General features: G+C 71.2%; 55 protein-coding genes (1 of these 55 only partly in view). 33 read left to right on the plus strand and 22 right to left on the minus strand.

The genetic code is table 11. The annotated features are described in order from the left end of the window. From AB0I71_RS04275 to AB0I71_RS04380, 22 genes are all read left to right on the plus strand, one after another. Nucleotides 1-402, plus strand: the 3' end of a protein-coding gene (locus tag AB0I71_RS04275) for a helix-turn-helix domain-containing GNAT family N-acetyltransferase (protein ID WP_357581805.1). The gene continues 480 nt to the left of window position 1, outside the view; the window shows 402 of its 882 coding nt (coding positions 481-882); its start codon lies off the left edge, out of view; it ends in the stop codon at nucleotides 400-402. Between the two features lie 61 nt (nucleotides 403-463). Then, nucleotides 464-934 carry a helix-turn-helix domain-containing protein gene (locus AB0I71_RS04280; protein WP_357581806.1) on the plus strand — a complete coding sequence of 157 codons (471 nt, stop codon included), beginning with the start codon at nucleotides 464-466 and terminating at the stop codon, nucleotides 932-934. Next, nucleotides 910-1062, plus strand: a complete 153-nt coding sequence (locus tag AB0I71_RS04285) for a hypothetical protein (RefSeq protein ID WP_357581807.1) — start codon at nucleotides 910-912, stop codon at nucleotides 1060-1062. Before AB0I71_RS04280 ends, AB0I71_RS04285 begins: the two co-directional genes overlap by 25 nt. After that, nucleotides 1059-2687 (plus strand): isovaleryl-CoA dehydrogenase, encoded by a 1629-nt coding sequence (locus AB0I71_RS04290; protein WP_357581808.1) that lies wholly within the window; start codon nucleotides 1059-1061, stop codon nucleotides 2685-2687. The genes AB0I71_RS04285 and AB0I71_RS04290 overlap by 4 nt, the downstream gene beginning before the upstream one ends. Before the next feature lie 206 nt (nucleotides 2688-2893). Continuing rightward, nucleotides 2894-4054 carry an L-tyrosine/L-tryptophan isonitrile synthase family protein gene (locus AB0I71_RS04295; RefSeq protein ID WP_357581809.1) on the plus strand — a complete coding sequence of 387 codons (1161 nt, stop codon included), beginning with the start codon at nucleotides 2894-2896 and terminating at the stop codon, nucleotides 4052-4054. Between the two features lie 3 nt (nucleotides 4055-4057). Continuing rightward, nucleotides 4058-5227: a hypothetical protein gene (locus AB0I71_RS04300; protein WP_357581810.1), complete on the plus strand. Its 1170-nt coding sequence runs from the start codon at nucleotides 4058-4060 to the stop codon at nucleotides 5225-5227. Between the two features lie 340 nt (nucleotides 5228-5567). Continuing rightward, on the plus strand, nucleotides 5568-7679 hold the full coding sequence (locus tag AB0I71_RS04305) for a cellulose binding domain-containing protein (protein ID WP_357581811.1): 2112 nt from the start codon (nucleotides 5568-5570) through the stop codon (nucleotides 7677-7679). 138 nt (nucleotides 7680-7817) lie between these two features. Continuing rightward, entirely contained in the window at nucleotides 7818-8705 is an 888-nt protein-coding gene (locus AB0I71_RS04310) for an alpha/beta hydrolase (RefSeq protein WP_357581812.1), read from the plus strand. A 116-nt stretch (nucleotides 8706-8821) separates the two neighbouring features. Beyond that, nucleotides 8822-9979, plus strand: coding sequence for an acyl-CoA dehydrogenase family protein (locus AB0I71_RS04315; protein ID WP_357581813.1), 1158 nt, complete (start codon nucleotides 8822-8824; stop codon nucleotides 9977-9979). Then, nucleotides 9976-11103 (plus strand): acyl-CoA dehydrogenase family protein, encoded by a 1128-nt coding sequence (locus tag AB0I71_RS04320; protein WP_357581814.1) that lies wholly within the window; start codon nucleotides 9976-9978, stop codon nucleotides 11101-11103. Before AB0I71_RS04315 ends, AB0I71_RS04320 begins: the two co-directional genes overlap by 4 nt. An 87-nt stretch (nucleotides 11104-11190) precedes the next feature. Then, complete coding sequence (locus AB0I71_RS04325; protein ID WP_357581815.1) at nucleotides 11191-11973, plus strand: ATP-binding cassette domain-containing protein; 783 nt, start codon at nucleotides 11191-11193, stop codon at nucleotides 11971-11973. Then, a complete protein-coding gene (locus AB0I71_RS04330) occupies nucleotides 11973-12692 on the plus strand; it encodes an ABC transporter ATP-binding protein (protein ID WP_357581816.1) in 720 nt (239 codons plus the stop codon). The genes AB0I71_RS04325 and AB0I71_RS04330 overlap by 1 nt, the downstream gene beginning before the upstream one ends. A 14-nt stretch (nucleotides 12693-12706) precedes the next feature. Then, nucleotides 12707-13585 carry a branched-chain amino acid ABC transporter permease gene (locus AB0I71_RS04335; protein ID WP_357581817.1) on the plus strand — a complete coding sequence of 293 codons (879 nt, stop codon included), beginning with the start codon at nucleotides 12707-12709 and terminating at the stop codon, nucleotides 13583-13585. Continuing rightward, on the plus strand, nucleotides 13582-14688 hold the full coding sequence (locus tag AB0I71_RS04340) for a branched-chain amino acid ABC transporter permease (protein WP_357581818.1): 1107 nt from the start codon (nucleotides 13582-13584) through the stop codon (nucleotides 14686-14688). Before AB0I71_RS04335 ends, AB0I71_RS04340 begins: the two co-directional genes overlap by 4 nt. Before the next feature lie 65 nt (nucleotides 14689-14753). Next, nucleotides 14754-16034, plus strand: a complete 1281-nt coding sequence (locus AB0I71_RS04345; RefSeq protein ID WP_357581819.1) for an ABC transporter substrate-binding protein — start codon at nucleotides 14754-14756, stop codon at nucleotides 16032-16034. Between the two features lie 195 nt (nucleotides 16035-16229). Continuing rightward, complete coding sequence (locus AB0I71_RS04350) at nucleotides 16230-16841, plus strand: TetR/AcrR family transcriptional regulator (protein WP_357581820.1); 612 nt, start codon at nucleotides 16230-16232, stop codon at nucleotides 16839-16841. Nucleotides 16842-16913: 72 nt separating this feature from the next. After that, nucleotides 16914-19841: a LuxR family transcriptional regulator gene (locus AB0I71_RS04355; RefSeq protein ID WP_357581821.1), complete on the plus strand. Its 2928-nt coding sequence runs from the start codon at nucleotides 16914-16916 to the stop codon at nucleotides 19839-19841. Nucleotides 19842-20025: 184 nt separating this feature from the next. Then, nucleotides 20026-20997: an ABC transporter substrate-binding protein gene (locus tag AB0I71_RS04360; RefSeq protein ID WP_357581822.1), complete on the plus strand. Its 972-nt coding sequence runs from the start codon at nucleotides 20026-20028 to the stop codon at nucleotides 20995-20997. A gap of 66 nt (nucleotides 20998-21063) precedes the next feature. After that, entirely contained in the window at nucleotides 21064-21864 is an 801-nt protein-coding gene (locus tag AB0I71_RS04365) for an ABC transporter permease (protein ID WP_357581823.1), read from the plus strand. Continuing rightward, nucleotides 21861-22685: an ABC transporter permease gene (locus tag AB0I71_RS04370; RefSeq protein WP_357581824.1), complete on the plus strand. Its 825-nt coding sequence runs from the start codon at nucleotides 21861-21863 to the stop codon at nucleotides 22683-22685. The genes AB0I71_RS04365 and AB0I71_RS04370 overlap by 4 nt, the downstream gene beginning before the upstream one ends. Then, nucleotides 22678-23478: an ABC transporter ATP-binding protein gene (locus tag AB0I71_RS04375; protein WP_357581825.1), complete on the plus strand. Its 801-nt coding sequence runs from the start codon at nucleotides 22678-22680 to the stop codon at nucleotides 23476-23478. The genes AB0I71_RS04370 and AB0I71_RS04375 overlap by 8 nt, the downstream gene beginning before the upstream one ends. Nucleotides 23479-23515: 37 nt before the next feature. Next, nucleotides 23516-24412 (plus strand): PaaX family transcriptional regulator C-terminal domain-containing protein, encoded by an 897-nt coding sequence (locus AB0I71_RS04380; RefSeq protein WP_357581826.1) that lies wholly within the window; start codon nucleotides 23516-23518, stop codon nucleotides 24410-24412. Nucleotides 24413-24435: 23 nt separating this feature from the next. Here the strand turns inward: AB0I71_RS04380 and AB0I71_RS04385 are convergent, their stop codons facing one another. The 4 genes from AB0I71_RS04385 to AB0I71_RS04400 are packed head-to-tail and all read right to left on the minus strand — an operon-like array spanning nucleotide 24436 to nucleotide 28300. Beyond that, nucleotides 24436-25959 (minus strand): long-chain fatty acid--CoA ligase, encoded by a 1524-nt coding sequence (locus AB0I71_RS04385; RefSeq protein WP_357581827.1) that lies wholly within the window; start codon nucleotides 25957-25959, stop codon nucleotides 24436-24438. Between the two features lie 39 nt (nucleotides 25960-25998). Next, nucleotides 25999-26451 carry a MaoC family dehydratase gene (locus AB0I71_RS04390; RefSeq protein WP_357581828.1) on the minus strand — a complete coding sequence of 151 codons (453 nt, stop codon included), beginning with the start codon at nucleotides 26449-26451 and terminating at the stop codon, nucleotides 25999-26001. Nucleotides 26452-26467: 16 nt separating this feature from the next. Then, nucleotides 26468-27349 (minus strand): amidohydrolase family protein, encoded by an 882-nt coding sequence (locus AB0I71_RS04395; RefSeq protein WP_357581829.1) that lies wholly within the window; start codon nucleotides 27347-27349, stop codon nucleotides 26468-26470. A gap of 24 nt (nucleotides 27350-27373) precedes the next feature. Then, nucleotides 27374-28300 (minus strand): SDR family NAD(P)-dependent oxidoreductase, encoded by a 927-nt coding sequence (locus tag AB0I71_RS04400; protein WP_357581830.1) that lies wholly within the window; start codon nucleotides 28298-28300, stop codon nucleotides 27374-27376. 82 nt (nucleotides 28301-28382) lie between these two features. On the opposite strand from AB0I71_RS04400, the gene AB0I71_RS04405 reads away from it, so the two are divergent. After that, nucleotides 28383-28844, plus strand: coding sequence for a MarR family transcriptional regulator (locus AB0I71_RS04405; protein WP_357581831.1), 462 nt, complete (start codon nucleotides 28383-28385; stop codon nucleotides 28842-28844). Nucleotides 28845-28894: 50 nt separating this feature from the next. Here AB0I71_RS04405 and AB0I71_RS04410 read toward each other — a convergent pair whose 3' ends face one another. The 6 genes from AB0I71_RS04410 to AB0I71_RS04435 all read right to left on the minus strand — a co-directional run bounded on the left by AB0I71_RS04410 (nucleotide 28895) and on the right by AB0I71_RS04435 (nucleotide 35232). After that, nucleotides 28895-31045 (minus strand): DUF6351 family protein, encoded by a 2151-nt coding sequence (locus AB0I71_RS04410; RefSeq protein WP_357581832.1) that lies wholly within the window; start codon nucleotides 31043-31045, stop codon nucleotides 28895-28897. A 159-nt stretch (nucleotides 31046-31204) separates the two neighbouring features. Beyond that, nucleotides 31205-32086 (minus strand): PaaX family transcriptional regulator C-terminal domain-containing protein, encoded by an 882-nt coding sequence (locus AB0I71_RS04415; protein WP_357581833.1) that lies wholly within the window; start codon nucleotides 32084-32086, stop codon nucleotides 31205-31207. A 100-nt stretch (nucleotides 32087-32186) separates the two neighbouring features. Beyond that, nucleotides 32187-32960, minus strand: a complete 774-nt coding sequence (locus AB0I71_RS04420) for an IclR family transcriptional regulator (RefSeq protein ID WP_357581834.1) — start codon at nucleotides 32958-32960, stop codon at nucleotides 32187-32189. Nucleotides 32961-32990: 30 nt separating this feature from the next. After that, entirely contained in the window at nucleotides 32991-33944 is a 954-nt protein-coding gene (locus AB0I71_RS04425) for a PDR/VanB family oxidoreductase (protein WP_357581835.1), read from the minus strand. Next, nucleotides 33941-34192 carry a hypothetical protein gene (locus AB0I71_RS04430; RefSeq protein ID WP_357581836.1) on the minus strand — a complete coding sequence of 84 codons (252 nt, stop codon included), beginning with the start codon at nucleotides 34190-34192 and terminating at the stop codon, nucleotides 33941-33943. The genes AB0I71_RS04425 and AB0I71_RS04430 overlap by 4 nt, the downstream gene beginning before the upstream one ends. Beyond that, nucleotides 34189-35232, minus strand: a complete 1044-nt coding sequence (locus tag AB0I71_RS04435) for an aromatic ring-hydroxylating dioxygenase subunit alpha (RefSeq protein ID WP_357581837.1) — start codon at nucleotides 35230-35232, stop codon at nucleotides 34189-34191. The genes AB0I71_RS04430 and AB0I71_RS04435 overlap by 4 nt, the downstream gene beginning before the upstream one ends. Before the next feature lie 163 nt (nucleotides 35233-35395). Between AB0I71_RS04435 and AB0I71_RS04440 the strand changes: the two genes are divergently transcribed. Further along, the gene (locus tag AB0I71_RS04440; RefSeq protein WP_357582009.1) at nucleotides 35396-36652 is read left to right on the plus strand and encodes an MFS transporter; all 1257 of its coding nucleotides are present in this window, start codon (nucleotides 35396-35398) and stop codon (nucleotides 36650-36652) included. Nucleotides 36653-36669: 17 nt separating this feature from the next. Here the strand turns inward: AB0I71_RS04440 and AB0I71_RS04445 are convergent, their stop codons facing one another. Beyond that, nucleotides 36670-37140, minus strand: a complete 471-nt coding sequence (locus AB0I71_RS04445; RefSeq protein WP_357581838.1) for a hypothetical protein — start codon at nucleotides 37138-37140, stop codon at nucleotides 36670-36672. 450 nt (nucleotides 37141-37590) lie between these two features. Between AB0I71_RS04445 and AB0I71_RS04450 the strand changes: the two genes are divergently transcribed. Together AB0I71_RS04450 and AB0I71_RS04455 are read left to right on the plus strand one after the other, a co-directional pair. After that, a complete protein-coding gene (locus tag AB0I71_RS04450; RefSeq protein ID WP_357581839.1) occupies nucleotides 37591-38163 on the plus strand; it encodes a hypothetical protein in 573 nt (190 codons plus the stop codon). A 15-nt stretch (nucleotides 38164-38178) separates the two neighbouring features. Then, nucleotides 38179-38478, plus strand: coding sequence for a hypothetical protein (locus AB0I71_RS04455; RefSeq protein ID WP_357581840.1), 300 nt, complete (start codon nucleotides 38179-38181; stop codon nucleotides 38476-38478). 186 nt (nucleotides 38479-38664) lie between these two features. On the opposite strand, the gene AB0I71_RS04460 is transcribed toward AB0I71_RS04455, so the two are convergent. Then, nucleotides 38665-39669, minus strand: coding sequence for a hypothetical protein (locus tag AB0I71_RS04460; protein ID WP_357581841.1), 1005 nt, complete (start codon nucleotides 39667-39669; stop codon nucleotides 38665-38667). 200 nt (nucleotides 39670-39869) lie between these two features. After that, a complete protein-coding gene (locus AB0I71_RS04465) occupies nucleotides 39870-40619 on the minus strand; it encodes an XRE family transcriptional regulator (RefSeq protein ID WP_357581842.1) in 750 nt (249 codons plus the stop codon). A 150-nt stretch (nucleotides 40620-40769) separates the two neighbouring features. Between AB0I71_RS04465 and AB0I71_RS04470 the strand changes: the two genes are divergently transcribed. Together AB0I71_RS04470 and AB0I71_RS04475 are read left to right on the plus strand one after the other, a co-directional pair. Next, a complete protein-coding gene (locus AB0I71_RS04470; RefSeq protein WP_239093729.1) occupies nucleotides 40770-40940 on the plus strand; it encodes a hypothetical protein in 171 nt (56 codons plus the stop codon). Next, entirely contained in the window at nucleotides 40927-42129 is a 1203-nt protein-coding gene (locus AB0I71_RS04475; RefSeq protein WP_357581843.1) for a helix-turn-helix domain-containing protein, read from the plus strand. Before AB0I71_RS04470 ends, AB0I71_RS04475 begins: the two co-directional genes overlap by 14 nt. 17 nt (nucleotides 42130-42146) lie before the next feature. Here the strand turns inward: AB0I71_RS04475 and AB0I71_RS04480 are convergent, their stop codons facing one another. The 7 genes from AB0I71_RS04480 to AB0I71_RS04510 all read right to left on the minus strand — a co-directional run bounded on the left by AB0I71_RS04480 (nucleotide 42147) and on the right by AB0I71_RS04510 (nucleotide 48500). Continuing rightward, nucleotides 42147-42887: an ABC transporter permease gene (locus AB0I71_RS04480; RefSeq protein ID WP_357581844.1), complete on the minus strand. Its 741-nt coding sequence runs from the start codon at nucleotides 42885-42887 to the stop codon at nucleotides 42147-42149. A gap of 16 nt (nucleotides 42888-42903) precedes the next feature. Next, nucleotides 42904-43782 carry an ABC transporter ATP-binding protein gene (locus AB0I71_RS04485; protein ID WP_357581845.1) on the minus strand — a complete coding sequence of 293 codons (879 nt, stop codon included), beginning with the start codon at nucleotides 43780-43782 and terminating at the stop codon, nucleotides 42904-42906. Next, nucleotides 43779-44555 (minus strand): SDR family NAD(P)-dependent oxidoreductase, encoded by a 777-nt coding sequence (locus AB0I71_RS04490; protein WP_357581846.1) that lies wholly within the window; start codon nucleotides 44553-44555, stop codon nucleotides 43779-43781. The genes AB0I71_RS04485 and AB0I71_RS04490 overlap by 4 nt, the downstream gene beginning before the upstream one ends. Beyond that, complete coding sequence (locus AB0I71_RS04495) at nucleotides 44552-45193, minus strand: TetR/AcrR family transcriptional regulator (protein ID WP_357581847.1); 642 nt, start codon at nucleotides 45191-45193, stop codon at nucleotides 44552-44554. The genes AB0I71_RS04490 and AB0I71_RS04495 overlap by 4 nt, the downstream gene beginning before the upstream one ends. Nucleotides 45194-45299: 106 nt before the next feature. After that, entirely contained in the window at nucleotides 45300-46376 is a 1077-nt protein-coding gene (locus AB0I71_RS04500; RefSeq protein WP_357581848.1) for a zinc-binding dehydrogenase, read from the minus strand. Continuing rightward, nucleotides 46373-47791, minus strand: coding sequence for an aldehyde dehydrogenase family protein (locus AB0I71_RS04505; RefSeq protein ID WP_357581849.1), 1419 nt, complete (start codon nucleotides 47789-47791; stop codon nucleotides 46373-46375). Before AB0I71_RS04505 ends, AB0I71_RS04500 begins: the two co-directional genes overlap by 4 nt. A gap of 43 nt (nucleotides 47792-47834) precedes the next feature. Next, nucleotides 47835-48500: a TetR/AcrR family transcriptional regulator gene (locus AB0I71_RS04510; protein ID WP_357581850.1), complete on the minus strand. Its 666-nt coding sequence runs from the start codon at nucleotides 48498-48500 to the stop codon at nucleotides 47835-47837. Nucleotides 48501-48589: 89 nt separating this feature from the next. Between AB0I71_RS04510 and AB0I71_RS04515 the strand changes: the two genes are divergently transcribed. From AB0I71_RS04515 to AB0I71_RS04535, 5 genes are read left to right on the plus strand one after another with little or no spacing between them, the layout of a single operon-like run. Continuing rightward, nucleotides 48590-49738: an acyl-CoA dehydrogenase family protein gene (locus tag AB0I71_RS04515; RefSeq protein WP_357581851.1), complete on the plus strand. Its 1149-nt coding sequence runs from the start codon at nucleotides 48590-48592 to the stop codon at nucleotides 49736-49738. 24 nt (nucleotides 49739-49762) lie between these two features. Further along, nucleotides 49763-50935, plus strand: coding sequence for an acyl-CoA dehydrogenase family protein (locus tag AB0I71_RS04520; RefSeq protein ID WP_357581852.1), 1173 nt, complete (start codon nucleotides 49763-49765; stop codon nucleotides 50933-50935). Further along, nucleotides 50932-51396 (plus strand): MaoC family dehydratase, encoded by a 465-nt coding sequence (locus tag AB0I71_RS04525; RefSeq protein WP_357581853.1) that lies wholly within the window; start codon nucleotides 50932-50934, stop codon nucleotides 51394-51396. The genes AB0I71_RS04520 and AB0I71_RS04525 overlap by 4 nt, the downstream gene beginning before the upstream one ends. Further along, nucleotides 51393-52322, plus strand: a complete 930-nt coding sequence (locus tag AB0I71_RS04530) for an AMP-binding protein (RefSeq protein ID WP_357581854.1) — start codon at nucleotides 51393-51395, stop codon at nucleotides 52320-52322. Before AB0I71_RS04525 ends, AB0I71_RS04530 begins: the two co-directional genes overlap by 4 nt. Before the next feature lie 58 nt (nucleotides 52323-52380). Next, nucleotides 52381-52878: an N-acetyltransferase family protein gene (locus tag AB0I71_RS04535; RefSeq protein ID WP_357582010.1), complete on the plus strand. Its 498-nt coding sequence runs from the start codon at nucleotides 52381-52383 to the stop codon at nucleotides 52876-52878. A gap of 46 nt (nucleotides 52879-52924) precedes the next feature. On the opposite strand, the gene AB0I71_RS04540 is transcribed toward AB0I71_RS04535, so the two are convergent. Continuing rightward, the gene (locus AB0I71_RS04540) at nucleotides 52925-54787 is read right to left on the minus strand and encodes an adenylyl cyclase (protein ID WP_357581855.1); all 1863 of its coding nucleotides are present in this window, start codon (nucleotides 54785-54787) and stop codon (nucleotides 52925-52927) included. 255 nt (nucleotides 54788-55042) lie between these two features. After that, a complete protein-coding gene (locus AB0I71_RS04545) occupies nucleotides 55043-56506 on the minus strand; it encodes a PepSY domain-containing protein (protein ID WP_357581856.1) in 1464 nt (487 codons plus the stop codon). Nucleotides 56507-56669 lie beyond the last annotated feature (163 nt).

Raw genomic sequence — 56669 nt, forward strand, 5'->3', positions numbered from 1 at the left:
GCGTACGCGCGGGAACTCGCCGCCCGGTTCGACTCGGGCTTCGACCCGGCCGGCAGCGGAGTCGACGATCACGAACTGGTGCCGCCGGCCGGGCTGTTCCTGGTGGCCACCCTGGCGACCGAGGCGGTGGGCTGTGGCGCGGTGCGGTTGCCGCCGGGCGAACCCGCCGAGATCAAACGGCTGTGGGTGTCGGCGTCGGTGCGCGGCCTCGGTGTCGGCCGGCGCCTGCTGAACGAGTTGGAGCGGCATGCCGCCGCAGCCGGCGCGCGCAGCGTCCGCCTGGACACCAACCGCAGCCTCACCGAGGCGATCCGGCTCTACCGCAGCTCGGGCTACCGGGAGATTCCGCCGTACAACAGCAATCCGTACGCGCACCACTGGTTCGCCAAGTCGCTGGACTGACTGTCCGGTCCGACCCGGCCCATCTTGCCGCCAAGAAATGAATGATGATTCAATTCTTGGTGTGGCGTACCGGAGCACCGAGCGGGTGAGGGCACGGCTGACCGCCTCGCGCGAGCGGATCGTCGACGCGGCTCTCGGCATCCTGGCCGAGCACGGCTACGCCGGCTGCTCGGTCGCGGCCGTCGCCGAGCGGGCCGGGGTGGCCACCGGGAGCGTCTACCGGCACTTCCCGGCCAAGGCCGACCTCTTCGCCGAGGTGTTCCGCACCGCCAGCCAGCGGGAGATCGACGCCGTCACCCGGGCCGCCGCCGCCGAGGGCACGGCCGCCGCGCGGGTCCGGGCGGTCATCGAGACCTTCGCCGGTCGGGCCCTGCGATCCCACGGCTGGCGTACGCCCTGCTCGCCGAGCCGGTCGATCCGGCGGTGGAGGCACAGCGGCTGGTCTTCCGGCGCGCCCACGCGGCGCTGCTGGCCGGCTACATCGCCGACGGGGTGGCCGGCGGCGAGTTGCCACCGCAGGATCCCGAGCTGACCTCCACCGCCGTGGTGGGTGCCCTGGCCGAGGCGATGGTGGGTCCGCTGGCCGCCGGGGTCGCCGGTCCGGACACCATCGCGGGCCTGATCACCTTCATCCACCGCGCGTTGGGAGTTCCGTCGTGAGCACACACGAGGTGTTGAACCAGGTTCCGCCGCTGGTCGGCCAGGACACGGCGGACGAACCCGCCCTGCTCGACGCGCTGGCCCGGGAAGGGGCCGGCTGGGCCACAACCGAGCTGCACGAACTCGGCAGACTGGCCGGCACCGAGCAGGCGGCCGAGCACGGCCGGCTGGCCAACGAACACCCGCCGGTGCTGCGTACCCACGACCGCTACGGCCACCGGGTCGACGAGGTGGAGTTCCACCCCTCCTGGCACGAGTTGATGCGTACCGCCGTGGAGCACGGCCTGCACGCCGCGCCCTGGAGCGACGAGCGGCCCGGCGCGCACGTGGCCCGGGCCGCGAAGTTCCACGTGTGGCGTCCGGACGCCGGTCACGGCTGCCCGATCTCGATGACGTACGCGGCGGTGCCGGCGCTGCGGCACGCCCCCGACCTCGCCGCTCGCTACGAGCCGCTGCTCACCGCCCGCAGCTACGACTTCGGGCTGCGTGAGCCGCAGGGCAAGCAGGGACTGCTGGCCGGCATGTCGATGACGGAGAAGCAGGGCGGGTCGGACGTGCGGGCGAACACCACCACGGCACGCCCGGTATCCGACGGCAGCTACCGGCTGGTCGGGCACAAGTGGTTCACCTCCGCGCCGATGTGCGACCTCTTCCTCACCCTCGCCCAAGCTCCGGGTGGGCTCACCTGCTTCCTGGTCCCGCGTGTGCTTCCCGACGGCACCCGCAACCCGATGCGGTTGATGCGACTCAAGGACAAGCTCGGCAACCGTTCGAACGCCTCCAGCGAGGTGGAGTACGACGAGGCGGTGGCCTGGCGCGTCGGTGACGAGGGCCGGGGTGTGCGCACCATCATCGACATGGTGAACCTGACCCGCCTGGACTGCGTGATCGGCGCGGCGTCCGGCATGCGTCACGGGGTCGTCACCGCCACGCATCACGCCGCCCACCGGCGGGCGTTCGGCAGATACCTGGTGGACCAGCCGCTGATGCGGAACGTGCTGGCCGACCTGGCGGTGGAGTCCGAGGCCGCCACCGTACTGATGATGCGCCTGGCCGGGGCGACGGACCGGTCCGCCCGGGGCGACGCGGCGGAGACCGCGTTCAAGCGGATCGCCCTCGCTGTCGGCAAGTACTGGGTCTGCAAGCGGTGGCCCGGTCACGCCGCGGAGGCCCTGGAATGTCTGGGCGGCAACGGCTACGTGGAGGAGTCCGGGATGCCGCGACTGTTCCGCGAGTCGCCGCTGAACTCCATCTGGGAGGGCTCCGGGAATGTCGCCGCGCTGGACGTGCTGCGTGCGCTGGCCACCCAGCCGGAGGTGATGGCGGCGTTCCAGTCGGAGGTGGACGCCGCGGCGGGTGCCGACGCCCGGCTCGACGCCGCGGTCCGCCAGGTGCGGGCCGCGCTCGCCGATCCGGCCGATCTGGAGGTACGTGCCCGTCGGGTGGTCGAGCAACTGGCGCTTGTGCTGCAGGGTGCGTTGCTGGTGCGGCACGGTCATCCGGCCGTCGCCGACGCCTTCTGCGCGTCCCGGCTCGGTGGTGACCGGGGGCAGGCGTACGGCACGCTGCCGGCCGGCGTCGACTTCGCCGCGATCATCGACCGGGCCACCCCGAAGGTGGGCTGACCGGGCCGGGTGCCGCAGTGGCGTGCGACGGTCGCCACCCCGATTGGCTGTCCTGGCATCGTTCGTAATGAAATGGACTGGAATTTTCGACGAGGCCGTTCCGATGCAATTGGCCCATTTATCGGAGCTTGTTCAGCCCTTGAGAACAAGCTAAGGTCCATGAGGATCTTTCGATCCAGTTCATCAATTCGAGTGGTGGACGGTGCGTGGTGCCTGATAACCGTTACTCCTACGTCTCGTTCTCCAAGCCTGCACTCGACGGTGACCTCGACCGGCTGATCGGCGCGGCTGCCACTTGGCGGCCGATCGAGGGGCGGCTGATCACCAGCTTCGACCTGGCCGGCTGGAGTGCTGTGGCGGAGCACGAACTGACCCCGGTGCCCCGCCCTGGGAGCGACACCCCCCGAGCGGTCGCAGAGGCGATTCTCGACGTGCTGCTACTCGACCGCTATCGGCGTGGCCCGGTCGAGAACGTAAGGGCGTACGCAGACGACTTCCTGGCGTGCATCACCGAGCGGGTGATCGCCGCCGCCCCGGTGGAAATCGTCATCCCGTCCTTTCCCGCGCGCCCGGCGAATCCACTGACCCACCTACGGACTGAGCCGGATCTCGGAGAGGCGGCGGCATTCCGTCGGCTTGCCCAGATCGCCGCGCACGTACGGCTCTGCTACCCACCGGGGGTGCGCTTCATCATCTGCCTGGACGGCCGTGCCTACGCCCCCTTCTACGGCTACACCTGGCAGTCCTTTGCTGGCTATCCCCGCCAGCTGGCCGCCCTCGTGGAGCGGATGGGGTTGACCGGCACGATCGACTTCGTCGATCTCCAGTCGCTGGTCGACGCCCGGCTCGAAGAGTTCACCGCCCTGCACCATCAGGTCACCGCCGAGCTGCGGCAGGAATGGGCGAAGCCGGACTATCCGTTTCGTGACGAGCTGGTGGAGAGCATGAAACTCGGCACGAACAGTGCCGCCATCCACGCTGCGGCCAGCAAACTGGTGAAATTCGGGGAGGGTGACGAGCAGGCGGTGGCCGCGGTTCGCGCGATGCGTGCTGCGATCCACACCCAGGCGCATGCCACGGCCTTCGGTTACATGTGCTTTCTCGTCACCATCCGCCGGCTGGATCTACTCGGCCAGCGTTTCCCCGCTGCGCTGCGTGGCACGGTGCATCCCAAACCCGGGCAGTATTCGCCGTACCTGGTCAACGAACGGACAAGGATCGTGCCGTGGCACGGAGTAGCGGTACTACGCCCCGACGGTGAGGTCGACTGCGTATACGAAAGCGAGATATACCAGCACCCACAGCGGTATACGGCGGTTTATCTGGATGGTGAGGCCACTCCGTTCTACTACGAGCAAAAGGACTGATCCTTGGCCATCCGGGCAGCCCTCACGCTGGCTGATATCTACGGGCCGGGTCGCGTGTTCCTGCCACGTCCGTCGTTCACCCCCTACCACTTCCTGCCACCGGACAACGCGCTGCTCGACTCGATCAGCGGCGGCCAGCTCACCGTCGCAGGCGACCTCGCGGTGGTCTGCGCGGGTGCGACGGCCACCGACTGGATCCTCGACCTGTTGCGAACCGTCGGCCTGGACGTGGCCAAGCAGCTGATCCGCTACCAGGGACCGGAGGATCTCGCCGCGATCCTGCGGGACCTCGGCACACGCTCGGGATCGGTCGTGGTCCAGCACCTCCTGCCCGAGCGCGAGCTGGCGGTCGGCAGTTACTGGATCCCGCCACGGTTGCTGGCGGCACTGAACAACAAGGCGAATCTCGATCGACTGGTGCCCGCCAGGCACCGTCCCCGCCGGGAGGTCGTACCCCGGGAGGAGCTGGCCCGGATGCGGCTGGCGGCGCCGGTGGTGCTCAAAGCCGCCACCGACCTTTCCAGCGGCGCTGGCCAAGCCGTGGTCATCTGCCGGCATCCCGGCGACCTGGACCGGGCGGCGGCTAGGTTCGCCAACTGCCGGAGCGTGGTGGTGGAGGAGTATCTTGCGATCCGGGCGAACCACTGCGTCCAATTCGTCATCACCGACGACCGGATCGACCATCTCGGAACGGCCCCGCAGGTCACCGACGATCAGGGTGCCTACCACGGCAACTGGCTCGGCGACGAGCCGGCGCCGGCCGACCTGATCGCGGTGGGCCGGGCGGTGGCTGACCGGGCTGCCCGGCTCGGTTACCGGGGTGTCGCCGGCTTCGACATCGTGACCACGCAGGATGACCGGACCCTGGTGTTGGACCTCAACTTCCGGCTCAACGGTTCGACCGTGCCGCTGCTGCTGGCGCCCGGCATTCGCGCGGCCATCGGTACTCCCTTGCTGCGCTTCCGGTCCTGGCGCGTCGACGCCAGCGGGCCGGCTCTGCGTCGGACGCTGGGCGTCGCGGCGCGGTCAGGACTGATTCCGCTGGGCGTCTTCGATCCGGCAGCTTCGCCCTATCCGGCCGCGCCCGGCAGGGTCGCGGGACTGCTGCCCGGTGCCAGCCGTGACGAGGTCGAGGCGGTCGTTCAACACCTCGCCCGGCTCGGGCTGCACTGACCGGCACGGTCACGGGGCCGGTCGGAGAAATCGATCGTGGCTCGCGGAGCGGTCCGGCCGGGACGTGTCAGCTGGTTGGAGTCGACCCCGCCCAACTTCGAAGAGGCTTGATAGTTCCGAGGACCGAACCGGGCGTTGAGCCGGGCCCGATGCTGTGGGATTCTTGGACGCCGATGCGTTGTCGCGCGTGTGAGTGACCGTCGCCCGATGGGCAACCGGGACCGCCACGGTCCCGGGGGACGACGGCCGAGGACGGATTCGTCTCTGGTTCCACCGGTTCCGAGCCCGGCACGTCGGGCTCGGAACCGGTGGATCTCCGCGTGACCAACGAAGGACGATCATGAAGATCTCGGACCGGCACGGCGTCCGACACCTGTCCCCACCCCGACGATCCGCCCGACGCGCGCACTCCCTCCTCGCGGTCGGCCTGCTGCTCGGCACGGCCGCACTTGTCGGGATCGACCAACCGGACGCTGTCGCGGCGACCACGCCGGTGACGGTGACCGTGAACGCCCGGGCGGGACTGGCCACCGTGCCCGACACCGCCCTCGGCGTCAACCACGCCATCTGGGACTCGCAACTGGGCACCACCGAGACGTCGGACCTGCTGCGAGCGGCCGGTGTGCAGATGATGCGTTATCCAGGCGGTTCCTACGCCGACATCTACCACTGGCGGGATCACACCGCCCCCGGCGGCTACGTCGCTCCCGGCACCGACTTCGACACCTTCATGGCCGGCGTACGGCGGGCCGGCGCCCAGCCGATGATCATCGCGAACTACGGCACCGGCACCCCGGAGGAAGCGGCCGAGTGGGTCCGGTACGCGAACGTGACGAAGGGCTACGACGCCCGCTACTGGACGGTCGGCAACGAGAACTACGGCAACGGCCACTACGGGTCGGCGTGGGAGGCCGACCACCACCCCGACAAGAGCGCCACCTACTACGCGAACCTGGTGGTCGCGTACTCCGACGCGATGAAGGCCGTCGACCCGAGCATCAAGGTCGGTGCGGTGCTCACCATGCCGGCGAACTGGCCCGACGGGCTGACCGCCGGTGACGACCCGGGCCCGTGGAACCAGACGGTGCTGTCCATCGCCGGCGAGAAGATCGACTTCGTGGACGTGCACTGGTACCCGGGCGGCAGCGCCGCCGAGTCGCTGCCCCGGACCAGCCACATCACCGACGCGGTCCACCTGCTCCGGCAGCAGATCACCCGGTACGCCGGCCCGAACGCCGGTCGCATCGGCATCAGCCTCACCGAGGTGAACGTCACCTCCCAGGGGATGACCAGCCAGCCGGCCGCGCTGTTCCTCGCCGACGCGTACAGCGGGCTGCTGGCCAACGGGGTGTTCACCGTCCACTGGTGGAATGTGCGCAACGGCATCGGGCAGGTGTCGACGGTGGCCGGGCAGACCGACTACGGCGACTTCGGCATGCTCTCCAGCGGCACCTGCACCTCGGACGGGTCGGTCTGCGAGCCGCCGTTGAACACGCCCTTCGCCGCCTATCACGGACTGTCCATGATGAGCCGCTTCGCCGGTACCGGTGACCAGTTCATCCGGGCGGCCACCGACGAGCCGTTGGTCACCGCGCACGCGGTACGCCGAGCCAACGGCGAGGTCGCGGTGCTGCTGGTCAACAAGGACCCGGACAACGCGCGTGAGGTCGGCATCGACTACGCCGGCTTCGCCCCGTCGGGCGAGGAGCCGACGGTCCACACCCACACCAACGGCGCCACCGCCATCGCGACCAGCCGGTCCGGCAGCGCGACAAGCCGGACCCTGCCGCCGTACTCGCTGACCACGCTCGTGGTGCGGCCGGCCGCGCCGACCACCGGGAAGCCCGGTGCTCCGGGGCAGCCCACGGTCGCCGACGTCACCGACCGGACCGCGACGATCTCCTGGCCGGCGGCGACCCGGGGCGCCAGCCCGATCGCCAAGTACGAGGTGTACCGGCAGTACGGCGCGGTGAGTGAGCAGCTCGGCGAGACCTCGGGTACCTCGCTGACCGTCGGCAACCTCGTGCCCGGCGGCAGGTACACGGTCAACGTGCTGACCCGCGACACCGCGGGCCGGGTCTCATGGGCGTCGCCGCCGCTGACCTTCACCACCGGCAGCCCGGCCACCAGCGCGTGCGGCGTCCGCTTCACCCGGACCACGGACTGGGGCAACGGCTACGTGGCGAACGTCGACATCGTCAACAACTCGGACACCGCCGTCGACGGCTGGACGCTCACCTGGACGTGGCCCACGACGTGGCAGCGGGTGGGCAGCGGCTGGAGCGCGAACTGGGAGCAGGTCGGCACCACCGTCCGGGTCACCGGCACCGACGACAACCGTCGGATCCCCGCCGGGGGTGGCACCAGCGCCGGCTTCGTCGGGGAGTACAGCGGACCGAACGTCACGCCTACCGCGTTCCGGCTCAACGGCACCCTCTGCACCGTCAGCTGAGGCCGTCGGCGTCGCCGGTGGAGCCACCGCCGCTCCACCGGCGACGCCGGGACTGGTGATTTTGCCGATGCGGTGCCGGCGCGGCGCACCAAACACTGATCGCAGTCGATACAGCTCCAACCCAAGGGAGTATCCGACGTGCGATCAACCACCACCACCCGTCCCCGTACCGTCTCCCTCCTGGCCCGGCTGGCGACGGCCGCCGTCGTGGCCGCCGGTGGCGTCGTCGCCACCTCGACCCCCGTCCAGGCCGCCAACCCGTACGAGCGGGGACCGGCACCGACAAACGCGATCCTGGAGGCCAGCCGCGGCCCCTTCGCGACCTCCTCGACGACCGTCTCCTCGCTGGTCAGTGGCTTCGGCGGCGGCGTCATCTACTACCCGACCACCACCACGGCGGGCACCTTCGGCGCGGTGGCCATCTCGCCCGGCTACACCGCCTCCTGGTCGAGCCTGGACTGGCTAGGCCCACGGATCGCCTCGCACGGTTTCGTGGTCATCGGCATCGACACCATCACCCGCCTGGACCAGCCGGCCAGTCGGGGTCGGCAACTGCTGGCCGCGCTGGACTACCTGACCGAGCGCAGCTCGGTGCGCGGTCGGATCGACGCGAGTCGGCTCGCCGTGGCCGGACACTCGATGGGCGGTGGCGGCAGCCTGGAGGCCGCAGCGAGCCGGCCGTCGTTGCAGGCCGCGGTGCCGCTGGCACCGTGGAACCTGACCAAGAACTGGTCGAACCTGCGGGTGCCGACGCTCATCGTCGGCGGTGAGAGCGACACCGTCGCCTCGGTCTCGTCGCACTCCGAGCCGTTCTACAACAGCATCCCGGCGTCGGCCGAGAAGGCGTACCTGGAGCTCAACAACGAGGGCCACTTCTTCCCGAACACGGTGAACACCCCGACCGCCAAGCAGATGGTGGCCTGGCTGAAGCGGTTCGTCGACGACGACACCCGGTACGAGCAGTTCCTCTGCCCCGGCCCGAGCGGCCTGGCGATCGAGGAGTACCGCAACACCTGCCCGCACTGAGGTCGACCGGGGCGGTCGCGTCGCGTCCGCCCCGGGTCGTCCGGCCGCCGGTCTTCCGTCCCGTGGACCGGCGGCCGTATATTGCATCGACAGTGCAATAACGTTGGAGGTGGTGAGTGTCCGACCACACGGCCGACGGGCTGCGCGGGCTGGTCGCAACGTTCCTGCGGACGCACGACCCGAGCGGTGACCGCACCGGTTTCCTGCGCGCCCGTTTCGACGCCGGACTGGCCTGGGTGCACCACCCGCCCGGTCGCGGTGGCCTGGGCGCACCGCCGCACCTCCAGGCGGTGGTGGACGAGGCCTTCGCCGAGGCCGGCGCGCCGGACAACCGGCCCCGGCGCAACAGCATCGGCCTCGGCATGGCCGCGCCCACCCTGCTGCGGCACGCCAGCGACGCCCAGTGCCGGCGCTGGCTGCGACCGCTGTGGACCGGCGAGGAGGTCTGGTGCCAGCTGTTCAGCGAGCCCGACGCCGGATCCGACCTGGCCAGCCTGCGTACCCGCGCGGTGCCCGACGGTGCCGACTGGGTGGTCGACGGCCAGAAGGTGTGGACGTCCCTGGCCCACCGGGCGCGCTGGGCGATCCTGCTGGCCCGCACCGATCCGGCCGCCCCGAAGCATCACGGCCTCACCTACTTCGTCTGCGACATGACCGCGCCGGGGGTACGGGTGCGGCCGCTGCGGCAGGCCACCGGCGAGGCGGAGTTCAACGAGGTCTTCCTGACCGGGGTCCGGATACCCGACAGCCACCGGGTCGGCGCGGTCGGGCACGGTTGGCAGATCGCCCGCACCACGCTGATGAACGAACGTGTCGCCATCGGTGGCCGGCCGTTGCCCCGGGAGGGCGGCATGGTCGGTGTGCTGGCCCGGCTGTGGCGGGAACGACCCGACCTGCGCACCGGTGGCCTGCACGAGGAGGTGCTGCACGCGTGGGTACGCGCCGAGGCCGCCCGGCTGGCCGCGCTGCGCCTGCGCCAGCTGGTCGCCGCCGGTCAACCCGGCCCCGAAGGTTCGGCGGTGAAGCTGTCCTTCGCCGAGCTGAGCCAGCGGATCAGCGGCCTGGAGGTGGAGCTGCGCGGTGCCGAGGGGCTGCGGCACGACGAGTGGACGATGCGTCGCCCGGCCGAACCCGACCTGCTCGGCCGCACCGCCACCCACCGGTACCTGCGTGCCCGGGGCAACTCCATCGAGGGCGGTACGTCGGAGATCCTGCGCACCATCATCGCCGAGCGGGTGCTCGGGCTGCCCGCCGAACCCCGGGTGGACAAATGACCGACCTGCTCTACGACGCCGACGAGGAGGCGCTGCGCGGCAGCGTCCGGGACCTGCTGCACGCGCACGCGCCGTGGCAGCGGATCCTCGCCGCGATCGACGGTGGTGACCCGTACGACGCGGCGCTGTGGCGCCGGCTGGTCGACCAGGTCGGGGTGACCGGCCTGGCCGTGCCCGTCGAGCACGGCGGTGCGGGGGCCGGTTTCCGCGAGGTCGCGGTGGTGCTTGAGGAACTGGGCCGGGCCGTCGCGCCGGTGCCTTTCCTGGGCGCTGTGGTGGCCACCCGGGCGCTGCTCGGTTGCGGCGAGTCCACCCTGTTGCGCCAGATAGCAGCCGGTGAACGCGAGGTGGCGTTGGCGGTGGGTCTCGCCACCGCGCCCGACGCGGCTCCCGGGCCGGTGACTGTCGGCCCCGGACCGACGCTGTCCGGCCGGGTGGCCGGGGTGGCCGACACCGCGCCGCACGGCCTGCTGCTGGTCCCGGCCGGCGACGGGTTGTACGCCGTCGACGCCGTCGAGCCGGCGGTACGGAGGACACCCGTGGTGTCGCTGGACGCCACCCGACCGCTCGTCGACATCGAGTTCACCGCCGCACCCGCCCGCCCGGTCGCCACCGGCGCGGTGGCCGCCACGGCGTTGACGGCGGCGTTGACCGCGGGTGCGGCGCTGCTCGCCTCCGAGCAGGTCGGGGTGGCGCAGTGGTGTCTGGACACCACTGTCGACTACGTGCGGCAGCGCCGTCAGTTCGGCCGTCCGGTGGGCTCGTTCCAGGCGGTCAAGCACCGGCTGGCCGACCTCTGGGTGGAGCTGACCGAGGCCCGGGCGGTGGCCCGGCACGCCGCCGACCGGCTCGGCGTGGCCGGTGCCGAGGCGGCGCTGGCCGCCGCGCTGGCGCAGGCCTACTGCGGCCCGGTGGCGGTCCGGGCGGCGGAGGTCTGTGTCCAGCTGCACGGTGGGCTGGGCTTCACCTGGGAACACCCGGCCCATCTGTACCTCAAGCGGGCCAAGAGCACAGCTATCGCCTTCGGTACCGCCGACCGGCACCGGGCCGCCCTGGCCCGGCTGGTCGACCTGCCCGCGCCGTCCTTCGTGGAGCCCGTCCCGGACGGTGGTGCCGGCCGCTGACGGCCGGCCATTGAAGGTGTTGACGAAACACGCGAGAAATGTACACTCCGAGTGTAATAAGTTGGTCGCGAGGTGAGGGGCGGGTTGATGGCGGACGGTCTCGCACTGCACCAGGTCGGCGTGCGCTTCGGCGGCCTCACCGCCCTCGACGACGTCTCGCTGGAGGTCGGCCCGGGCGAGGTGGTCGGGGTGATCGGCCCCAACGGGGCCGGCAAGACCACGCTGTTCAACGTCGTGTGTGGCTTCGTCACCGCGCACACCGGCACGCTGACCCTCGACGGGCGGCCCTTTCGACCACGACCGCACCGGCTCACCCGGCTGGGCATCGCCCGGACGTTGCAGGGCACCGGCCTGTTCGCCGGGCTCACCGTGCTGGAGAACGTGATGGCCGGGGCCACCCACACCGCCCGCGCCGGCCTGGTGCCGGCCCTGCTCGGCCTGCCCCGCAGCGACCGCGACGAACGCCGGCTGCGCGAGCAGGCCCGCGCCGTCCTGGACGACCTGGGCATCGCGGCGTACGCCGACGCCGCGCCGGACACCCTCCCGTTCGCGGTACGCCAGCGGGTCGCGCTCGCCCGGGCGCTGGCCGCCCGCCCCCGGCTGCTGCTGCTCGACGAGCCGGCCGGCGGTCTCGGCGCCGACGACGTGGACACCCTCGCGGAGCTGATCCGGCAGCTGCCGCACCGGGCCACCGACCCCTGCGCGGTGCTGCTTGTGGAGCACCACATGGACCTGGTCATGGCGGTCTGTGACCGGATCGTGGTGCTCGACTTCGGTCGGGTCGTCGCCACCGGGCCGCCCGAGGCGGTCCGCGAGGATCCGGCAGTGGTGGACGCCTACCTCGGTGCGGCCGTCGACGAGGCCGCGTAGTGGGCGCCGACCTGCTCGCCGCCGAAGCCCTGGCCGCCGGCTACGGGCCGGTGCCGGTACTGCACGACGTCGACCTGCGGGTGCCGGCCGGCACCATCGCCGCCGTCATCGGCGCCAACGGCGCCGGTAAGACCACCCTGCTGCGCACCCTCTCGGGCATGCTGCGCCCGACCGCCGGTCGGATCCTCTTCGACGGCCGCGACCTGCGCGGTACCCCCGTCGAGCAGCTCGTTCGGCGCGGCGTGGCGCACGTGCCGGAAGGGCGCGGCGTGATCGGCGAACTCACCGTGGCGGAGAACCTGCGCCTCGGCGCGTTGTGGCGGCGGGACCGGGCCGCCGCCGCGAGCGCCCTCGACGAGGTCTACCAGCTCTTCGAGCCGCTGGCCCGGCGTCGGCGCCACCTCGGCCATCAGCTCTCCGGCGGTGAACGGCAGATGCTGGCCCTCGGCCGGGCCCTGGTCGGCCGACCCCGCCTGCTGTTGCTTGACGAACCGTCGCTCGGTCTGGCACCGCGGGTGGTGGCCCAGACCATGGCGTTGCTGCGCCAACTGCGCGACGACACCGGGCTGACCGTGCTGCTGGTGGAGCAGAACGTGCGCAGCGCCCTGGCCGTCGCCGACCAGGGCATCGTGATGTCGCTCGGCCGGGTCGCCCTGGCCGCCCCGGCCGCCCGGCTGCGCGACGACGCCGACCTGCGCCACGCCTACCTCGGATTCTGAACGCAAGGAGGACCGTGGACCGCTTCCTCTTCCTCACCCTCGACGGACTGTCGAGGGGCGCGGTCTACGCCGCGTTCGCCCTCGCCCTGGTGCTCATCTGGCGGGCCGGTCGGATCGTCAACTTCGCCCAGGGCGCGATGGCGGTGGCCGCCGCGTACGTCGCGTACAGCGTCACCGCGGTGACCGGCTCGTACTGGCTCGGCTTCGGCGCGGCGCTGCTCGCCGGGCTGCTGCTCGGCGCGGTCGTCGACGTCGCGGTGATGCGGCTCGTGGATCACCGCTCACCGCTCAACCCGGTGATCGTCGCGCTCGGCCTGGTCCTGCTGATCCAGGCGATCCTCGGCATGGTGTACGGCAACGAGTACCTGCCCGCCCGGACACCGTTCAGCCGCAGCGCGCTGACGGTCGGCGGCACCCCCGTGCTGTCCCCGTACGACCTGTTCGTCTTCGCCACCGTCGGGGTGGTCGGCGCGGCACTCGTGTGGATCTTCACCCGGACCGCGATCGGGCTGCGGATGCGCGCCGCGGCGTTCGCGCCCGAGGTGTCGCGGCTGCTCGGCGTGAACGTGAGCGGCATGCTCACCCTCGGCTGGGCGCTGGCCTCGGGTGTCGGCGCCCTGGCCGGGATGCTCGTCATCCCCACCGAACTGGGTCTGCATCCGCACGCGATGGACCTGGTCTTCGTCTCCGCGTTCACCGCCGCGGTGCTCGGCGGGCTGGACAGTCCGCCCGGCGCGGTCGTCGGTGGTCTGGGCGTCGGTCTGCTGCTGTCCTACGTGAGCGGGTACGCCGGTGGCGACCTCATCCCGCTCGCGGTGCTCGCGCTGCTGCTGACGGTGCTGCTGCTGCGCCCCGGCGGGCTGTTCGCCCCGGTCACCGCGAGGCGGGTGTGAGCGCCACCCGGGCGCCGGCGCCGCCCGCCCGACCCGCCGCCGCCGAGCCCGCCCACCCCGGCCGGTCGCTGCCGACCCTGGTGCGTCACCTCGCCGTCGCGGCCAGCGTCGCGTTGCTGGTGCTGATGGCCAGCTACCAACTGGACTCGTTCCGCAACTTCCAACTGGCCACGGTGGCGGCCTACCTCTGCGCCACCGCCGGGCTGACCGTCCTGACCGGGCTCTGCGGGCAGCTCTCGCTGGGCCACGGCGCGCTGATGGCCACCGGCGCGTACACCCTCGCGTTGGTGCAGAACGCCTTCGCCGACCGGGGCCTCACCGCCGGTGGGGTGCTGATCGTGTCGCTCGTGGTGGCGGTGCTCGCCACCGTCGTCGTCGGCGCGGTCGTCGGGGTCGCCGCCGCCCGGCTGCGCGGGCCGTACCTGGCCGGGCTCACCCTGGCCGTGGCGGTGGTGGTGCCGGCGTTGACAGTCACCTTCGACGGCGTCTTCAACGGCGAGCAGGGCCTGGCGGTTCCGGTGGCGCCCGCACCGGAAGGCCTGGGCGTCTACTTCCCGCACGAGCGGTGGCAGCTCTGGGTGGCCGCCGCGGCGACCCTGCTCTGCCTGGTGCTGCTGGCGAACCTGGTCCGCAGCCGGTACGGCCGCTCCTTCCGGGCGGTACGCGACGACGAGATCGCCGCCCGCCTGGCCGGCATCCACGTGGCGCGTACGCAGGTCATCGCCTTCGTGGTCAGCGCGGCCAGCGCCGGCCTCGGCGGTGCCCTGCTGGCGGTGCTCGCGCAGAGCGTGTCACCCGGCGCGTTCGGCCTGACGTTGTCGCTGTTCCTGCTGATGGCGGTCGTCATCGGCGGTCTCGGTCGACTCGCCGGGGCGGTCTGGGGCGCCTTCCTGCTGGTCGCCCTGCCGGACCTGACGCACTCCCTGACCAACCTGTTCACCCTCTCGCCGGCGGCGGCGCAGCGGCTGGAGGGCAACCTGCCGCTGGCGATCTTCGGCAGCACGTTGATCGCAGTCATGATCGCCGCGCCCGGCGGCGTGCAGGGGCTGTTGTCCCGGCTGGCCCGGGCGTTGCGCGCCCGCTGGCCGATCGGGCGGTCGTAACCGTTCCACCCGCTCACCCCAACCAACCATCTCGCACAACCGGACCGATGAAAGGTCGGTGTCCCATGCGAAGCACGGCACGACGCGGTCTCGTGATCGCCACCACCCTCACCCTGCTGCTCAGCTCCACCGCCTGCGGCTCCGACGACGGCCCCGGGTCGGGGGCGCCGGTGCCCGGCGTCACCGACACGGAGATTGTCGTCGGCACCCACATGCCGCTCACCGGTCCGGCGTCCGCCGGCTACTCCAAGATCGCCCCGGCGACGAAGGCGTACTTCGACTACGTCAACGCCAACGGCGGCGTGCACGGTCGCAAGATCACCTACAAGATCATGGATGACGGCTACAACCCCGCCACCACCCAGCAGGTGGTCCGCCAGCTCGTGTTGCAGGACAAGGTCTTCGCCATCCTGAACGGGCTCGGCACGCCGACCCACACCGGCGTGCTGGACTTCCTGCACACCAACCGGGTGCCCGACCTCTTCGTCGCCTCCGGCAGCCGCAGCTGGGACCAGCCCGACCGCTATCCGAACACCTTCGGCTTCAACCCCGACTACACGGTCGAGGGCAAGATCCTGGCGAACCACGTGAAGACCGCCCTGCCCGGCCGCACGGTGTGCTTCCTCGGCCAGGACGACGACTTCGGTCGGGACGCGCTGGCCGGCGTGGAGCAGGTGCTCGGCGCCGACGGGGTGGCGGACCGCCAGACGTACGTCACGAGCAACACGAACGTCGCGCCGCAGATCGGTGCGTTCAAGGCGGCCGGCTGCGAGGTGGTCATCCTCGCCACCGTGCCCGGCTTCACCGCCCTGTCCGTCGGCACCGCCGCCCGCCTGAACTTCCGCCCGCAGTGGCTGGTGTCGAACGTGGGCGCCGACCACCCGACGCTGTCCCGGCAGCTCGGCGAGGCCGCCGCACTGCTGGAGGGCCTGATCGGTCTGAACTACCTGCCGATGCAGGGGGACAGCGACGATCCGTGGATCCAGCTGTTCACCAAGGTGAACACGGAACACAACGGCGGCGCGGAGTTCGACGGCAACACCGTCTACGGGATGGCTGTGGGTTACCTGTTCGTCCAGGTGCTCCAGGCCGCCGGCAAGGATCTCACCCGTGAGTCGCTTGTCGAGGCCGTCCGCAAGGGCGGCTACCAGGGTCCCGGCGTTGCGCCGTTGCGGTTCTCCGGCACCGACCACTCCGGCTACGGCGGTGGCCGGCTGAGCCGGGTCGAGGGGGGAGAGCAGCGCTACTTCGGCCCCACCTACGAGACCGACGAGGCCGACGGACCCGTCAACGAGTACACCGCACCGCCGGTGGCGCCGCCCGCGAACGGCGTGCCGAGCGCCTGATCCGCTCGCCCGGTGCGCACCGCCCGGACCCGGACCCCGGGCGGTGCGCACCGGCGAGGTGCGCCGACGTCGCCGGCCCGCCACGACCCGCAGCGGCCCGGCGCCTGCTCGACGAGGCTCGTCCGGGCAGGGTCTGAGCAACGCCTAGACTCGGCTCGCACGAACGCGACGCCAGGGGTGAGGGGGACGGCGGGGATGGTCAGTGCCGAGGCGGCCGGCCGGGTCGACGGGCGCACCGCCCGGGCCGAGCGCACCCGGGCGGCGATCGTCGAGGCGCATCTCGCGCTCATCTCCGAGGGCGACCTGCGCCCGACCGGTGAGCGCATCGCCGAGCGGGCCGGCATCTCCCTGCGTACGCTCTGGACCAACTTCAAGGACATGGAGACGCTGTTCGAGGCCAGCGGTGCCGAGCTGCTGCGCCAGCAGGACGCCGCGTGGCGGCCGATCTCGCCCGCGTTGCCGCTGGCGAAGCGGGTCGACGCGTTCTGCCGGCAGCGGGCGAAACTGCTGCAACTGATCGCGCCGTCGGCTCGGGCGGCGCAGATGCGTGAGCCGGTCTCCGCCCAGCTGCGCCGCAACCGGCTCAAGCACATCGCCCGGGTACGCGACGAGGTCGAGCAGCTGTTCGCCGAGGAGCTGGACCGCGCCGGGTCGGCGCGGGAACAGGTGGTGAACGCCGTGGTGGCGGCGAGCACGTGGCCGGCGTGGTCGACCCTGCGGGACGGTCTCGGGTTGGGCGTCGACGCCGCCCGGGCGGTGATGACCCGCACCGTCGGCGCGCTGCTGGCCGAGCCGGTCGACCGCTGACCCGTCGCGCTGCTGCCGACCGCCCGACATTCACCCCTTCTCAAGCGCCTGCGGGTAGGCGAGACTCGATGCATGATTAATGCATCTACAGTGCAAATAGCTGGGCTACGGGGCCGGCAGGCGGAGTGCCGGGAGATCCGAACCCTGCTCGCCGCACCGGCCGGGAAAGCGCTGCTGCTGCACGGCGAGCCCGGCTCCGGGCGCAGCGCGCTGCTGGCGTACGCCCACCGGCACGGTCGGGGTCGTCGACTGCTCGCCGCCGCCGGCCTGCCCGACGAGGCGGTGCTGCCCTACGCCGGGTTGCAGCGGCTGCTCGACCCCGTGCTCGACCGCGCGTGCGCGCTGCCCGAACGGCAACGGCAGGTGTTGCGCCGGGCCGTGGCCGGCGAAGGCTGCCGCGACCAGGACCAGCTCGTACTCTCCCACGCCGTACTCGGGCTGCTCGCTGAGGCCGCCCACGACGGCCCACTGCTGTGCACCATGGACGACCTCGACGCGGGCGACGCCCCGACGGCGCGGTTGCTGACCTTCGTGGCCCGGCGGCTGCCGCACCTGCCCGTCGTCCTGCTGCTCACCGCCGGCAGCGACAACGGAGCGGACGCGATACCCGGTCGCCGGCTGTTGCCGCTCGACGACCTGGACAGTCGCGCCCTGCTCACCGCTCGCCGCCCGGGACCGCCACCACCGGGACCGGTGCTGGCCGCCCTGAGCACCCTCGCCGCCGGAAACCCGCAGGCCCTGATCGACCTCGCGGACTCGCTGACGCCCGGCCAGTGGCACGGCACGGAACCCCTACCCACGGCACCACCGGCCGACGGCGAACTGGGCCGGGGGTACCGCGCGCTGCTGTCCCGCCTGCCCGGCGACACGCGGCGCGCGCTGCTGCTGGCCGCGCTCGCCGCGACCGCCCCCAGCACCCCGACTCCGGCCGACCAGGGTCGCGCCGTGGAGCCCGCCACGCTCGGCCGGGCGCTGCAAGCGGCCGGCGGCAGTGTCGCGGCGCTCGTGCCGGCCGAGGCCGCCGGCCTGATCCGGCTCACCCCACCCGGTGGCGTCGTTTTTCCCCGGCCGCTGGCGCACGCCATGGTCGAGGCGACCGCCTCCCTCGCCGCGCGCCGCGACGCCCATCTGCTGCTCGCCGCCGCGCTCGACGGCACCGGGACCCGGTTGCGTCGGGCCCTGCACCTGGCGGCGGCGACCGACGGCCCGGCCCCGGCACTGGCGACCGAACTGGCGGACGCGGCGGGCGACAGCGCGGACCGCGCCACCGCCGCGACGGCGCTGGCCCGGGCCGCCGAACTCAGCGACGACCCGGTGCTCGCCGCCAGCCGGCAGGTCAACGCCGCCCGCTACGCCTGGCAGGCAGGGGACCCCGACCGGGCCCGCGCCTTGCTGCACCGCGTCGCGGACGCACCCACCGGCCCGACTGCCGTACCGCCGGTCGGGGTGGCCCCCGCGCCGGTCGGGCGCGACAACGGAACCGGTGCGCCGGACGGGGTGCCGCCCACGCCGCCCGGGTGGGGCGCCGACAGCGGAGCCGGAGGCGACCGGACGGTGGCCGCCGCAACTGGCGGTCTAGCCGAACTGCTGCGTGGCGAGATGCGACTGCGCTGCGGCTCGGCGTCGGCCGCGCTGCCGACCCTGCTGGCCGCCGCCACCGCGTTGGCCGACGTCGATCGCGAGTCGGCGCTTGTCGCACTGGTGCGAGCCGGCGAGGCCGTCTGCTTCTCCGGTGACCAGTACCGCTACGCGGAGGTGGCCCGTCGGATGTCGGCGCTTCGTCGCGACGGGGATCCCCACTGGGTGGACCTGCTGACCACCCTGGTCGCCGGGGCCGCCGCCACGCTGCGCGGTGAGCACGCCCACGGCGGTCCGCTGCTGCGCCGGGCGGTGGTGCTCGGCGGCCGGCTGACCGGTGCCGCACTCACCCCTACCGCGTTGAGCGGCGCGGCCGTGGCCGGCCTGCTGGTGGCGGTGGACGCCGCGGCGTACCGGCTCGCCGACCGCGCCGTCGAACTGGCGGCCGACCGTGGCGAGGTGTCCCTGCTGCCCAGGGCGCTCGAACTGCGTGCGATGAGTGAGTACTGGCTGGGTCGCCACGACGCCGCGACGAAGAGCTGCCGGGAGGGGCTGCGGGTGGCACGGGCCGCCGGGCAGCACACCAGCGCCGACGTGCACCTCGGCCTGCTCGCCGTGCTCGCGGCGGTGCGGGCCGACCGCGACGCCAGTCTCGGCCATGTCGCCGAGCTGGGTGACGCCGCCGTACCGGGCAGCCGCCCGCACGCCCTCGCCCAGTGGGCCCTCGCGTTGCTGGACCTGGTCGAGGCCAGGTACGCCGACGCCGCGGACCGCCTGGTCGCGCTGGCCCGACCCGGTACCGGACGGGGTCAGGTCCTGGTCCAGGTGATGGCCACGCCCCACCTGGTGGAGGCCGCCGCGTACGACGGTCGGCAGGCCCGGGCCCAGGCCGCGCTCGCCGTCTTCGACCGCTGGGCCGGTAGTACCGCCAGCCCGCTGCGTCGAGCGCTGTCGGCGCGCTGCCACGCGCTGCTGGCCCCGCGCGGCAGCGCCGAGGCCGAGCGGCAGTTCCGGGTGGCGCTGGCCCTGCACCCGTCCGACGCCGCCACCTTCGAACGGGCCCGTACCGAGTTGCTCTTCGGTCGGGAACTCCGCCGCGCTCGCCGTCCCCGGGAAGCCCGCGGTCACCTGCACCGGGCCCGGCAGACCTTCACCCTGCTCGGCGCCGACGTGTGGGCCCGGCAGACCGCCGTGGAGCTGCGAGCGGCGGGGGAGTCGGTGGGTACGCCGGACCCGCACGCCGCGCTGCTGCTCACCGGTCAGCAACTGCGGATCGCCCACCTGGTCGCCGCCGGCGCCACAAACCGGGAGGTCGCCACGCAGATGTTCCTCTCCACCCGGACCGTGGACCACCATCTGCGCAACATCTACCACCGGCTCGGCATCCGCTCCCGGACCGAGCTGGCCCGCGCGCTGGGTTGACGTTTCGAAACCGATATTCAACCGATCCATGACGGGCGTCAGAAAATCTTGACATTTGATGGTCGGTGACTGACGATGGCCAACACGGCCGGGTGATCTCACTCACATCGAACCCGCCGTAGGTCCCAAGGCACCCGTCGGTGTTGACGCACCCACCACCCCCGCCCCAGGAAGGGCCTTGTCGATGAAGAAGGTACTCACGCTCGGGCTGATCGCCGGTGTCGCGATCGCGCTCGCTGGATGTACGGACTCGGACGCCACCCCCTCGGGAGAGAACAGCGGCGAACTGCGCCCGGTTCGTGTCGCGGCCCTGCCCATCACCGAGACCGCCGCGCTCTGGGGCGGGATGAAGGCCGGCATCTTCGAAAAGCACGGACTCGCGGTCGAGGTGCTGCCCGCTCAGGGCGGCGCGCAGGCCATCCCCGCGCTCATCAACGGTGACATCGACTTCGCCATCGGTCAGCCGTTCGGCCCCTTCCGGGCCGACCTGCAGGACCTCGGCGTCGTGATGATCGGCAACTACGCGTCGTCCTACGCCGAGGGCGACGACATCAACGCCGTGGTCGCCTCGGCCAAGTCCGGCATCACCAGGCCGGCGGAGCTCGCGGGCAAGCGGGTGTCGGTGAACAGCCTGGGCGCGGCGGGCGACGTGACGATCATGGCCGCGGTGGAGAAGGACGGTGGTGACCCCACCACCATCAAGTTCGTCGAGGTCGCCTTCCCCGACGTCCCGGCACAGCTCGAAGCCGACAACATCGACGCCGCCTGGGTGCCGGAGCCCTTCGTCACCCAGCTGCGCAGCCGTGGCGACACCTTCATCGTGGCGCCCTACCAGGCGGTCGCCCCGGGGCTCGCGACGCTCACCACGATCGCGACCAAGGCCAAGATGGACTCCGACGCCGAGCTGATCGCCGACTTCACGGCGGCGATGAAGGAAACGCTTGAGTGGGCGCAGGACTCCGCGAACGAGACAGCCGTCCGTCAGGCCATCAAGGACAACCTGGAGCTCCCGGAGCCGGTCGCGGACTCGGTGAAGCTGCCGCGGTTCAGCTGGGAGCTGGACCGGGCGAGCCTGGAGTCGCTCGCCACCCTCGCCGGCAAGTACAAGGTGCTCGACCAGCAGCCCAACTTCGACCGCCTCATCCAACAGCAGTAATCGGCGCGGTCCCGCCCTTCCCGGTGACCGGCCGGGAAGGGCGTCGCCGCCGACCACGGGAGCAACATGCACGTCTTGTCCATCCGGCGTCCGCGTTCGCTGCGCAAGGTGATGCTGGGCCTTGCCGGGCTGACCGGGTTCCTCGTCGTCTGGCAGCTGATCCCGACCCTCGGCCTGATCAACTCGCAGTACCTGCCGTACGTCACCGACGTCTTCGCCCGGCTGGCCGAGGAGTTCCGCGACCTCGCCTTCTGGCGCCGGCTCGGCAACACCATGACCTCCTGGGCGATCGGGCTGGCCGTGGCCACGGCCGCAGCGGTCGTCCTCGGTACGATCGTCGGCCTGGTGCCCTTCCTGCGCCGCGCCACCCACACGGTTGTGGAGTTCCTGCGGCCCATCCCGTCGGTGGCGCTCATCCCCCTCGCCGTGCTGCTGTTCGGCATCCAGATGCAGGCCGCCCTCGTCATCATCATCTACGCGTCGTTCTGGCAGGTGTTCGTGCAGGTGATCTACGGCGTCGCCGACGTCGACGCGGTCGCCCGGGACACCGCCCGCAGCTTCGGACTCACCCGGCGCGAGCGACTGTCGTACCTGGTGCTGCCGACCGCCCTGCCGTACCTCATGACGGGCGTCAGGCTCGCCGCGGCGGTCGCCCTCATCCTCGCCATCACCGCCGAGATGGTGATCGGCAATCCCGGTCTGGGGCGGATGATCGAGCTGTCCCGCTCCGCCGGTGACTCCGTCGGGCTGTACGCCTTCGTGGTGGTCACCGGGCTGCTCGGGCTTCTGGTGAACCTGGTCTTCCGCTTCATCGAACGACGTTCGTTGTCGTGGCATCAGTCCGTACGCGGCGAGGAGGTCCTGTGACCGCGCACACCGACCGGATCGCCAAGCGGTCGCGCGGCGGCGATCTCGGGCGCCGCGTCGCCGCGGGCTTTCTCTACTCGCTCGGGCTGCCCTTCCTGTTGCTGGTGATCTGGGGACTGGCGTCCTCCTCGTCGACGAACCGGTTCTTTCCCGGCCCCCTCACCATCCTCGAAGCCTTCCGGGAAACCTGGATCGGCCCTGCGTTCGTCGACGACGTGCTGCCGAGCCTCTACCGGCTCGCCCTCGGCATCGCGGCCTCGATCGTGATCGGCATCGCCGCCGGCACGCTCATCGGGCTGTTCACCTGGCTCCGCGAGCTGCTCGAACCGTTGCTGGAGTTCTTCCGGGCCATCCCTCCGCCGGTGCTGATCCCGGTGGTGATGCTGCTGCTCGGCATCACCGACACGATGAAGGTGGTCGTCATCGTCTCCGGCGCGGTCTGGCCGATCCTGCTGAACACGATCGACGGGGTCCGGGCCACCGACAGCGTGATGTCCGAAACCGCCGACTCGTTCCAGATCACCTGGTGGGAGCGGCTCCGGTTCCTCGTGCTTCCGGCGGCCAGCCCCCGGATCATGACCGGGGTCCGGCAGGGGCTCTCGGTCGCGCTGATCCTGATGGTCATCTCGGAGATGTTCGCCTCGTCCGCCGGACTGGGCTACCGGATCGCCTACTTCCAACGCAACTACCTCATCGCCGAGATGTGGAGTGGCATTCTCCTGCTCGGCCTCGTCGGCGTTCTCCTCGCCGCGACCTTCGGTGTCGTCGAGCGACGGGTGCTGCGCTGGTACCACGGAATCAGGGAGGTCAATCGTGCCTGACCGGAGCACCCTGCTGCGGGTGGAGCACCTGCGCAAGGTCTACGAGTCCACGAACGGCGACGTCGAGGCGATCGGGGACATCAGCTTCACCATGCACTCCGGTGAACTCGTCTGCATCGTCGGGCCGTCCGGCTGCGGCAAGACGACCCTGTTGAAATGCCTCGCCGGCCTGCTCCGGCCGACCAGCGGGCTGGTCGAGATGGACGGGCAGCCGGTGACCGGTCCGAGCCCGGCGATGGCAGTCGTCTTCCAGGAGTACGGTCGCAGTCTCTACCCGTGGCTGACCGTCCGGGGCAACGTCGAGCTGCCGCTGCGCCACAAGCGGCTCTCCCGCCAGGCCCGCGACAAGCTCGTCACCGACGCCATCGAGGCGGTCGGGCTGGCGCACGCGGGACGCAGTCACCCGTGGCAGCTCTCGGGTGGCATGCAGCAGCGGGTGGCGATCGCGCGGGCCATCGCGTACCAACCCGAGGTGCTGATCATGGACGAGCCGTTCGCCGCGGTCGACGCGCAGACCCGCGCGGACCTGGAGGATCTCGTCCGTGAGCTGCACGCCACGCGCAAGATCTCGGTTCTCTTCGTCACCCATGACATCGACGAATCGGTTTACCTGGGGGAGCGGGTGCTGGTCCTGTCCGCCTCGCCGACCTGGGTGCAGGAGGATCTGGCGGTCGACCTGCCGCCGGAGCGGGACCAGATCACCACCCGGGCGCTACCGCGCTTCACCGAGCTGCGTACGCACGTCTACGACCAGATCCAGCGTGCGAAGCGCGGGCAGACCGTCGCCCCGTGAACGTGCCGAGGGGTGGATTCGCTCGAGAGGGAAAACCGTGCGCAGTCGTCAGCCGAAGCAGCTGCTACTGGCGTTCTTTGGCGAGCACGTCGTCGACGATGCTCCAGGGCCGATCCGCGCCAGCGTCCTGATCGGGGTGCTCGAAGGCGCAGGCGTCGCGGCACCAGCGACGCGGGCGACCCTCGACCGGCTCGTGCAGACCGGCATGCTCGACCGGAGCAGGAGCGGGCGGGAGATCCAGTTCTCGCTCACCGAGCACGGGGTGGCGGTGTTGCGCGAGGCCACCGAACGGGTCCGTGGCCCACGTCCGTTCGATCCGCAGGGCACCGGATGGACCCTCGTCACGTTCACCATCCCCGAGGGACAACGGACCCTGCGCCACCGGTTGCGTTCCACCCTCACCTGGGAGGGCTTCGCTCCGCTGCGCGACGGGCTCTGGCTGGCACCGGGCGAGGTCGACCTCGCCGGGTCACTGGAGCCGTTGTGCCGTGACCTTCCCCCCAAGACGGTCATCGCCTTCCACGCCCGGGAACTCGCCGGGTTCCCGATCGCCGACAGTGTCCGCGCGGCGTGGGACATCGAGGCGATCCGGCGCGAGCACCTGGCGTTCATCGAGGTGTGGGACGATCCGGGCGCCGCGACGCAGGCACCGAGCGCCCTCACCGTGCGGACGATGCTGGTGGCCGACTGGCTCGCGTTGCTGCGCGCCGACCCGAGACTGCCGCGCGAGTTCATGGACGCGCAGTGGCCGGCCGGGCGGTCGACCCAGGTCTACCGTCGGATGCACGAGCGGCTGGCCGCGGCGTCCGCCGAGGAGTTCGCCGCGCTCGTCACCAACGGCTCCGGTGCGGCGTCCAGGAACGTGGGCGGGGTCGCCGAGAGGCCCGGACGGCGACCCGGCAAGGCGGATTCGGATCTGGGCCGTGTCTCGTGACACCCGGCCCGGCCCGGCGAGCCTCAGCCGCCGAACCGGTTCCGCAGGTCGGCCTTGCGCACCTTGCCGGACGCGGTACGCGGTAGCTCGTCGACGATCACCACGTTCTTGGGCAGCTTGTAGCGGGCGACCCTGCCGTCCAGGAACCGTTGCACAGTGGCGACGTCGACTGCGGCACCCTCGCGTACCGTCATGATCGCCCACGGCACCTCACCCCACCGCGCGTCCGGTACGCCGATGACCGCCACTCCGGTCACCCCGTCGATCTCGCCGAGCAGGACCTCGATCTCGGCCGGGTAGATGTTCTCGCCCCCCGAGATGATCATGTCTTTGAGGCGGCCCGAGATGTAGAGGTAGCCGTCGGCGTCGAGATATCCCAGGTCGCCGGAGCGGAACCAGCCGTCCTCGGTGAACGCCTCGGCCGTCGCCTCCGGCAGCAGGTGATAGCCGGGGAAGACGTTCGGGCCGCAGATCTGGATCTCTCCGATGCCGCCGTCGGCAATCGGCGCGCCGTGTTCGTCGGCGATCCGCACGCCGGTGAAGAAGTGGGGGAGGCCCACGCTGCCCTGCTTGGCGCGGGTCATCGCGGGCGGCAGCGACGTCGCGCCCGGCGATGCCTCGGTCATGCCGTAGCCCTGCGAGAACGACAGGCCGCGTTCCTCGTAGGCGTTGAGGATCCGGGTGGGTACGGCCGAACCACCACAGGTGAGCTTGCTCAGCGTCGACAGGTCGGTGGTGGCCCACTCCGGGTGGTCGGCCATCAGTTGGTAGGTGGTCGGCACGCCGCTGAGCATGGTGACGCCGTGCCGCTCGATCTGGGCGAGCGCGCGACCCGGCTCGAAGCCCTTCTCCAGCACGAGCGTCGCGCCCTTGAGGATGACCGGCAGCGCCCCCATGCCGAGGGACGCGACGTGGAACAACGGCGAGATCATCAGCGCCACGTCGGTCGACACGACGTCGTAGTCGACCACGCAGTTGAGCGCGACCCAGGTGAGGTTGCCGTGGGTCAGCACCGCACCCTTGGCCCGCCCGGTCGTACCCGAGGTGTAGATGATCGCGGCCGGGTCGTCCATGCTGACCTCGGCGGCCGTGTCGGCCACGGCTGTCGTGCTCAGCAGGTGGGTCAGTCCCCGCCGATCGGCCGTGCCAACCCCGGTGACGACGCGACGCGGCGACTGGCCGGAGCCGGTCGCGGCGGCCACCCGTTCGTCGAACTCCGGATCGTGGATCAGCACCCGCGCGCCGCAGTCGGTGAGCACATGGGCCACCTCGGGCGGCGCCAGCCGGGTGTTCACCGGAACGAAGACGGCACCCAGCCGGGCCGCGCCGAACATCACCTGGAGGAAGTCCGGGCTGTTCTCGCCCAGATAGGCCACCGCGTCGCCCTTGCCGATCCCCAGACTCCGCAGCAGCGCGGCGACCCGGTCGGCGCCGTCGGCGAACTGGCGGTACGTCACGGTGGAGCCGTCGCCGTGGACGAGGGCGACCTTGTCGGGGGATTTGAGCCGGCGCTTGGCCAGCCAGGCACCGATTCCTTGTTCGTGCATCAGCGGTCTCCCGGTGGTGGAGGTGGTGCGCCGGTGCCGTCAGGCGTAGAAGCGGTACAGGCCGCGTGCCACCACTGCCGGCTTGGTGCCGCCGTCGATCTCGATCGTCTGGTCGACGGAGATCTGGTAACCGCCGGCCACCTCGACGACCTCGGCGACGGTAGCCGTCATGCGTACCCGCGATCCGACGGTGACGGGAGCCGGGAAGCGCACCTTGTCGAGGCCGTAGTTGACCTTCGTGGTGACACCCTTCACGTCGAGCAGTTCGGTCCAGAAAGGCACCGCCAGGGAGAGCGTGAGGAAGCCGTGGGCGATGGGCGCGCCGAACGGCCCGTTCTTCGCCCGCTCCGGGTCGACGTGGATCCACTGGTGATCGTCGGTGGCGTCGGCGAAGAGGTTCACCTGGTCCTGGGTGACCGTCCGGTAGTCGGTGTAACCGAGGTCGGTGCCGGCAAGGTCGGCGAGCTGTTCGTAGGTGATCGTCGTCGTCATGAGCTTCCTCTCGTCGTCAGCTGGACAGGCGCAACAGCCGGACGGCGTTGTCCTTCAGGATGCCGGGGAGCACCTCGGGCTTGAGGTCGGTGCTGCGCACGTCCCGTAGCCACCGGTCGGGGGTGAGCAGCGGGTAGTCGGTGCCGAACAGCACCCGGCGCTTGAGCAGCGAGTTCGCGTACCGCACCAGCTCGGCCGGGAAGTACTTCGGGCTCCAGCCGGACAGGTCGATCCAGGTGTTGGGCTTGTGGGTGGCCACCGACAGGGCCTCGTCCTGCCAGGGCACCGACGGGTGGGCCATGATGATCTGAAGGTCTCCGAACTCGGCCGCGACCGGATCGAGCAGCATCGGGTTCGACAGGCCGAGCCGGAAGCCGTAGCCACCGGGCATCCCCGCACCGATGCCGGTCTGGCCGGTGTGGAACAACGCCGGAACGCCTGCCTTTTCGAGCAGCCCCCACAGCGGTGCGTACTGCTCGTGGCTCGGATCGAAGCCCTGCACGGTGGGATGGAACTTGAAGCCGCGTACGCCTTCGTCCTCGATCAGCCGGCTGGCGAGGTCGAGCGCCGCCGCACCGGTGCGCGGGTCGACGGACCCGAACGGGATCAGGACGTCGGCGTGCTCGGCCGCGGCGCGGGCGATCTCCACGCTCGACAGCGGCTGGTGCGCCAGTTGGGTGCGGGCGTCCACTGTGAACACCACTGCCGCCATCTGGCGTTCCCGGTAGTACTGCGCCACCGCCTCGATCGCCGGGCGCGGCCCGTCGGCCTTGAAGTACTTCGACACCGCCGCCACCAGGTCGTCGGGTAGCGAGTTGTGGCCGTGCTCGTCGACCTCGATGTGCACGTGCATGTCGATGGCGGTGACCACGTCGAGGTCGATGGCGGGTTGGTACATGATGGGGAACTTTCGTCCGGCGGGTCAGGAGGCGGCGTTCTTGAACTCCTCGGGGAGGTCCGGGAACCGCTCGCCGACGCTCTGCGTCGCACCGGCGAACGTCGCCGGCCCGGCTTCGAGCAGGGCATCGTACGTCCAGCCGCCCTCGCGGTAGGCGGTGAGTGCCGCCTCCGGGTGGGTCCAGACCTGGAGCCGGTCGCCGCCGATCCCGATCACCTGCCCGGTGATGCCGCCGGCCGCGTCGGAGCCGAGGAAGGCGATGAGCCCGGCCACGTCGTCCGCCGTGCCGAAGCCGAGGTCGTGCCGGAAGAACGCCGGCATCGGCTCGCCCTTCTCGGCTGCCTGAACGGCGGCGGCGAAGTAGGGAACGGTGGCGGTCATGGCGGTCGCGGCCACCGGAACCACCGTGTTGGCGGTGATGCCGGCGCGCTTGAGCTCCAGCGCCCAGGTCCGCGTCATGCCGACGATGCCGGCCTTGGCGGCGGCGTAGTTGGTCTGGCCGAAGTTGCCGCGCTGGCCGGTGGGCGAGCCGATGCAGATGATGCGCCCGCCCTCGCCGGCCGTCCGCATGTGCTGCACCGCCGCGCGCACGGTGGTGAAGGTGCCGCGCAGGTGCACGTTGATGACGGTGTCGAAGTCCTCGTCGGTCATCTTCCACAGCACGGTGTCGCGCAGCACACCGGCGTTGGTGACCAGGATGTCGAGTCGACCGAAGGTCTCCACCGCGGTGGCGACCAACTGTTCGGCGGTCTCGGTCGGGCCGACCGGAGCGACCACGGAGGTGGCCCGGCCGCCGAGCGCCTGGATCGACGCGACGGCGTCGGCAGTGGTCTGCGCGTCGACATCGTTCACCACCACGGCGGCGCCCTGTCGGGCGAGCTCCTGCGCGTACGCGAGGCCGAGACCGCGCCCGGATCCGGTGACGATGGCGACCTTGCCGTCCAGGGACATGGAGAACTCCTTCGTGTCCACCCGATCTGAGCACGGACCGTTGAAAATGTCAATCATTGGTGAAACTTGCTACCATCGCGCCATGGCCTCTAGGACCCGGGTGCCGGGGCGGGACGCCCTGCGGGACAGCGTGCTCGGCGGTGACCTGGTCTTTCTGCTGGCCCGCGCCAACGCGCTCACGCTCGCGGCGGCCAACGCCGCCCTGGCCGAGCACGGGCTGAAGGCGCGGTCCTATTCCGTGCTGGCGCTGGCCGCCGACGGTGCCCGACCCACGCAGCGGGAGCTTGCCGAGTTCCTCCGCCTCGACCCGAGCCAGGTCGTCGCGCTCGTCGACGGGCTCGAACAGCGCCAGTTGGTGGAGCGTCGCACCGACCCCGCCGACCGGCGGGCCAACGTGCTCGTCGCGACCGACGCCGGTCGGGACCTCTTCGCCCGTGCCCAGCAGGCCGCCCGCGCCGTGGAGCTGGGCCTGCTGGCCACGGTGACCGCCGAGGAGCACGAGCGGCTGGCCGGCCTGCTGCGGCTGCTCGCCTTCCCCGACTGAGCGTGGTCGGGAGGCTCGCCCGTGGCGAGCCTCCCGACCAGTGCTGCCCGTCAGAAGCGGATCCAGGTGCCGGCGAGCGGGCGCTGGCCGACGCCCGGCTTCGACCAGTCACAGACGCCGCCCGGGAAGACCGCTCGCAACCGCTGCCACTGCTCAGCGGTGAAGTTCACCCCGTACAGCGACTTCCGCAGCGGCTGGAGCTGGCACTTGAGCACCGCCGAGGTGGTCGGCCCGCCCGCCACCACCCGGGGATTGCGGTGGTACGGGTAGAGCTGGTTGCACCGGGCGCCCGGATCGAGGGTCAGCCGCTCCACGATCCACTCTCCGTCGGGCGTGACGCAGCCGTCGGCCAGGCCACGCGGTCGGGACAGCCGGGTGAGCGCGACCGCGTCGAGGTGCGGACGGGCCGCCGCGAGCCTGCCGCGCGCGGTCAGCCAGGCGTCCATGTCGGTGAGCGCCTGCTCCTGGATCGCCGCGCTCGCCGCTCCCGGCGGGCCGGTCACGCTCACGTGGTTGTCGGCGTTGCCGTTGGCGCGCACCAGCCGCTCCCGCATGGTCCAGGAGCGGAACCTGTCGTGGAAGTCGCCTGTCGGGTCGGTGTAGCCGCGCGTCTCGATGATCGGGGTCCAGCGCAGGCCGCCGTCGAACTGGTTGACCCGGCCCGTCGCGTACGCCGTGCTGATCGCCGCGACGTTCGCCGAGGTGCGCTGCGGGGTGCGGTTGCCCTCCACGTCCAGGCCGCCGATGCCCTCGTTGAGCCGGACGAACTGCTCCGGGCTGAGCACGCCCGCCTTGAGCGTCGCCAGGCCGTACTGCACGCCCACCGTGTCCGGGATGATCGGCCGGCCGGCACCGGTGCGCCTGTCGATCCCGTACACGTTGGAGACGAAGTCCGCCATGGCGCAGCGGATGCCCTCCGGGTTGGTGTCCGGGTGGTAGCGCCGGTCGGCGGGGATGTGGGCGGGGCAGGCGGTCGGCCAGTCGACACTGTCGAAGAACTGGTAACCGACGCAGGTGTTCGGGCTGCCGAAGCCGCTGACGGCGCTCTGCTGGGCCGCCGACAGCCCGGCGGCGGTGGCGGCCTGGGAGATGAACCGGCACTCGTGACCGGAGATGGTGGTGGAGCGTTCGTCCGGGTAGCCGATGCTGCCGATGACGCCGTCCAGGATGCCGGGATAGGCGTTCGAGATCAGCAACTGCTGCATGGTGCCGGCCGATCCGCCCCAACCCATGGTGAAGGCCGGTACGCCGAGCGTCTCGACGAAGTGTTCCTTGACCATCATGGCCGTCTCGGCGGAGGTGACGTCGTTGCAGTTGTGCGCGTACACGTTGAACGTCGCGCTGGCCACCGCGTAGCCGCGCCGCAGCAGCGTGTCGTCGAGGACGCCGCCGGTGCTGGTGGCCTGGGTGTGGCCGATGCCGCAGGCGCCGCCGAAGGTGTACACCAGCCGCTCGTTCCAGCCACGGGTGCTCGTCCACGGGCTCGGGGCGGGGGTGCCCGGCTGGTGCAGCATGGCGATCTCGTACACCGCCCGGTTGATGGTGCCGCGTTCGATCCGCACCACGTACGGGACGGTCCGGCCGGCAGTGGTGGTGGTGCTGGCCACGTCCGCCGGTAGCGGACCGTCGGGCAGGTCCACGAAGTTGCCGGCGGTGCTGCGGTACCGGTAGCTGACCTGAGCCTCGGCGACGTGGCAGTTCTCGTCGACCGGGCCCAGATGCCACGGGCTGCCCGAGGCGGTGCAGAAGAGTGGGATGTGCGGCCCGGAGAAGACCGGGCCGGCGGCGGGATGGTTGACAAGCGTCAGGGTGGCGCCGGGTCGGCCCGGGCCCGGCCCGTGGGCGCGGACCTCGATCCGGTTGCGGCCCAGCTTCAGCCGGTCCACCAGGCCGAGCAGGCTCCACTTGTCACCCGCCGGCCGGAAGCGGCCGGTCACGTCACGGCCGTCGAGGCGGACCGTCACCCGGTGGGGTGCGACGCTGCGCGGCACGGTGACCCGCACCAGGGCGTCGCCGCCGCTGACCATGTCCGCGCGGCCGGAGACGACAGCCACGTCGAAGCCCCGGTCGCCGCCCTTACCGGCCACGGGTGCGGCGCCGGCCGGTGCGGAGCTGCTGACCAGTGCGGTGGCGATGAGCGCGGTCAACGCCACCCGGAGGGGTCGGTGCCGGGTGCTCCTCCGAGATCGGTGGATGGGCATGGCAGGACCCCTTTCAGCCGGGGACGGACGGCTGGGCCTCCGGGGTCGAAGGCACGGAGAGAACGTAATGCGAAAACTGACCGGCAGTCAATGGAAGTGCAATGCATCAATGTCGCGAGGTGGCCCGGGGCAGGGATCGGGGTCGGATGTGCGGTGCGGTCAGACCGGTTCGAGCCGCTGGACGAGGTCCTCGAAGCGTTTCTGGGCCAGCGGCGCCAGCGCCTCGGAGATGCGCAGGAACATCGCCCGCGCCTCGGCGCGCGGAAACGACCGCGGCAGGAACTCGGCAGGCAGGTCAGGGTCGGTGCCGACAAGTGCCCGCCAGTCGCTGACCAGCCGGGTACGGGCGACGAGCGCCTCCGCCGGCAGCACCCCGCCGGCCGTGGCCCGACCGGCCAGCTCGCGGTAGCGGTGCAGGAAGTCCCGGTAACCGGCGGCCACCTCGTCGATCCGCCAGGCGGCCTCCAGCCGCGCCCGGCCGGCCGGCAGCAGCTCCAGCTCGGTGGACCGCAGGATCACCGCGTCGGTGACCCCGAGTTCGCTGAGCTGCTCGCGTGCCTCGTGGCGCCTGTCGTGCGGGGTCACCCAGGTCGCGTCGTACAACGGCCAGAACGTCAACCAGCGCAACCGGGCCCGGATAAGGCGGCGCTGGTTCGCGTCCTCCAGCGGCACCGTGAACGCGATGAGCGTCCAGCTACCGTCCCAGGCGCTCTCGTCGGTGGTGGCGAAGATGCGCCGCGCTCCGCGCTGGAGGATGTGCCAGGCCGGCTCGGTCAACCGGTAGCTGGTCCGCCGGCCCTCCTTGGTCCGCTGGAGCATGCCCCGCTGGGTCAGCCGGGCGAGCGTGGCGCGGGCGTTCGCGGGCGCGATGCCGAACTCCGCGAGGACCGCCACCAGGCCCCCGGACGGCAGTGGTGAACGACCGGCGTGCCAGTGGTCCCCGAGCAGGGTCACCAGCAGACGCTGGGCCCGGGCCCGCCCGACCGCGGCCCGCTCCGCCGGCGACCCCGGCGGAAACCGCTCGTCCAGACCGTCGCTCACCACACTGACGCCCCGGTGGCGATTTCGTCGGTTCGGGGCTGGCCAGAGCGCATCAACACCCGGACACGTTACTGCGCCAGGTCACGGGGCGGTACCGGCCTCAGCCGGAGGGCCGCCGGGACCCGTAGGACGTGCCGAGCGACCGGGAGATCGTCCGGCCGGCCGCCTGGACCAGCGGGGCCAGCGCCACCGGGTCCGCCCGGTGCTGGGCGACCACAAGTGAGATCGCGGCGACCACCGCGCCCTCGGGTCCGCAGATCGGCGCGGCGACCGAGAGGGCGTCCATGGTGACCTGCCTGTCGCTCACCGCGTACCCGGTGCGGCGCACCTCGGCCAGCGCCCGGCGCAGCCGTCCGGGGTCGGTGATGGTCAGCTCGGTGTACCGCTCCAGCGGCGCGGTCAGCACCTGCTCCTGGATCTCGGTCGGCGCGTACGCCAGCAGCACCAGCCCGACGCCGGTTGCGTGCAACGCGAAGCGGCCACCGACCCGGGTGAGTACCGGCACCGCGTGCCGCCCGGCGATCCGTTCGATGAAGACGAGTTCGACGTCCTGCCGGACGGCGAGCTGGACGTTCTCGTGGGTGACCTCGTACAGGTCCTCCATGGTCGGCAGCGCGAGTTCGCGCAGCCCGAGCCCCCGGGGGGCGAGCGAACCGACCTCCCACAGCCGCAACCCGATCCGGTACCGCCCGTCGTCTCCCCGCTCCAGGGCACCCCAGGCGACCAGCTCGGCGACCCGCCGGGACGCGGTGGGCAACGGCAGCTCGGCCCGCCGGGCCAGCTCACTGAGGGTCAGCGCCGGACCGGCCGGGGTGAACGCGTCGAGCAGGGCCAGCACCTTGCTGGTGACCGACCGTCCGGGCTGTGCGTCCACCCCGCCATCATGCCGACCCCGGCCCGCCGGTCACAGCTCAAGCGTCAGCCGGGGCGTCACCGCGCGGGAAACGCAGATCATCATGGTGTCGCCGACGGCCCGCTCCGCCTCGGTGAGCAGGCTGTCCCGGTGCTCCGGCACGCCGTCCAGGACGGGTGTCTCGCAGGTGCCGCAGGTGCCCTCCCGGCACGAGGACAGCACCTGCACGCCGGCCGCCTCCACGGCCTCCAGGATCGACGTGCCCGGCGGCACGGTGAGCGTCCGGCCGCTGAGGGCGAGTTCCACCTCGACTGCGGTGTCGACGCCGTCGGTAGGGGCCAGCGGAGTGAAGCGCTCGACGTGCAGGGCCCCGGCGGGCCACGTCCGGCAACGTTGCTCCACCGCCGCAATCAACGACTCCGGCCCACAGCAGTAGACCAGCCCGTCGACCGGCCGCCCCAGCAGCTCGTCCAGGTCGAGCAGGCCGGTCTCGTCCTGCGGGTACAGGCTCACCCGATCGCCGTACTTCTCCCGCAGCGTGTCGGCGAACGCCATCGTGGCGCGGCTACGCCCGCCGTACACCAGTCGCCAGTCGGCCCCGGCGGCGTCGGCGGCGGCGACCATCGGCCTGATCGGCGTGATACCGATGCCACCGGCGACGAACAGGTAGCGCGCCGCCGTCACCAGCGGAAAGTTGTTCCGTGGGCCGCGTACCCGGACTGTCGCGCCCGGAGTGAGCCGCTCGTGCACGTGCCGTGAGCCGCCCCGTCCCTCCGGCTCCAGCTGCACCGCGACCCGCAGGGTGGCCCGATCCGCCGGGTCGCCGCAGAGCGAGTACTGGCGTACCAACCCCGGCCCGAGTTCCAGGTCGAGGTGCGCGCCGGGGGACCAGGCGGGCAGGTCGCCGCCGCCGGGGCGGCACAGGCCCAGGACGGCGACGCCGGTCGCCGCCCAGTCCCGGTCGGCCACCACCAGCTCCGCGCCGTCCAGCTCATCGGCGGTCACGCCGGCACCGCCGACCGCGTCGGGGCAGGCGACACCGGCGTCCCGGTGGCGGCGCGCGGTGCCGGCGGGACCACCTCCGGCGACTGATGACCGTACGGATGAGCCAGCAGCCACTCCCACAACTCGACAGGCTCCTCAGCGACGCGCTCGGCACCGCAGTGACAGATCCCGCGCAGCGTGTCCGTACCCGGCATCCAGTGGATCCGGTAGATCCGGTCGCCGCTGAGCATCCGGGCCGGGCCGGTCATCGGGGCGCACCCACCGTCCCCGCCTCGACCATCCGCGCGATCAGCCGTCGGGCGGCGAGCCCGCCGGTGTCGATGTTGATGCTGAGTTCCTGGTACTTGTCCGGCTCGGACGCGATCACCTGCTCCAGGATGTTCAGCGCCGTCACGTCCTGCATGACCACCGTGTGGTTGCTCTGGTGCAGGTACTCGCTCACCGACTCGTCGTCGATGGCGAAGTCGCGGGCCACCGCCCAGAAGTCGTAGGTGGTGTTCTCCGTCGACGGCGTGATGGCGTACACGATCTCGGCGTGGAAGGCGTCGCTGTCCTCGCCCTCGGCCGGCGGATAGACGCCCTGCGGCGCGATCCGGCTGTGCAGCAGGTACAGGCACGGCGGGTGGAACTCGATGTCCTGCCAGCGGGTGATCCGGCCCTGGATGCCCGTCGACTTGGCGTAGAACGGCGGGCACTCGGCGTCATCCATGTGCCGGCTGACGTAGACGATGCCGCGTTCCTCGTCGACCTCGGTGGTGATCGGCGTGTTCGCCACCTCGGGGGTGCCGATGTAGCCGCCGTGCAGGTAGGTCTCGTGCGACAGGTCCATCAGGTTGTCCACGAGCAGGCTGTACCGGGCGTTCAGCGGCGCCATCCCGCGCACCACCGTGTACCGGGGGTCGTCCAGCCAGGGCGCGCGGGGAATCGTGGTCGGGTCCGCGCGGCCGGCGTCACCGATCCACACCCAGATCAGCGAGTCCTGCTCCACCACCGGGTACGCGGCGACCCGCGCGGTCCGGGGGATGCGTTGCTGACCCGGGACGAAGACGCAGGTGCCGGTCTGGTCGTAGGTGAAACCGTGGTAGCCGCAGACGATGGTGTCGCCGTCGAGTCGGCTCTCGGAGAGCGGGTAGCGACGGTGCACGCACCTGTCGGCGAGCGCCACGGCCTCCCCGGACTCGGTGCGGTAGAGGACCAGCGGCTCACCGAGCACGGTGCGGGCGAGCAGATCCCGCCCGACCTCGTTGCTGTAGGCCGTCACGTACCACTGGTTGCGGGCGAACGCCATCGTGACCCAACCTCTCTCGGGACGGGAGCGGGGTGCAGTCGGATGATCCCGTGACCGGGCCGCTGATCGGCAGCGTCTATTTCACTCAGTGAAAGGCCGGCGGCCTTTCGCCGGTCGCCGCGACGCTGCGATGATCGGCGGCGTGACGGGGGTCGAGGAACCAGTGCGTACGGACCAAGGGGCGGAACGTCCCGCCCACGAGGGTGGACTGGGGGGCCGGTTCTGGCGGCTCTGGTCCGCGTCGGCGGTGTCCAACCTCGCCGACGGGATCGTCAAGATCGCACTGCCGTTGGTCGCCGTCGGCTACACCCGCTCACCGGTGCTGGTGGCCGGGGTCGCCACCGCGTTCAGCCTGCCCTGGCTGCTGTTCGCGCTGCCGGCCGGCGCGCTCGCCGACCGGCTCGACAGACGCCGGGTGATGCTCGCCGCCAATGCCCTGCGCGCCGTTGTCATCGGCGGGCTGGCGCTTGCGGTGGCCTTCGACTCCGGGTCGATCTGGCTGCTCTACCTGGTGGCGCTCGTCCTCGGCATGGCCGAGACCCTCTACGACACCTCCGCCCAGTCGATCCTGCCGCAGGTGGTCACCCGCGACCAACTGCCCCGGGCCAACGGCCGACTCGCCGCGGTGGAGCTGGCCGCCAACCAGTTCGTCGGCCCACCACTGGCCGGCTTCCTGGTGGCCGCCGGAGTGGCCCTGGCCCTCGCCGGGCCGGCCGTGCTGTGGGCGCTGGCCGTCGCGGCGCTGCTCCTGGTCGCCGGCCGGTTCCGGATCGAGCGCGACGCCCCGACGACGATCCGCGCCGACATCGTCGAGGGACTGCGTTTCCTCTGGCGGCACCGGCTGCTGCGCACCCTGGCCACAATGGTCGGCACCAGCAACTTCATCACAAGCGCCATCTTCGCCGTACTCGTGCTCTACGCGGTCGGTCCGGACTCGGCCATCGGCCTCACCGAACCCGGGTACGGGCTCCTGCTCACCACCATCGCGGCCGGCATCGTGCTCGGCTCGGTAGCCACCGCACGGATCGAACAACGGCTCGGACGGTCCCGCACCCTCGCGCTCTCCGTGCTGGCGATGGCCGCCGTCGTCGGCGTACCGGCGCTGAGCACCAACCCGTTCGTGATCGGCGCGGTCTTCTTCGTCGGCGGGATCCTGCTCGCCACCTGGAACGTCATCACCATCTCGCTGCGCCAGCGAATCACCCCGGACCGGCTGCTCGGCCGGGTGAACAGCGGCTACCGAATGCTGGCCTGGGGAAGTATGCCGGCCGGCGCGCTCGTCGGCGGCGTCGCGGCCGAGGTCTTCGGCCTCCGCGCGGTCTTCGCTATCATGGGAGTGCTGACGCTCACCCTGCTGCTCGGCATGTTCGTGGTCACCGACGCCAACATCGAAGCCGCCGAACGCGACGCGGCCGACTGACCGCCTGCGAGTGGCCGCTAGCTGTCCCGCCCGGTGGACGCGGAGATGTAGGCATGGAACGCCGCGATTTCTTCGTCCCGCACGGTCGGTGCGAAATCGAGGTGCTCGCTGGGATGTACGCCGGTGCCGGAACCGGTCACCGTCACGAACCAGGCCCCCTCAGCACCGAACCAGTGCGCCTGCCCCAGCCGGTCGACCTGCTCAGCCTCCGACGGGTCGTCCGGGTCTGTCGCTGCAACGATGCGTACCCACTGTCCGTCCCGCCCGTAGGGTGGTCGAGGGAACTCGATGCCGGCGTCCGTTCGGATGCTCTCCACCGGCACACCGAACAGGCGGGCCGCACCGGCACGGGCCAACGCCAGCACCTCGCTGGTCGTGAAGGTCCGGCCGACTTCCACCTCACCGTCCGGTCCGTCGACCAGCACCGCATATGAGCGGTCCGGCTCGTGGCGAACCCGCGCCCGCACGGCGATCGTTTCCTCCCTCATCTGCTGATGATGCCGCACCCACAGGTATACGTTGCATCGGATATCGAGCCTGGAATGTCACACGATCCGAGCGCCGATGTGGTCTGACCTGCGTCACCGTGTCGGCAAATGCGCCTCGGAACTGATCCTCGGTTCCGAGGCGCTGAGCAGCCCACTCGGATCGGCCCGGGCTTCGGGCCGCCGAAGCGAAAAATCGGGCATGACCACGAGCAAGGACTCGGACTTGTCTCGTGCAGACACTGTTGTCGCAGTTCGTCGCCCCCCGCGCTAACTGTCAGCTCGGTATCCTCGGTGCACTCACGGATATCGGGGGGTCACGGGATGTCGCGCGGCAAGACTGTCGTGTTGGTCTTGGCCGTCGCAGCGGCGCTGGCCGGCTGTGGTGCGGGCGGGTCCGGGGTCGGCGGCTCCACCAATTCGTCCGCTGGCCCACCTACCGTCTCCGTTCCGATGCAGAGCACGGCCGCCCTGGATGGGCCCTCCTCCCTGCCGACCGATCCGCTCGAGGTCTTCAAGCGCAATGTCACGTTGGCTGCCGAGTCTTGTGGCACCTGCCGGGGCCAGAAGAGCATCAACCTGCCGCCCGCAGAACGAACGGCGGCGATCCGGCGGCTCATCGACGATTCGAACGAGAACTTCCGACTCAGCGAGGTTAACGCCGACGCCGCGTTGCGCGGCCCACAGGACACCCGACCGCAGGTGGCGGGGCCGGGCGGCGAAGGGGCGGACGTCACCTTTCTCGGAGCCGGCGGCACCGCGGCGTTCCGGCGGGAGGTCAAGTGCCTCAAGGGGGGCAATTTCAGCGGTGAGATGTCCCGCGCCGCCCGTCAAGTTAAGTACGACGGCGAGGTCTTCGTGCAGATGCCGGCCGGCACCGACGTGGGCCGCCTGCTGCAGCGGTTCTGGGGCGGCCGCACCGATGCGGACCTGGCGAAATACCGGGGTGTCTGGGTGACCGTGCATGATCCGGACGGCAAGCGGATCGGAGCTGGCATGCTGGGACTGCGTGGCATGACGATGTGATTGAGGGGTTCTCGGGTGTCGCTCACCGGCTGGTTGGCCTGTTCGCAGTGCGCCTCGTGTTTGGCACTGGGCACCGCGTACCGGCTCGGGGACCAGCGGATCGGCTATTTCCAGGACGGTTACACCGCCAACTCCGGCCAGCCGGAGTTGACCCGGGCGTTGTGGAAGTTCCTGGCCGATCACGCCACGCACCCCCTGCGGGTGCTGCTGCCCGATACTCCGGGCTACGACGAGCTCGACCAGTTCCGAGAAATCGGCGGCGATGAGCGGGGCGACGTTTCCTTCGCCGAGTACCTCGACGGTTGGCCCGGCTGAATCCAGGCCCGTTTCCCGTGGCATGTGGATCACAGGCTAGGTCTGTACGTCGGGGGGGCCGAGGTCCGATCAAGCGTTCTCGGCGCCGACCTAAGGCGTGTTCATCACGCCGTGGTGGGCCTACGAGCGCGCCGCCACCCTCACCGACAACGCATCCGTTCGCCGCCTCCCACACTTGGGATCGGATCAGATGAAGCTACCGGAGCTGTAGCCGCCGCGGCGATTGCGCATCTCCCACTCCGATACAGATTTGACCGCGCACTGATAGTGCTGATCCCACCACCGGTCCGCGTCGACATCTCCCGCGTTGAGTTCCTGGCGAGTCGCGGCTACCGCCGCCTTGTCGAAGACAATATTGGCGACCTTCTCGTATGCGATTTCGTAGGCAAGGTCGTGCGGCGTGAGCGGTTCGCTCCACCGCCGGTCTGCCGGTGGCAGTTGTGAGCTGGCCCTCGGTCGAACATCGCTGCGCTTGACGTAGGCAGTCTCGCCCTCGACGAGCAGCAGCCAGACCTGGTGTTGATCGACCGCCTCGATCGCCTCGGTCGCCCGCCGCCGTGTTGCCGCCTGGCGCTCGTCAGATGCCCTAGCTTGGCGCTGCTGTTCCCGCTGCAGAGCCTCATGCCGCTCCCGTGCCGCCTGCTTCGCCTGGACGACCTCAGCCCGCACGCGTGTCGATAGGTCACCAACGGCCTCGGCGTACTGCCGTGCAGCCGTGTCCATGGTGTACCGGTACCGGCGCCGCGCCCGCTTGCGTACCTGCCCGGCGAACAATGCGTTCCACCAGCGTCTCGCGCGTACCTCGGCCGCGGCCCACTCGGCGTCTGTCCGGCCGACGACTGTCAACATCGCCTCGGTCGCGTCGGCCCACGTCTCAGCCTCCGCCGACGACGCGGTAATCGGCACGCTGAGGCTGATCTCGACGTTCCTCGACTCGATGTCCTTCTCGGCTTTCCGCCGTGCCTCGGCGAGTCGGCGACCGTCCGGATGGTCGGATTCCCGGTAGAAGCCCCATAAGTAGGGTTCGCCGTCGAGTCGCCCCACCCATTTGAGGCGACTCGTGGCGTACGACGCTGCGGCCACGCCGTCGCGGGGCAGGACGACAATCGACCGCCGTTCACCGAGACGGTCGCTCCACGCTGCTTCGCAGCAGTGCACAGTGCTGGCACCCGGCTCCTCATCGGCGGTCATGGAACTCAGGGTAACCGCGCTGCGACACAAAGCGGGGCGGCCTGCTATGCGGCGGCTCGGACTCGGTGCCCTGCGCCTGCCGACAGCAACAGGGCAGGACAAGGACGCTCGCCCGACGTCGTGGACGCGGACGGACCGGGCGGACGAAGTGCTCAGAACCTCACATGCGATGGCCTGGGGGTTTCTGGACCAGCAGCGCACTACGTCGCCGTCGTGTTGTACCGGTCGAGTGTGGCTTTGGAGGTCGAGGCGTCGCGGAAGACGAGTTCCCACGGGCCGGTGTTGACGTCCATGTCCTTGCCGAAACCGACCCACTTGCCGGCCATCCGTCGACCCGTCGGCTCGGCCAGGAGTTGGATCGCGCCGTGATAGCGGGCACCCCGGTAGTAGCCGCCCGGGTCGGTCTGCTCGATCCAGGTGCCGGTGATGACGGAGCCGTCCACGGTCAGGTCCATGGAGAGAGATGAGGCGGCCGAGCCGGGCAGGCTACGTGCGGTCAGTCGGTCGCCGTGCTGGAGGACCACGACGAAGTGCTGTCCGGCGAAGGAGTCTCCCCGGCCGCTGGAGTAGTACTGGTAGCGGCTGAGCCAGACCCCCTCGTATGACTGGTGGACGGTGGTCGGCCGTGAGGTCGGCGTCGGTGTGGCCAGGCTGGACATGGGAGAAGTCAGGTCGTGGCCGCCGTGCTGGTCGTCGGCGACCTGACTGCCGGGTACCGAGGCGAAGCCCAGCAGCGATATGGGTAGGCCGGTGACGACCTCCAGCGCGCGGGCGTAGACAGGTCGGGGCGCGGCGATGGCACCGGACTCCCATCGTTGGACGAGCCTCTTGTTGGCGTCGTTGGGCTCGCCTACGCGATGGCCGGCGGCCTGGAGCGCGCGGGCGAAGTCGTCCTGGCTCATCCGCATTCCGATGCGGATGGTTCGCAGGGCGGTGTTGGGGGCGTTCATGACCGACACGATAGCGCTGTGTCGCCTTAATGTCGCCACCAATGTGGCCTAGTTGTCGGCCTTTGTGCCGTCGCGCTCGGTGACATCAGGACGTCACTGTAGACCCGCGACGGCAGGCTTGCCGCCGCGCGTCTGCCGACGGAGGTGGGGATGCAGGGTGACGGCGACGAGCCAGGGGAGAGCCGGGGCGAGCAGATTCAGGCAGCCGAGCGGGAAGCGGCCAAGCGGAGGCTACTCGCCGAGGCTGAGGCGGAGCGGATCCCGGCGGAGGAGATCACCCGGGCGATACCGGACCGGCGGTGGCGTCGTGGACAGCGTTGAGCTTTTGCCGGTCGGGCGGCGGGTGGCGTACTGGCGGGGGCGGCGGAAGCTGTCGCAGCAGATGTTCGCCGACCGGCTCGGCAAGTCGAAGAGCTGGGTCGACAAGGTTGAGCGCGGAGTCCGATCGCTGGACAGGCTCTCCACTCTCCAGGAGATCGCCCGCGTGCTGCGTATCGACACCGCCGCCTTGCTCGGCGGGAACAACGCGCCGGCCGAGGTGACACATCGCGCCGAGGGCGTCGATCGAATCAGGACTGCGCTGTCCCGGTACGAGATTCCGTTGGGCATGCCGGCGGGCCTGCGCCCGGTGTTGCCGGTGGACCGGATGCTGCGGGAGGTGGGGCACGCGTGGACGACCTTTCAGTACGCCCGCTACCAGCAGGTGATCGACATGGCACCGGACCTGCTCACTGATGCACAGCGCACCTACGCCCAAGCCCCGGTCACGGGTCGAACGCCGTTGGTGGAGGCGTACCGGATCACGGCCGCGCTGCTGGTCAAGCTCGGCGACGCCGAGCTGGCGTGGCTGGCCACCGATCGGGCGATGCTCGCCGCCACCGGTGACCGGGAGCTGGTGGCAGCCGCCGCCGTCCAGCTCGGTCAGGTGCTGCGGATGTCGGGTCGTACGCGGGAGGCGAAGTCGGTGATGCTCGCCGCCGCGTACCGGATCGCCCCACCCGTGATCGAGAGTGGTACACCGGCGGAGCTGTCCCTGTGCGGAACGCTGCTCATCCAGGCTGCCCTGGCAGCCGCACAGCACGGAAACGAGCCGGCGGCCACCGAGCTGCTCGACGAAGCCGCCAGCATGACCGGACGGGTCGGTGATGGGCACGACCATCACCGCACAGGGTTCGGACCCACAGCCGTCGCCCTGGCCCGTACCGCCGCCGCCGTCGAATCCGGCGACGCCCGTGCTGCGATCGCCTGGCACGAGAAGGCCACCAGACGGCCCGGGTGGCGGTGGCTACCCCCCGAACACCGCGCTGCGCACCTGCTCGACGTCGCCCGCGCCTACCTCCACGCCGACGATGCGACCACCGCCGCACGGGTGCTTGTCGAAGCCGAGCGCACCGCACCGGCAGAGATCCGAGACCGTCCCGTAGCCCGGGAGCTACTCGCCGAGGTCGCCCGTGACGCGTGCGCTCCGAGCACGATCACGCAGCTCGCAGTTTCCCTCGGGGTGGGCTGACCGGTGACGGCGCGGCCTCAGCTGAACCGGCGGACCTGATCGCGGCGGTGGCCCCAGACGGTGAGCCCGGCGAAGATCGTGATCCACAGTGCGAGCATCACAAGTGACAGCGCCCCGACCGGCTCCCCGGTGAGCGCGACAAGCACCAGGTCGGTCGCGCCCCGGGTGGGTACGAAGGGTGCGATCTGCTCGATGATCTGCGGCGTTCCCGCCTCGTCGAAGAACATTCCGCCGGCCACCGCAAGTGGCAGGAAGCCGATGCTGTTGGCGATGGCGGCCACCCGCATCGACATCAGATAGCCCATCGCCAGCCCCAGCAGGGTGAAGGTCACCACCGCGACCAGCAGTGCACCCGCCGCCAGCAGCACCCGTGGCGGCGGAGCCGAGGCGGCGGTGAACAGTCCGGTCACCAGCAGGATCGGGATGATCGCCGCGGCGACGACAGCCAGGCCGACCAGCAGGTGGCCGAACATCTGCGGGGCGATCCCGCCGGGCAGGGTGCGCAGATAGTGCCCCCAGGTCGATTCCCGTTGCGCGGCGACAGCGACGCTGAAGTGGCCGACGCAGGCCATGAGCACCCCGAACACCACAAGGGTCGCGCTGGCCGAGGTGATCGCCACCGGGTCCTGCCCGATGAACGGTACGACGAAGAACACCATGACTCCGACCGGGACCAGCGCCACGGTCAGAAACATCGTGGGCGTCCGGATGGTCTCAGCGAGGTTCCGCCGGGTGTAGGTCATGGTCAAGGAGGACATGGAGGGGCCTTTCGGGTCAGCTGGTCCGCCGGTCGCCGGTGATCGCCAGGAAGGCGTCCTCCAGCGAGGCGGATTCGATTTCGATGTCGGTGAAGGACGCGCCGGAGGTCACCAGCTCCCGGACCAGCGCGGTGGCGTCGTTCGTCAGCAGATGGGTGCGGTCGGCGTCTCGTTCGATCGAGGCGACCCCGCTCAGCGTGGGCAGCACCGGGTCGGTCAGGGTGACCCGCTTGAGCCGGACCCGGCCGCGAATCTCGGCGACACCGCCGTCGGCGATGATCCGGCCGTGGTTCATCACCACGACCCGGTCGGCAAGCGCCTCCACCTCTTCGATGTAGTGGCTGGTCAGCAGCACGGCTCCGCCGTCGGCGTGGAAGGCGCGGATGCCGTTCCACAGTGCCCGCCGGGCGTCCACGTCGAGACCGGTGGTGGGCTCGTCCAGGAACACCAGCCGGGGCCGCCCGGCGAAGGCCAGCGCGACCGCGACCCGACGCTGCTGTCCGCCGGACAGGCCGCCGGCCTGCCGGTCGGCCAGCGAGGTGAGGTCGAAGCGGTCAAGGAGTTCGGCCCGGTCCACCGGGTCGGGGAAGTGCGCCGAAACGAAGTCCACGAGTTCGGCGACCCGCCAGGTCTCCGGAAGCCCGGTCTCCTGCGGCGTCACGCCGATCACGCGGCGGGTCGACTCGCTGCGCGGGTCGCCGCCGCACACTTCGACACTTCCGGAATCGGGCCGCAGCAGGCCGGTCATCACGTTGATCAGGGTGGACTTTCCGGCACCGTTGGGGCCCAGCAGTCCGAGTACCTGCCCGGCCGGGATGTCCAGGGACACGCCGTCCAGCGCGGTGGTGTCGCGGTAGCGGCGGGTGAGGTCGCGTACGCGGGCGATGACGGTCATGAGGTGGCCTCCGAGACGACCTGTCGGTTCGGGTCGGACATGATCGACGGGATGTCGGGGAAAGCGAAGGGGGCCGGCTCGCCGTGCGGCACGACCGGCCACGCCTCTCCGGTCCCGCCGCGTGCCAGCACGAGTTCGGCGACGTCGGCGACCCGCTCGGGCGAAAGGACCGCCACTCCCAGGTCCCTGACGAACGGGATCGCCTCGCCCAGGATCGGGGTGTCGATGAAGGTGGGGCACAGCGCGTTGACGGTGACGCCCCGGTCGGCCACGGTCGGCGCGACGGAGCGGACCAACCCGATCACGGCGTGCTTGGTGGCCGCGTAGAGCGGGTTGATCGGGCTCTCGGTCAACCCGGCCAGGCTGGAGGTGGCCAGGATCGCCCCGGAACCCTGCCTGGTGAACACCTCCAGGGCGGCGTGCAGCCCGTAGACCACCCCGTCGAGATTCACCGATACCAGGTGCCGGTAGTGCTCGGGCCGGAAATCATCGATGAAGTTGCCCTGTTCACCGATTCCGGCGTTCAGCACGGCGACATCGAGGCTGCCGAAGTGCTCGGTCGCGGTCCGGACGGCGGCGATGTTGTCGGCCAGCCGGGCGACGTCGGTACGGACGAAGGCGCAGGCAACCTCCCGGGCGACCGCCTCCCCGGCCGGATCGACGTCGGCGATGACGACCCGGGCGCCGCCAGAGGCGAAGCGGCGGGCGATGGCCGCACCGATTCCGCTGGCTCCGCCGGTCACGAGTGCGACTTTGCCGTCGAGGGGGCTCATGTCTGCTCCACGGTGGACGGGACCGGCCGGGTGGCGTGGTCGAGAGCGGTGGTGATCTCCCGCAGGTACCTGTCGATGTCGAGGTCGGGATCGCGGGACAGTGCGGTGGGTACGGCGTCGATCACGCCGCGCACGATCCGGGCCATGACGGTGACGTCGAAGTCCCGGAATTCACCGCACTCCTGACCCGCCGCGAACAGTTGCTCAAGCGGCAACAGCAGTTGCCTGTCGAACTCGGCCGGGTCGGCGTCGGGCAGGTCGGCCAGGCCACCGCTGGTGAGGATCTCGACGAGGGCGATCATCCGGGCCGGATGGGCGCGCATGTACTCCAGGTTCGAGCTGACGTAGGCGCGCAGCTGGCGGGCAGGTGTCGTCTCGGCGTCGATCATCGGTGCCATGAATGCCGCGGCATCGGTGTAGACGGTGGTGACGACCTGGGTGATCAGCTCGGACTTCCCCGCGAAGTGGTAGGAGATCAATCCACGGCTGATCCCGGCACGGGTACCGATCCTGCCCATCGACGCACGGTGGTAGCCGACCTCCGCGATGGTCTCGACAGCGGCGTTCACGATCTGGGCCCGCCGCGCCTCCTCGATGAAGGAGCGAGACTGGCCGTCGTGTTCAGAATTTGGCACCATGGCCAAAAATTTAGCACGACGTGTCAGTGAACTGCCAGCACGGCCAAATCAGCAGGTAGGGACCGTCAACGTGGGTGGAGGTGGTGACGGAGGGTGGGGAGCCGGGTCAGTCGAACAGGACCACCGTGCGGGCGCCTTCGCCCCGGGCCATCCGGGCCAGTGCCTCCGGTGCGTCGTCGAGGGTGATCCGGTCGGTGACCAGGAAGTCGAGGTCGAGGGTGCCGTCGAGCACGGCGCGGGCCAGTTCGGGCACGTCCCGGTCCGGGTCGGAGGAGCCGTACACCGAGGAACGCAGGGTGCGGGCCGAGTGGAAGATCTCCAGGGCGCTGAGGCCGACCATGTCGTCCTTGCCGCCCATGCCGACCACGATGACCTGCCCGCCCCGGCGGGTCGCCCGCCAGGCGGTGCGGATGGTGGCGGCCCGTCCGACGCACTCGATCGCGTGGTCGACTCCACGGCCACCGGTGAGTGTCCGTACCGCGCGGCTGAGGGTGTCGTCGGCGAGCAGGAAGTCGGTGGCACCGGCCGCGTACGCCAGCTCGGACTTGGCGGGTGTGACGTCGACCGCGATGACGGTGGCGGCGCCTGCCGCGCGGGCGGCGGCGACAGCGGAGAGGCCGACGCCGCCGAGGCCGATCACGGCGACCGAGTCGCCGGGCCGGACACCGGCGGTTCGGCGGATCGCGCCGACGCCGGTGAGCACCGCGCAGCCGAGCAGCGCGGCGGTGGGGAAGGGCAGCTCCGCAGGTACGGTCACCACGGCCTGCTGCGGCACCACCACCTGCTCGGCGAGCGCGCCGAGGCCGAGGGTGACGTGCAGGGGCTCGCCGTCGATCGTGTGCCCGGCAGTGGCGGCCGGGTTGCCGGAGCGTTCGCAGAGCCACGGCTCGCCGTGCCCGCAGTACCAGCAGTCGCGGCACGGGGGTGCCCAGTTGAGCACCACGTGGTCACCGGCCGCGACCCGGTCGACGCCGTCGCCGACCTCGACGATCACGCCCGCGGCCTCGTGGCCGAGCAGCAGCGGGTACGGCGCGGCGATGGTGCCGTCGACCATGGACAGGTCGGAGTGGCAGACGCCTGCCGCCTTGACCGCCACCCGTACCTGGCCAGGGCCGGTGGCGGGCGGGTCGACCGGCTCGACCCGGGGCGGCGTGCCGACGCCCTTAACCACCAGGCCCCTCACCGCTGGATCGCCTTCACTTCGCAGAACTCCTCAAGCCCGTGTACGCCCAGCTCGCGACCGAGGCCGGACTGCTTGTAACCGCCGAACGGGGCGAGCGGGTTGAACGGCGCGCCGTTGATGTCGACGGCGCCGGTGCGCAGCCGGCGGGCCACCCGCAGCGCCCGGTCCTCGTCGCCGGACCAGACCGCGCCAGCCAGTCCGTAGCGGGAGTTGTTGGCGACCCGCACCGCGTGGTCGTCGTCGTCGACCGGGATGACCGCGAGGACCGGCCCGAAGACCTCCTCCTGGGCGAGGGCGCTGTCGGGGTCGACGTCGGCGATGACCGTCGGGGCGACGAACCAGCCCTGCTGCGGGACGGGGGAGTCGGGTCCACCGGCGACGAGCCGGCCGCCGTCGGCCAGACCCCTGGCGACGTGGTCGCGTACCCGGTCCCGCTGCGCGGCGGAGACCAGCGGGCCGAGGCGGGTGGCGGGGTCGAACGGGTCACCGAGCCGGTAGCTGTCGGTCGCCTTGGCGGCCAGGTCGAGGGCCTCGTCGTAGCGGTCCCGGTGCACGAGCATCCGGGTCCACGCGGTGCAGGTCTGGCCCGAGTTCAGGAACGCGTTGCCGACGCCGACCTTCACCGCGCCGGCCAGGTCGGCGTCGTCGAGGATCACGTTCGCCGACTTGCCGCCCAACTCCAGCGACACCCGGGCGATCCGGTCGGCGGCCAGGTGCGTGATCCGCCGGCCGGTGGCGGTGGAGCCGGTGAAGGACACCAGGTCCACGTCGGGGTGCCCGGCGAGCGCCTCGCCGACCACCGGTCCGGTGCCGGTGACCAGGTTGACCACGCCGGGGGGCAGGCCGGCGTCGTGGATGGCGTCGAAGAGCAGGTACGCGGTCAGCGGGGTCAACTCGCTCGGCTTCAGCACGAGCGTGCAGCCGGCGGCGAGGGCGGGAGCGAGCTTGGCGACGATCTGGTGCAGCGGATAGTTCCACGGGGTGATCGCGCCGACCACGCCCACGGGTTCGCGTACCACGAGGGAGTTGCCCACGGTCTGCGGCGCGGGCGGGTGCGCGGCCAGGTCGACGTAGCTGCGCAGCACGGTCAGCGGCAGACCGGCCTGGACCCGGGTGGCGACCTTCAGCGGGGTGCCGAGTTCACTGGCGACGGTGTGCGCGATGTCCTTGGTGCGGGCGGTGAGGGCGGCGTGCAGCCGGTCGAGGTGGGCGGCCCGGTCGGCGGGATCGGTGGCCGCCCAGCCGTCGAAGGCGGCCCGGGCGGCGGCCACTGCCCGGTCGACGTCCTCGGCCGTGCCGGCCGGGACCGTGCCGATGACCTCCTCGGTCGTCGGGTTGTGCACCTCCAACGGCTGGCCGCCGGCCGCGCGGACCCAGCGTCCGTCGAGGTAGAAGTCGGTCCGTACGGATTCCATGGGCTCCCCACCTCGACCAAAACTAGCGGTGCAAGTTTGGACTCTAGTACGCCGGGCCGGCGGGCGGGAGGGGTGGCAGCGGGCCGACGACGCGTTCGTAGGTGTGCGACAGCCCGTCGATGAGCGCCTCCAGCCCCAGCGCGAAGGCGCCCTCGTCGACCTGTTGCTGGTGCTCGGCCAGACGGTGGGCCTGGCTCAGGTGCGGGTACTGCTCCGCGTAGAGCCCCGGATCCTTCACGAAGCCCTGGGCGAAGGAACTGAGCGCGGAACCCATCACGAAGTAGCGCATCAGCGCCCCGATGTGCGTCGCCCGGGCCGGCGGCCAACCCGCCGTGACCAGCCCGCCGTAGACGGCGTCGGCCATGGCCAGCGCCGCCGGGCGTCGACCCGGGCCCTGGGCCAGGTGCGGCACGATGTTCGGATGGGCGGCGAGGGCGGCCCGGTACGAGTGCCCCCAGCGGTGCAGCGCCTCCCGCCAGTCGACCTCGCCGAAGTACGACACGTCGACCTGGCCGGTGATGCTGTCCGCGACCGCGTCGAGGATCGCGTCCTTGGTGGCGAAGTGGTTGTAGAGCGAGGGCCCGCGCACGCTGAGCGCGGCGGCGAGCCGGCGGGTGGAGAACGCGTCGAGCCCCTCGGCGTCGATCAACGCGGCGGCGGCCTCGACGATCCGCTCCCGGCTGAGCAGGGCTTGTCGCGGCCGGGGCATGGGCGTCCTCCTTCGGGTGGGTGGCTCGCGGGGAACTTTGCCACACCGGGGTCTGGACAGCATAAAACTTGCACCGCTAGTTTACTGCCATGGACCTTCACCTCTCCGCCGAGCAGGTCGCGGTCCGTTCGCTCGCCGCCGACTTCGTCAACCGCGAGGTCGCGCCGCACGCAACGGCCTGGGACCGACGCGAGGCGGTCGACCCCGACATCGTCGGCAAGCTCGGCGAGGTCGGCTTCCTCGGCCTCACCATCGCCGAGGAGTACGGCGGCTCCGGTGGCGACCACCTCGCGTACTGCCTGGTGCTTGAGGAACTCGGCCGGGGCGACTCCGCGGTCCGCGGCATCGTGTCGGTCTCGCTCGGCCTGGTCGCCAAGTCCATCGCCACCCACGGCACCCCGGAGCAGCGCGAACGGTGGCTGCCCGCACTCTGCTCCGGTACCGCCCTCGGCTGCTTCGCCCTCACCGAGCCGGACAGCGGCTCGGACGCGGCGGCGCTTGCCACCCGCGCGGTCCGGGACGGCGACGACTGGCTGCTGACCGGCCGTAAGACGTTCATCACCAACGGCACCACCGCCGACGTGGCGCTGCTCTTCGCCCGTACCGGCGGCCCGGGCCACCGGGGAATCACCGCGTTCCTGGTGCCGACCGACAGCCCCGGCCTCACCCGGTCGGAGATCAAGGGCAAGCTGGGCCTGCGCGGGCAGGCCACCGCCGAACTCGTCCTCGATGCCGTCCGGGTGCCCGACACCGCCCGCCTCGGCGACTGCGGTGCCGGCTTCAAGCTGGCGCTGGCCACCCTCGCCAAGGGCCGGATGTCGGTCGCCGCCGGCTGCGTCGGCATCGCCCAGGGCTGCCTGGACGCCGCCGTCGGCTACGCCGGAACGCGCACGCAGTTCGGCAAACCGATCGCCGGACACCAGCTCGTGCAGCAACTGCTCGCCGGCATCGCTGTCGACACCGCCGCGGCGCGGCTGCTGGTCTGGCGGGTCGCCGACCTGATCGACCGGGGCGAGCCGTTCGCCACGGAGGCGTCGATGGCCAAGCTGTTCGCCAGTGAGGCCGCCGTCCGTGCGGCCAATGACGCCATCCAGGTCTTCGGCGGGTACGGCTACATCGACGAGTACCCGGTCGGCAAGTACCTGCGCGACGCCCGCGTCGCCACCCTCTACGAGGGCACCAGCCAGATCCAGCAGCTACTCATCGGGCGGGCGCTCACCGGCGTCAACGCCTTCTGAACCCGCGAGAGGAACCGTGAGCACATGGACTTCGGGCTGTCCGACGAGGAACGGGCCATCCGCGACACCGCCCGCGACTTCATCACCCGCGAGGTCATGCCCTTGGAGCAGGAACTGTTGCGTCGCGAGCGGGCCCACCAGCCCGGTCTGGAACGCTCCGAGCTGAGGGAGTTGCAGCTCAAGGCCCGAAAGTTCGGCTTCTGGGGGTTGGCCACGCCTGCGGAGTACGGCGGCATGGACCTGCCCGCCGTCGTCCAGTCGCTGATCTGGACGGAGATCGGCCGCAGCTTCGTGCCGTTCCGTTTCGGCGGCGAGGCCGACAACATCCTCTTCCACGCCACCGACGAGCAACGCAAGGAGTTCCTGCTGCCCACCATCGAGGGGGAGCGCAACTCCTGCTTCGCCATCACCGAGCCGGGTGCCGGCTCGGACGCGGCGAACATCCGGTTCAGCGCCCGCCGCGACGGTGACGACTGGATCCTCAACGGTGAGAAGACCTTCATCACCGGCGGCAACGAGGCCGACTTCGCCATCGTCATCGCGGTCACCGACCCGGAACGCGGGGCCCGCAACGGAGGGGCTACCGCGTTCCTGGTGGACCGGGCGATGGGCTGGCGATCGGAGTTCATCCCGACGATGGGTGAGGGTGGGCCCGCCTCGCTGATCTTCGACGACGTACGGGTGCCGCACCGCAACATCCTCGGCGAGGTGGGGCAGGGTTTCGCCCTCGGCATGCAGTGGATCGGCAAGGGGCGCTACACGATCCCCTCGCACGCCGTCGGCATCGCCGAGCGGGCGCTGCGGATGGCCATCGACCACGCCAACACCCGGGAGACCTTCGGGTCGAAGATCGGCACCAACCAGGCCATCCAGTGGATGATCGCCGACTCGGAGACCGAGCTGGAGGCGGCCCGCTGGCTGATCCTGCGGGCCGCGTGGACCGTCGACGCCGGTCTGGATCCGAGGCACGCCTCCTCGATGGCGAAGCTGTACGGCGCCGGGATGGTCAACCGGGTGGTCGACCGGGTCATGCAGATCCACGGTGGGATGGGCTACACCCGTGAACTGCCCATCGAACGCTGGTACCGGCAGGTGCGGCTGTACCGGATCTTCGAGGGCACCGACGAGATGCAGCGACTGATCATCTCCCGCGACCTGCTGCGCGGCTACACGAAGCTCGGAGGGCACCTGGGATGAGGAGCTTCGCCAGCCTCGACGAGTTGGCCGGCGCGGTCGGCGAGCGACTCGGCCCGGGCCCCTGGTTCCCGATCGACCAGCGCCGGGTCGACCTCTTCGCCGACGCCACCGACGACCATCAGTGGATCCACCTCGACCAGGAACGGGCGGCGGCCGGGCCGTACGGCGGCACCATCGCCCACGGGTACCTGACGCTCGCGCTGCTGCCCGCTCTGGTCGGCCGCCTGTACCGGGTGGACGGGGTGCGGATGGGTGTCAACTACGGCCTCAACCGGGTCCGTTTCCCCGCACCGGTACGCGTCGGCAGCTCGGTGCGGGTGGTCGCCACCATCGACCAGGTGAGCCCGTTCGAGGGCGGCGCGCAACTGGTCGCCACGGTGACAGTGGACGGTGACGGCGGCGGCAAGCCGGTCTGCGTGGCCGAGACGGTGAGCCGGCTGTACGCGGACCCGTCCCGATGACCGCGCTCTCCCCGGCGACAGTGCTGGCCGGGTCCGCCCACCGGCACGCCGACACCGTCGCCGTCGTCGACGGCCGGGTTCGCGTCACGTACGCCGAACTGTGGTTGGAGGCCCGCTGCTACGGTGCCGGGCTGCGGGCCGCCGGGGTGCGCGACGGCGACGCGGTCGCCCTGCTCGCGCCGAACGTGGTCGACTTCCCCCGGGTCTACTACGGCGCCCTCGCCGCCGGTGCGGTCGCCGTACCGGTAGGCGTGCCGGTCGCTCCGCAGGCCGTCCACCTGGCCCGCGACGCGCGGCTGCTGGTCTGCCATACCTCGCAACTGACGGCCGGGCGGCGGGTGAGCGCCCGGGTGGGCGTACCGCTGCTCACCGTCGGCCCGACCCGGGGGCCGTCCGGCGTACCCCGGTTGGAGGATCTCTGTGACACCCCACCCGGCGGCACCGCCACCTTCGCGGACCCCGACATCGACCCGGCCACCGAGCCGGACGGCACCGACGTGGTGCTCGGCTGTCTGCCGCTGGGCGGCCGGTTCGGCCAGGCCGTCGCGCTCACCGGCACCTTCCGGGCGGGGGCGACCCTGGTGCTGCTGAGCCGCTTCACCGGCCCGGCGGCGCTCGACCTGATGCTCCGTGAGGAGGTCACCGTCTTCCACGGCACCTCAGCGATGTACGCGGCTCTGCTCGACGCGGCGCGGGGCCGGGCGGCGCTGCCCCGGCTGCGCCGCTGCGTCAGCCGGGCACCCCTGCCGCCGTCCCTGCGACACCGCTTCACCGCTGCCTTCGACACGGTCGTCCAGGTGGCCGAGGGGGAGCGCGACTCGCCCGTGCCGGGCGAGCCCGCCGGCAGGCTGCGTCCGGCCCGGCGGATGCGCTCGCGTCGCCTGGGCTGCCACGGCGAGCGGCACCGGCGGGGGGCCGGAAACTAGGGCGGTGGCCCGGCGTGTGCTCGCCTACGATTCGCCCATGATCCGAACCGAGCCGCCAATGGCCGAGGTGCGGCTGCGCCCGATGACTGTCGACGACGCCGACCGGGTCCTGGCGATCTACCAGGCCGGGCTGGACGGCGGAAACGCCAGCTTCGATACCGTCGCGCCGTCCTGGGCCGCGTTCGACGCCGGTCGGTTGCCGGCACACCGGCTGGTGGCGGTCGACGGGGACGGCACGTTGATCGGCTGGATCGCGGTGACGCCCACCTCCTACCGGGAGGTCTACGCCGGGGTGGTGGAACACTCCGTCTACGTCGACCCGGCCGCCCGGGGTCGGGGGGTGGCGCGGCTGCTCCTCGACGCGCTCATCGCCTCGACCGACGCGGCCGGAATATGGACGATCCAGGCTGCCGTGTTCCCCGAGAACACCGCAAGTCTCGCCCTGCACCGGCGGGTCGGATTCCGGGTCGTCGGCACCCGCGAGCGGATGGGTCGGCACCACGGCCGCTGGCGCGACGTCGTCCTGCTGGAGCGGCGCAGCCCGGTCGTGGAATGAGCCGCGTCGACGGGGGCCGGCGAGCCGCCGGCCCCCGCCTGCCGGACTACGGGTACTGCTTCAGATAGACCGGGGCGCCGACCCGGTCCATGTCGGCCGCCTCGCCCACGCCGTTGACCACGTGGTCGATGGTGCCGGCACTGAGGTTGACAGTCATGATGTGGTGCAGCCGGACGCCGGGGCGTACCGGCACCTCGAAGCCGTTCTCGGTGCGGATCGACGGGTTGTTCTGGTTGAACACGTACACCCCGCCACCGTGCAGGGTGTGGTGGCGGACCCGGTCGCCGACCTTGTAGCCGGCCCAGCCGTTGACCTTGCCGTTGTGCCAGTCCGCCTGGGTGGGCGGGTCGTACGGCAGCTCGTTCTGGTAGAGGATCGTGGTGCCGTGCTCGCCGTTCCACACCGTGTTGTACCGCTGGAAGTGCTCGACGAACAGGCCGGTGGCGGTGACGTGGTCGCCGTTGACGACGACGCCGTAGCGACCGGTGTTGGTACGCCACCTGTCGGTGTCGCCGTTGACGCCCTCGGTGAAGCCCTCGACGCCGTGGTCTCCCCGCCACACCCAGGTGTGGTCGATCAGGACGTGGTCGCTGTTGACCTCCAGCGCGGTGTCCGTCCTGCCGATGTGCGGGCCGCCGACCCGGAAGTACACGTCGGACAGCGTGATCGGGTTGCGTGGGGTGCTCTGGTTGCGGCCGTTGCGCTGCCCGACCCGCAGCAGCACCGGCGATTCCTTCAGACCCGCGTCGACGGTGACCCCGGCGACGACCACGCCGGGCACCCCGGCGACGTTGAGGGGTACCGCGCCGTTCACCGCGGTGAGCGTGGCGTGCCCGATGCCGAGCACGATCGTGTCGGGCCGGCGGACCTCGATGCTGCGGGCCACGTCGTACACCCCGGGGGTGAGCAGCAGATGCCTGCCCCGGGCGAGTTCACGGTTGATGACCTGCACCGAGTCGGTCGGCTTGGCGACGAAGAAGTCGCTGATCGGGATGCTCCGCCCCGGCGTCGTCCCGGTACCCCAGGTGATGCCGCGCGTGTCGCGACGCACGGCGGGTACCCGGACCTGGTACTTCCCCTTGGCGTCGACGAAGAGGTACGGCTTCTCCCGGCTCAGCGGGGTGGTGTCGAGCGTGGTGTACGGCGGGTCGGGGAACCCGGCGTCGTCGGGTGCGCCGACCACTCCGGCGAACACCTGGTTCCACACCGCGTTGGACCAGCTCTCGACCTCGCTGTTGCGGGTCAGCCACTGCTGCTGGGAGCCGTTCGTGGTGGCCGGCAGCCGGGAGTCGGCGATGAAGCCGCCACTTGCGTACTGCGGCCCGTTCGTGCAGTAGTCCATGAGCGACAGTCCGCCGCCGCTGATGTCGAGCCGGCGCATCGACACGGCCTGGGACACCGCCCAGAAGTTGGCCGAGGCACGGCAGTCGTCCTGGCCGGCGGCGTTGATCCGGAGTGACAGGTTGCTCAGCGTGCGCCAGAAGTTGACAAGCGCGATGCAGTTGGCGGTGCCGCCCTCGGTGAGGCAGCGGTTGTACGCCTCGACCTTGCCGTTGATGACCACGTCGGTGGGGGAGGCGCCCAGGCCGGAGATCTCGGTGTAGTAGCCCACCTTGATCTGAAGCGGCTGGTCGGCGGTGCCGTAGTGGCCCGGCCGGAACAGGTAGGCGTGCCGGGTGGTGCCCATCTCGTTGTCGACCTGCGCGGCGTGCGCCGCGTCGAGGGTCGCCTGGATCTGGCTGACCGGCATGCTCGGGTCGAAGATCGTGACGTTGGGTCCGAAGGTGGGGCCGGCCGGTCGGGGCGGGCCCGCGCTGACCGGCGTGTTCGTCGCGACTGCGGCGGTGGTCAGCACCAGCCCGAAGGCCAGTGCCCGACCGAGTCGCCGATGCGGTGGTGGGGTCGGCATACGTTCGTCCTTCCCGTCGGGTCGACCGATGGCGACCTGACGACGCGGTGAACCACGGCGTGTGAGAGCGCTCTCTTGCGGAGCGGACTTGTATCACGGTGTGAAGAAACGGGGTCCAGATGTTTCTACCCCGTAACGCCGCCGCGCGCCATGCCTGGCCCGAATGAGTCCATGATCGAGACGTTCCGGCGGAACCGCCGCACCCGGACGGAACGCCACGGTCCCACCGGAACGTGCCCGATCACCGGGCCGGCGTCACCCGGCGACAGCTGCGGGATCGCGTCGTCGGCTGCCGCGTCGGCGGGCGAGCGCACCGACGACGATGTCGACGATCAGGAAACCGAGCAGGGGGACGCCGAACCAGGGCAGCGCCCAACCGACCGCGGCGACCACCGGTACGCCGAGCAGCAACGCCCACCAGGGCAGCCCGCGCAGGCCCCCGCGCGCCGGTGGCGTGCCGACCAGGGCCCGCCGGTCGTCCCGGGTCGGGCGGCGCTGCCACCACATCCGGTAACCCCAGACGATGACACAGAGCAGACCCACGGCCAGCGCGGCGAGCAGGATCTGGTTGACCACGCCGAAGAGCAGTCCCATGTGGGCCTGCACGCCGAGGGCGCTGAGTTTGGCCAGCAGGGACCAGTCGGCGTAGTCGTTGCGTGAAGTCACCGCGTTGGTGTCCGGGTCCACGGCGACCTGGTCGAACCGTACCGGCCAGACGTTGTCGGTCTGGGCGACCGCCCAGGCGGTGCCCGGCGCGCCGGGGCTGATCTCGACCGGCCCGGCCAGGCCCGCGTCGCGGGCCACCGCCAGGACCCGGTCGAAGGTGGCCGGGTCGGCTGCCGCCGACGGGGGCGCACCCCCGTGCTGGTGCTCGCCCCCACCGGAGCTGGGCGCACCGTCGAGCGTGGTGGACAACACCGGCCTACGGGCGTCGAGCGCGTCCAGCCCGGCGCCGAAATTCGCACCGGCGAAGCGGGACCAGGTCAGCCCGGTGGCGGCGAGAAACAGCAGGCCGATGGTGAGCCAGACGCCTGTGGTGGCGTGCCAGCCCCGGGTCCGCCGGACGCCCCTGCCGGTGGAGAGGTCCGGCACCAGCAGGTGCTTGGCGCGAGCGCGTCCGTTCTGCCGGCGACGCCACCACAGGATGACGCCGCCGAGCGCCAGCACCCAGAGCCAACTGGCGGCGATCTCGGAGTAGTGTCGCCCGACCTCGCCCAGGTGCAGGTTGCGGTGCAGATCGTCGAGCCAGGTGGTGGCCGGGGTGGAGCCGAACCAGGTGGTCAGCTGCCCCTGCACCGCACCCGTGTACGGGTCGACGTAGACGGTGTGCTGCTTCTCGCCCAACTCCTCAAGCGCGAAGACGACGCGGGTCGTCTGGTCGCCGGTACCCGGGGCCACCGACACCAGATCGCCACTCGGGTGGGCATCGCGGGCCGCGGTGACCTGCTCGGCCAGCGGCCGGGGCTGGTCGCCGACGCTGGCGACGGTGAGCTGGTCGCCGTAGAGAAGCTGATCCAGCTGCGGCGTGACGGTGTACGCCAGGCCGGTGAGCGCGGCCACCACCAGGAACGGCGCGATCAGAACCCCAGTGTAGAAGTGCAGGCGCAGCAGTAGTGCCGCCAGCGGCGAGGCGCGTCGCGCCGGGCGGCCGGGGGCTGCGGGTGCCGGGCCAGGGAGGGACTCCGGCGCGGACTCGCCGGACAATTCGGTCAGGGACATGCGGGTTTCCGTTCGGATCAGGGGATGCTGACGCGGACCTGGCCCGTGCCCTTCGGGTCAGTACTGCCTGCCGTCGCCCGGATGCCCGCCGCTCGATCACCTAGTCGGACGGCGGGCCGTGCTGGTTCCCGCGACGCCGACCCACCCGTTCGCCCACTCGCCC

Origin of the sequence: Micromonospora sp. NPDC049891 (assembly GCF_040660295.1) — a bacterium.
GTDB lineage: Bacteria > Actinomycetota > Actinomycetes > Mycobacteriales > Micromonosporaceae > Micromonospora.

Coding starts and splice junctions, on each gene's coding strand:
- AB0I71_RS04460 (WP_357581841.1), bottom strand. CDS start 39,669: ATGACCGCCGATGAGGAGCCGGGTGCCAGCACTGTGCACTGCTGCGAA.
- AB0I71_RS04390 (WP_357581828.1), bottom strand. CDS start 26,451: ATGACGACGACGATCACCTACGAACAGCTCGCCGACCTTGCCGGCACC.
- AB0I71_RS04345 (WP_357581819.1), top strand. CDS start 14,754: ATGCGAAGCACGGCACGACGCGGTCTCGTGATCGCCACCACCCTCACC.
- AB0I71_RS04355 (WP_357581821.1), top strand. CDS start 16,914: ATGATTAATGCATCTACAGTGCAAATAGCTGGGCTACGGGGCCGGCAG.
- AB0I71_RS04505 (WP_357581849.1), bottom strand. CDS start 47,791: ATGGAATCCGTACGGACCGACTTCTACCTCGACGGACGCTGGGTCCGC.
- AB0I71_RS04530 (WP_357581854.1), top strand. CDS start 51,393: ATGACCGCGCTCTCCCCGGCGACAGTGCTGGCCGGGTCCGCCCACCGG.
- AB0I71_RS04485 (WP_357581845.1), bottom strand. CDS start 43,782: ATGACCGTCATCGCCCGCGTACGCGACCTCACCCGCCGCTACCGCGAC.
- AB0I71_RS04480 (WP_357581844.1), bottom strand. CDS start 42,887: ATGTCCTCCTTGACCATGACCTACACCCGGCGGAACCTCGCTGAGACC.
- AB0I71_RS04510 (WP_357581850.1), bottom strand. CDS start 48,500: ATGCCCCGGCCGCGACAAGCCCTGCTCAGCCGGGAGCGGATCGTCGAG.
- AB0I71_RS04540 (WP_357581855.1), bottom strand. CDS start 54,787: ATGCCGACCCCACCACCGCATCGGCGACTCGGTCGGGCACTGGCCTTC.
- AB0I71_RS04535 (WP_357582010.1), top strand. CDS start 52,381: ATGGCCGAGGTGCGGCTGCGCCCGATGACTGTCGACGACGCCGACCGG.
- AB0I71_RS04495 (WP_357581847.1), bottom strand. CDS start 45,193: ATGGTGCCAAATTCTGAACACGACGGCCAGTCTCGCTCCTTCATCGAG.
- AB0I71_RS04490 (WP_357581846.1), bottom strand. CDS start 44,555: ATGAGCCCCCTCGACGGCAAAGTCGCACTCGTGACCGGCGGAGCCAGC.
- AB0I71_RS04360 (WP_357581822.1), top strand. CDS start 20,026: ATGAAGAAGGTACTCACGCTCGGGCTGATCGCCGGTGTCGCGATCGCG.
- AB0I71_RS04325 (WP_357581815.1), top strand. CDS start 11,191: ATGGCGGACGGTCTCGCACTGCACCAGGTCGGCGTGCGCTTCGGCGGC.
- AB0I71_RS04520 (WP_357581852.1), top strand. CDS start 49,763: ATGGACTTCGGGCTGTCCGACGAGGAACGGGCCATCCGCGACACCGCC.
- AB0I71_RS04470 (WP_239093729.1), top strand. CDS start 40,770: ATGCAGGGTGACGGCGACGAGCCAGGGGAGAGCCGGGGCGAGCAGATT.
- AB0I71_RS04305 (WP_357581811.1), top strand. CDS start 5,568: ATGAAGATCTCGGACCGGCACGGCGTCCGACACCTGTCCCCACCCCGA.
- AB0I71_RS04445 (WP_357581838.1), bottom strand. CDS start 37,140: ATGAGGGAGGAAACGATCGCCGTGCGGGCGCGGGTTCGCCACGAGCCG.
- AB0I71_RS04435 (WP_357581837.1), bottom strand. CDS start 35,232: ATGGCGTTCGCCCGCAACCAGTGGTACGTGACGGCCTACAGCAACGAG.
- AB0I71_RS04320 (WP_357581814.1), top strand. CDS start 9,976: ATGACCGACCTGCTCTACGACGCCGACGAGGAGGCGCTGCGCGGCAGC.
- AB0I71_RS04450 (WP_357581839.1), top strand. CDS start 37,591: ATGCAGAGCACGGCCGCCCTGGATGGGCCCTCCTCCCTGCCGACCGAT.
- AB0I71_RS04465 (WP_357581842.1), bottom strand. CDS start 40,619: ATGAACGCCCCCAACACCGCCCTGCGAACCATCCGCATCGGAATGCGG.
- AB0I71_RS04525 (WP_357581853.1), top strand. CDS start 50,932: ATGAGGAGCTTCGCCAGCCTCGACGAGTTGGCCGGCGCGGTCGGCGAG.
- AB0I71_RS04350 (WP_357581820.1), top strand. CDS start 16,230: ATGGTCAGTGCCGAGGCGGCCGGCCGGGTCGACGGGCGCACCGCCCGG.
- AB0I71_RS04365 (WP_357581823.1), top strand. CDS start 21,064: ATGCACGTCTTGTCCATCCGGCGTCCGCGTTCGCTGCGCAAGGTGATG.
- AB0I71_RS04395 (WP_357581829.1), bottom strand. CDS start 27,349: ATGTACCAACCCGCCATCGACCTCGACGTGGTCACCGCCATCGACATG.
- AB0I71_RS04515 (WP_357581851.1), top strand. CDS start 48,590: ATGGACCTTCACCTCTCCGCCGAGCAGGTCGCGGTCCGTTCGCTCGCC.
- AB0I71_RS04430 (WP_357581836.1), bottom strand. CDS start 34,192: ATGACCGGCCCGGCCCGGATGCTCAGCGGCGACCGGATCTACCGGATC.
- AB0I71_RS04385 (WP_357581827.1), bottom strand. CDS start 25,959: ATGCACGAACAAGGAATCGGTGCCTGGCTGGCCAAGCGCCGGCTCAAA.
- AB0I71_RS04400 (WP_357581830.1), bottom strand. CDS start 28,300: ATGTCCCTGGACGGCAAGGTCGCCATCGTCACCGGATCCGGGCGCGGT.
- AB0I71_RS04405 (WP_357581831.1), top strand. CDS start 28,383: ATGGCCTCTAGGACCCGGGTGCCGGGGCGGGACGCCCTGCGGGACAGC.
- AB0I71_RS04410 (WP_357581832.1), bottom strand. CDS start 31,045: ATGCCCATCCACCGATCTCGGAGGAGCACCCGGCACCGACCCCTCCGG.
- AB0I71_RS04545 (WP_357581856.1), bottom strand. CDS start 56,506: ATGTCCCTGACCGAATTGTCCGGCGAGTCCGCGCCGGAGTCCCTCCCT.